The 57,671-nt window shown below is 41.6% G+C and carries 58 protein-coding genes, 1 other RNA gene, 5 pseudogenes and 1 riboswitch (1 of these 65 only partly in view); of the genes and pseudogenes, 14 read left to right on the top strand and 50 right to left on the bottom strand.

Features of this window, described 5'->3' with window-relative positions; all coding sequences use genetic code 11:
* Nucleotides 1–51: the beginning of a spore coat putative kinase YutH gene (gene yutH / locus BO219_RS11175; protein ID WP_077429576.1), read on the bottom strand. The gene continues 888 nt to the left of window position 1, outside the view; only the first 51 of its 939 coding nucleotides appear in the window; its start codon is at nt 49–51; its stop codon lies beyond the left edge, outside the window.
* A 132-nt stretch (nt 52–183) separates the two neighbouring features.
* Between yutH and BO219_RS11170 the strand changes: the two genes are divergently transcribed.
* The gene (locus BO219_RS11170; protein ID WP_077429575.1) at nt 184–681 is read left to right on the top strand and encodes a phosphatidylglycerophosphatase A family protein; all 498 of its coding nucleotides are present in this window, start codon (nt 184–186) and stop codon (nt 679–681) included.
* A gap of 104 nt (nt 682–785) precedes the next feature.
* Here BO219_RS11170 and BO219_RS11165 read toward each other — a convergent pair whose 3' ends face one another.
* The 3 genes from BO219_RS11165 to BO219_RS11155 form a co-directional block, all read right to left on the bottom strand.
* Nucleotides 786–1,556: a TIGR01457 family HAD-type hydrolase gene (locus BO219_RS11165; RefSeq protein ID WP_077429574.1), complete on the bottom strand. Its 771-nt coding sequence runs from the start codon at nt 1,554–1,556 to the stop codon at nt 786–788.
* A gap of 92 nt (nt 1,557–1,648) precedes the next feature.
* Nucleotides 1,649–2,281, bottom strand: coding sequence for a helix-turn-helix transcriptional regulator (locus BO219_RS11160; protein ID WP_077429573.1), 633 nt, complete (start codon nt 2,279–2,281; stop codon nt 1,649–1,651).
* 50 nt (nt 2,282–2,331) lie between these two features.
* The gene (locus BO219_RS11155; protein ID WP_077429609.1) at nt 2,332–2,772 is read right to left on the bottom strand and encodes a DUF86 domain-containing protein; all 441 of its coding nucleotides are present in this window, start codon (nt 2,770–2,772) and stop codon (nt 2,332–2,334) included.
* Nucleotides 2,773–2,885: 113 nt separating this feature from the next.
* Here BO219_RS11155 and BO219_RS11150 point away from each other — a divergent pair, with 113 nt between their 5' ends.
* Both BO219_RS11150 and BO219_RS11145 read left to right on the top strand, forming a co-directional pair.
* Complete coding sequence (locus BO219_RS11150) at nt 2,886–3,152, top strand: DUF3055 domain-containing protein (RefSeq protein WP_035018914.1); 267 nt, start codon at nt 2,886–2,888, stop codon at nt 3,150–3,152.
* A 37-nt stretch (nt 3,153–3,189) separates the two neighbouring features.
* Nucleotides 3,190–3,462: a cytosolic protein gene (locus BO219_RS11145; RefSeq protein WP_077429572.1), complete on the top strand. Its 273-nt coding sequence runs from the start codon at nt 3,190–3,192 to the stop codon at nt 3,460–3,462.
* 22 nt (nt 3,463–3,484) lie between these two features.
* On the opposite strand, the gene BO219_RS11140 is transcribed toward BO219_RS11145, so the two are convergent.
* Nucleotides 3,485–3,760 (bottom strand): YutD family protein, encoded by a 276-nt coding sequence (locus tag BO219_RS11140; RefSeq protein WP_004892381.1) that lies wholly within the window; start codon nt 3,758–3,760, stop codon nt 3,485–3,487.
* A gap of 111 nt (nt 3,761–3,871) precedes the next feature.
* Here BO219_RS11140 and BO219_RS11135 point away from each other — a divergent pair, with 111 nt between their 5' ends.
* Complete coding sequence (locus BO219_RS11135; protein ID WP_077429571.1) at nt 3,872–4,504, top strand: YhcN/YlaJ family sporulation lipoprotein; 633 nt, start codon at nt 3,872–3,874, stop codon at nt 4,502–4,504.
* Nucleotides 4,505–4,550: 46 nt separating this feature from the next.
* Here BO219_RS11135 and lipA read toward each other — a convergent pair whose 3' ends face one another.
* Nucleotides 4,551–5,435, bottom strand: a complete 885-nt coding sequence (gene lipA, locus BO219_RS11130) for a lipoyl synthase (protein ID WP_064213863.1) — start codon at nt 5,433–5,435, stop codon at nt 4,551–4,553.
* 155 nt (nt 5,436–5,590) lie between these two features.
* Here lipA and BO219_RS11125 point away from each other — a divergent pair, with 155 nt between their 5' ends.
* Nucleotides 5,591–6,562, top strand: a complete 972-nt coding sequence (locus tag BO219_RS11125; RefSeq protein ID WP_077429570.1) for a M23 family metallopeptidase — start codon at nt 5,591–5,593, stop codon at nt 6,560–6,562.
* A 19-nt stretch (nt 6,563–6,581) separates the two neighbouring features.
* Here the strand turns inward: BO219_RS11125 and BO219_RS11120 are convergent, their stop codons facing one another.
* The 26 genes and pseudogenes from BO219_RS11120 to BO219_RS10995 all read right to left on the bottom strand — a co-directional run bounded on the left by BO219_RS11120 (nt 6,582) and on the right by BO219_RS10995 (nt 30,482).
* The gene (locus tag BO219_RS11120; protein ID WP_009362251.1) at nt 6,582–6,686 is read right to left on the bottom strand and encodes a methionine/alanine import family NSS transporter small subunit; all 105 of its coding nucleotides are present in this window, start codon (nt 6,684–6,686) and stop codon (nt 6,582–6,584) included.
* Nucleotides 6,686–8,197 (bottom strand): sodium-dependent transporter, encoded by a 1,512-nt coding sequence (locus BO219_RS11115; RefSeq protein WP_077429569.1) that lies wholly within the window; start codon nt 8,195–8,197, stop codon nt 6,686–6,688. The genes BO219_RS11120 and BO219_RS11115 overlap by 1 nt, the downstream gene beginning before the upstream one ends.
* Nucleotides 8,198–8,382: 185 nt before the next feature.
* The gene (gene yunB, locus BO219_RS11110) at nt 8,383–9,129 is read right to left on the bottom strand and encodes a sporulation protein YunB (protein WP_077429568.1); all 747 of its coding nucleotides are present in this window, start codon (nt 9,127–9,129) and stop codon (nt 8,383–8,385) included.
* A 51-nt stretch (nt 9,130–9,180) separates the two neighbouring features.
* Nucleotides 9,181–9,483: a YunC family protein gene (locus BO219_RS11105; protein ID WP_077429567.1), complete on the bottom strand. Its 303-nt coding sequence runs from the start codon at nt 9,481–9,483 to the stop codon at nt 9,181–9,183.
* Between the two features lie 53 nt (nt 9,484–9,536).
* Nucleotides 9,537–10,928 (bottom strand): bifunctional metallophosphatase/5'-nucleotidase, encoded by a 1,392-nt coding sequence (locus BO219_RS11100; protein ID WP_077429608.1) that lies wholly within the window; start codon nt 10,926–10,928, stop codon nt 9,537–9,539.
* Nucleotides 10,929–10,950: 22 nt separating this feature from the next.
* Nucleotides 10,951–11,769 (bottom strand): sulfite exporter TauE/SafE family protein, encoded by an 819-nt coding sequence (locus tag BO219_RS11095; protein ID WP_077429566.1) that lies wholly within the window; start codon nt 11,767–11,769, stop codon nt 10,951–10,953.
* Nucleotides 11,770–11,781: 12 nt separating this feature from the next.
* Nucleotides 11,782–12,630, bottom strand: a complete 849-nt coding sequence (locus tag BO219_RS11090; RefSeq protein WP_077429565.1) for a DUF72 domain-containing protein — start codon at nt 12,628–12,630, stop codon at nt 11,782–11,784.
* 79 nt (nt 12,631–12,709) lie between these two features.
* The gene (sufB, locus tag BO219_RS11085; RefSeq protein ID WP_006322751.1) at nt 12,710–14,107 is read right to left on the bottom strand and encodes a Fe-S cluster assembly protein SufB; all 1,398 of its coding nucleotides are present in this window, start codon (nt 14,105–14,107) and stop codon (nt 12,710–12,712) included.
* 22 nt (nt 14,108–14,129) lie between these two features.
* Nucleotides 14,130–14,570: a Fe-S cluster assembly sulfur transfer protein SufU gene (gene sufU, locus BO219_RS11080; RefSeq protein WP_055441462.1), complete on the bottom strand. Its 441-nt coding sequence runs from the start codon at nt 14,568–14,570 to the stop codon at nt 14,130–14,132.
* Nucleotides 14,560–15,780, bottom strand: coding sequence for a cysteine desulfurase (locus BO219_RS11075; RefSeq protein ID WP_077429607.1), 1,221 nt, complete (start codon nt 15,778–15,780; stop codon nt 14,560–14,562). The genes sufU and BO219_RS11075 overlap by 11 nt, the downstream gene beginning before the upstream one ends.
* Entirely contained in the window at nt 15,780–17,084 is a 1,305-nt protein-coding gene (gene sufD / locus BO219_RS11070; protein WP_143271293.1) for a Fe-S cluster assembly protein SufD, read from the bottom strand. The genes BO219_RS11075 and sufD overlap by 1 nt, the downstream gene beginning before the upstream one ends.
* A gap of 15 nt (nt 17,085–17,099) precedes the next feature.
* Nucleotides 17,100–17,879: a Fe-S cluster assembly ATPase SufC gene (sufC, locus tag BO219_RS11065; protein ID WP_077429563.1), complete on the bottom strand. Its 780-nt coding sequence runs from the start codon at nt 17,877–17,879 to the stop codon at nt 17,100–17,102.
* A gap of 180 nt (nt 17,880–18,059) precedes the next feature.
* Nucleotides 18,060–18,405, bottom strand: a pseudogene (locus BO219_RS11060) (carboxymuconolactone decarboxylase family protein).
* A 71-nt stretch (nt 18,406–18,476) separates the two neighbouring features.
* Complete coding sequence (locus tag BO219_RS11055; protein ID WP_077429562.1) at nt 18,477–19,301, bottom strand: MetQ/NlpA family ABC transporter substrate-binding protein; 825 nt, start codon at nt 19,299–19,301, stop codon at nt 18,477–18,479.
* Between the two features lie 16 nt (nt 19,302–19,317).
* Entirely contained in the window at nt 19,318–19,986 is a 669-nt protein-coding gene (locus tag BO219_RS11050) for a methionine ABC transporter permease (protein WP_077429561.1), read from the bottom strand.
* Nucleotides 19,976–21,004 carry a methionine ABC transporter ATP-binding protein gene (locus BO219_RS11045; protein WP_077429560.1) on the bottom strand — a complete coding sequence of 343 codons (1,029 nt, stop codon included), beginning with the start codon at nt 21,002–21,004 and terminating at the stop codon, nt 19,976–19,978. Before BO219_RS11045 ends, BO219_RS11050 begins: the two co-directional genes overlap by 11 nt.
* A gap of 75 nt (nt 21,005–21,079) precedes the next feature.
* Nucleotides 21,080–21,185: riboswitch (SAM riboswitch) on the bottom strand.
* Between the two features lie 274 nt (nt 21,186–21,459).
* The gene (locus tag BO219_RS11040; protein ID WP_077429559.1) at nt 21,460–22,752 is read right to left on the bottom strand and encodes an O-acetylhomoserine aminocarboxypropyltransferase/cysteine synthase family protein; all 1,293 of its coding nucleotides are present in this window, start codon (nt 22,750–22,752) and stop codon (nt 21,460–21,462) included.
* Nucleotides 22,753–22,815: 63 nt separating this feature from the next.
* Nucleotides 22,816–23,115: a hypothetical protein gene (locus BO219_RS11035; RefSeq protein ID WP_035020823.1), complete on the bottom strand. Its 300-nt coding sequence runs from the start codon at nt 23,113–23,115 to the stop codon at nt 22,816–22,818.
* Between the two features lie 129 nt (nt 23,116–23,244).
* On the bottom strand, nt 23,245–23,514 hold the full coding sequence (locus tag BO219_RS11030; RefSeq protein WP_004892431.1) for a thioredoxin family protein: 270 nt from the start codon (nt 23,512–23,514) through the stop codon (nt 23,245–23,247).
* An 8-nt stretch (nt 23,515–23,522) separates the two neighbouring features.
* Nucleotides 23,523–23,870, bottom strand: a complete 348-nt coding sequence (locus BO219_RS11025) for a ribonuclease M5 (RefSeq protein WP_077429558.1) — start codon at nt 23,868–23,870, stop codon at nt 23,523–23,525.
* A gap of 97 nt (nt 23,871–23,967) precedes the next feature.
* Nucleotides 23,968–24,216, bottom strand: a complete 249-nt coding sequence (locus tag BO219_RS11020; RefSeq protein WP_077429557.1) for a YusG family protein — start codon at nt 24,214–24,216, stop codon at nt 23,968–23,970.
* A gap of 34 nt (nt 24,217–24,250) precedes the next feature.
* Nucleotides 24,251–24,634 (bottom strand): glycine cleavage system protein GcvH, encoded by a 384-nt coding sequence (gene gcvH, locus BO219_RS11015; protein ID WP_006322727.1) that lies wholly within the window; start codon nt 24,632–24,634, stop codon nt 24,251–24,253.
* A gap of 57 nt (nt 24,635–24,691) precedes the next feature.
* Nucleotides 24,692–25,051: an arsenate reductase family protein gene (locus BO219_RS11010; RefSeq protein ID WP_077429556.1), complete on the bottom strand. Its 360-nt coding sequence runs from the start codon at nt 25,049–25,051 to the stop codon at nt 24,692–24,694.
* Between the two features lie 70 nt (nt 25,052–25,121).
* Entirely contained in the window at nt 25,122–26,903 is a 1,782-nt protein-coding gene (locus tag BO219_RS11005) for an acyl-CoA dehydrogenase family protein (protein WP_077429555.1), read from the bottom strand.
* A gap of 15 nt (nt 26,904–26,918) precedes the next feature.
* Complete coding sequence (locus BO219_RS11000) at nt 26,919–28,091, bottom strand: acetyl-CoA C-acetyltransferase (protein ID WP_077429554.1); 1,173 nt, start codon at nt 28,089–28,091, stop codon at nt 26,919–26,921.
* Nucleotides 28,092–28,103: 12 nt separating this feature from the next.
* On the bottom strand, nt 28,104–30,482 hold the full coding sequence (locus BO219_RS10995; RefSeq protein WP_077429553.1) for a 3-hydroxyacyl-CoA dehydrogenase/enoyl-CoA hydratase family protein: 2,379 nt from the start codon (nt 30,480–30,482) through the stop codon (nt 28,104–28,106).
* Nucleotides 30,483–30,631: 149 nt separating this feature from the next.
* On the opposite strand from BO219_RS10995, the gene BO219_RS10990 reads away from it, so the two are divergent.
* Nucleotides 30,632–30,778 carry a YuzL family protein gene (locus BO219_RS10990; protein ID WP_009362277.1) on the top strand — a complete coding sequence of 49 codons (147 nt, stop codon included), beginning with the start codon at nt 30,632–30,634 and terminating at the stop codon, nt 30,776–30,778.
* Nucleotides 30,779–30,796: 18 nt separating this feature from the next.
* Here BO219_RS10990 and BO219_RS10985 read toward each other — a convergent pair whose 3' ends face one another.
* Complete coding sequence (locus BO219_RS10985) at nt 30,797–31,714, bottom strand: proline dehydrogenase family protein (protein WP_077429552.1); 918 nt, start codon at nt 31,712–31,714, stop codon at nt 30,797–30,799.
* A gap of 164 nt (nt 31,715–31,878) precedes the next feature.
* Between BO219_RS10985 and BO219_RS10980 the strand changes: the two genes are divergently transcribed.
* From BO219_RS10980 to BO219_RS10965, 5 genes are all read left to right on the top strand, one after another.
* Nucleotides 31,879–32,130: a hypothetical protein gene (locus BO219_RS10980; protein WP_035048585.1), complete on the top strand. Its 252-nt coding sequence runs from the start codon at nt 31,879–31,881 to the stop codon at nt 32,128–32,130.
* 12 nt (nt 32,131–32,142) lie between these two features.
* On the top strand, nt 32,143–32,466 hold the full coding sequence (locus BO219_RS10975; protein WP_077429551.1) for a spore coat protein: 324 nt from the start codon (nt 32,143–32,145) through the stop codon (nt 32,464–32,466).
* A 251-nt stretch (nt 32,467–32,717) separates the two neighbouring features.
* Nucleotides 32,718–33,491 carry an HD-GYP domain-containing protein gene (locus tag BO219_RS10970; RefSeq protein ID WP_226373816.1) on the top strand — a complete coding sequence of 258 codons (774 nt, stop codon included), beginning with the start codon at nt 32,718–32,720 and terminating at the stop codon, nt 33,489–33,491.
* Nucleotides 33,467–33,673, top strand: coding sequence for a hypothetical protein (locus BO219_RS14855; protein WP_226373815.1), 207 nt, complete (start codon nt 33,467–33,469; stop codon nt 33,671–33,673). Before BO219_RS10970 ends, BO219_RS14855 begins: the two co-directional genes overlap by 25 nt.
* A 75-nt stretch (nt 33,674–33,748) precedes the next feature.
* Nucleotides 33,749–33,922: a hypothetical protein gene (locus BO219_RS10965; RefSeq protein WP_009362281.1), complete on the top strand. Its 174-nt coding sequence runs from the start codon at nt 33,749–33,751 to the stop codon at nt 33,920–33,922.
* Between the two features lie 48 nt (nt 33,923–33,970).
* Here BO219_RS10965 and ssrA read toward each other — a convergent pair.
* The 5 genes from ssrA to secG all read right to left on the bottom strand — a co-directional run bounded on the left by ssrA (nt 33,971) and on the right by secG (nt 38,287).
* Nucleotides 33,971–34,323: a transfer-messenger RNA gene (ssrA, locus tag BO219_RS10960) on the bottom strand.
* A gap of 99 nt (nt 34,324–34,422) precedes the next feature.
* Complete coding sequence (smpB, locus tag BO219_RS10955; RefSeq protein WP_006322717.1) at nt 34,423–34,887, bottom strand: SsrA-binding protein SmpB; 465 nt, start codon at nt 34,885–34,887, stop codon at nt 34,423–34,425.
* 78 nt (nt 34,888–34,965) lie between these two features.
* The gene (gene rnr, locus BO219_RS10950; RefSeq protein WP_077429550.1) at nt 34,966–37,242 is read right to left on the bottom strand and encodes a ribonuclease R; all 2,277 of its coding nucleotides are present in this window, start codon (nt 37,240–37,242) and stop codon (nt 34,966–34,968) included.
* Between the two features lie 20 nt (nt 37,243–37,262).
* On the bottom strand, nt 37,263–38,000 hold the full coding sequence (locus tag BO219_RS10945; protein WP_077429549.1) for an alpha/beta hydrolase: 738 nt from the start codon (nt 37,998–38,000) through the stop codon (nt 37,263–37,265).
* Nucleotides 38,001–38,053: 53 nt separating this feature from the next.
* On the bottom strand, nt 38,054–38,287 hold the full coding sequence (secG, locus tag BO219_RS10940; protein ID WP_004892478.1) for a preprotein translocase subunit SecG: 234 nt from the start codon (nt 38,285–38,287) through the stop codon (nt 38,054–38,056).
* Nucleotides 38,288–38,366: 79 nt separating this feature from the next.
* On the opposite strand from secG, the pseudogene BO219_RS10935 reads away from it, so the two are divergent.
* A pseudogene (locus BO219_RS10935) lies at nt 38,367–39,168 on the top strand (transposase); the annotation flags it as partial.
* Nucleotides 39,169–39,505: 337 nt separating this feature from the next.
* Here BO219_RS10935 and BO219_RS10920 read toward each other — a convergent pair.
* The 6 genes and pseudogenes from BO219_RS10920 to BO219_RS10900 form a co-directional block, all read right to left on the bottom strand.
* Complete coding sequence (locus tag BO219_RS10920; RefSeq protein WP_077429547.1) at nt 39,506–39,940, bottom strand: DUF4304 domain-containing protein; 435 nt, start codon at nt 39,938–39,940, stop codon at nt 39,506–39,508.
* A gap of 18 nt (nt 39,941–39,958) precedes the next feature.
* A complete protein-coding gene (locus BO219_RS10915) occupies nt 39,959–41,494 on the bottom strand; it encodes an RHS repeat domain-containing protein (protein ID WP_226373814.1) in 1,536 nt (511 codons plus the stop codon).
* Between the two features lie 371 nt (nt 41,495–41,865).
* Nucleotides 41,866–42,546, bottom strand: a complete 681-nt coding sequence (locus BO219_RS10910; protein ID WP_012576005.1) for a hypothetical protein — start codon at nt 42,544–42,546, stop codon at nt 41,866–41,868.
* Nucleotides 42,540–42,944 (bottom strand): hypothetical protein, encoded by a 405-nt coding sequence (locus BO219_RS14465; protein WP_143271292.1) that lies wholly within the window; start codon nt 42,942–42,944, stop codon nt 42,540–42,542. The genes BO219_RS10910 and BO219_RS14465 overlap by 7 nt, the downstream gene beginning before the upstream one ends.
* 63 nt (nt 42,945–43,007) lie before the next feature.
* Nucleotides 43,008–44,077, bottom strand: a pseudogene (locus BO219_RS10905) (RHS repeat domain-containing protein); the annotation flags it as partial.
* 343 nt (nt 44,078–44,420) lie between these two features.
* A complete protein-coding gene (locus tag BO219_RS10900) occupies nt 44,421–45,068 on the bottom strand; it encodes an Imm26 family immunity protein (protein ID WP_077429546.1) in 648 nt (215 codons plus the stop codon).
* A gap of 16 nt (nt 45,069–45,084) precedes the next feature.
* On the opposite strand from BO219_RS10900, the gene BO219_RS10895 reads away from it, so the two are divergent.
* A complete protein-coding gene (locus BO219_RS10895) occupies nt 45,085–46,275 on the top strand; it encodes an ISL3 family transposase (protein ID WP_077429545.1) in 1,191 nt (396 codons plus the stop codon).
* A 347-nt stretch (nt 46,276–46,622) separates the two neighbouring features.
* On the opposite strand, the gene BO219_RS10890 is transcribed toward BO219_RS10895, so the two are convergent.
* The 4 genes and pseudogenes from BO219_RS10890 to BO219_RS10875 all read right to left on the bottom strand — a co-directional run bounded on the left by BO219_RS10890 (nt 46,623) and on the right by BO219_RS10875 (nt 55,309).
* Nucleotides 46,623–46,961: an Imm8 family immunity protein gene (locus tag BO219_RS10890; protein WP_042412356.1), complete on the bottom strand. Its 339-nt coding sequence runs from the start codon at nt 46,959–46,961 to the stop codon at nt 46,623–46,625.
* 318 nt (nt 46,962–47,279) lie between these two features.
* A pseudogene (locus BO219_RS15140) lies at nt 47,280–47,553 on the bottom strand (RHS repeat-associated core domain-containing protein); the annotation flags it as partial.
* Nucleotides 47,554–47,696: 143 nt separating this feature from the next.
* Complete coding sequence (locus BO219_RS10880) at nt 47,697–48,350, bottom strand: hypothetical protein (RefSeq protein ID WP_014195316.1); 654 nt, start codon at nt 48,348–48,350, stop codon at nt 47,697–47,699.
* Between the two features lie 23 nt (nt 48,351–48,373).
* Nucleotides 48,374–55,309, bottom strand: a complete 6,936-nt coding sequence (locus BO219_RS10875) for a DNRLRE domain-containing protein (protein WP_420807103.1) — start codon at nt 55,307–55,309, stop codon at nt 48,374–48,376.
* A 744-nt stretch (nt 55,310–56,053) separates the two neighbouring features.
* Here BO219_RS10875 and BO219_RS15040 point away from each other — a divergent pair.
* Complete coding sequence (locus tag BO219_RS15040) at nt 56,054–56,179, top strand: hypothetical protein (RefSeq protein ID WP_268915863.1); 126 nt, start codon at nt 56,054–56,056, stop codon at nt 56,177–56,179.
* Between the two features lie 569 nt (nt 56,180–56,748).
* On the opposite strand, the pseudogene eno reads toward BO219_RS15040, so the two are convergent.
* Nucleotides 56,749–57,558 (bottom strand): annotated as a pseudogene (gene eno / locus BO219_RS10860) (phosphopyruvate hydratase); the annotation flags it as partial.
* Nucleotides 57,543–57,671, bottom strand: a 129-nt coding sequence (locus BO219_RS14850; RefSeq protein ID WP_226373818.1) for an RHS repeat-associated core domain-containing protein, incomplete at its 5' end; no start/stop codon positions are given. The gene BO219_RS14850 and the pseudogene eno, both read right to left, overlap by 16 nt.

The following is a 57,671-nucleotide window of genomic DNA, read 5'->3' as shown; positions in this document are numbered from 1 at the left end:
AAAACGATCATTTTTTGTTTCCATATGATCGACACGAAAATAATAATCCATGCACATCCCTCCCTCTTTCATGTATATGTTTAAAAAATACGTATAAACTTCATATGAGAGAGGAAATAAACGCACGTTTCATAAAAAAGCACATACATTGTAAAAAATAAAAAATGAAATAGGTGAAGTTGGATGGAGGAAAAGAAAATAGGAAAAATGGAGCAAATCGCACGACAATGGCTCGCAGATCGCGGAGTAACAATTGAACATATTGCGGAACTCGTTTATTATTTACAATCTAAATATCATCCTGACTTACAAATGGACGAATGTATTCATAACGTCAATCGAGTCATTGCAAAACGCGAAGTGCAAAATGCGCTATTTACCGGCATTCAGCTCGATATTTTAGCGGAAAAAGGATTGTTGGAAGAGCCTCTTCAATCGTTTATCGAAAAAGACGAAGGACTGTATGGAGTCGATGAAATTTTAGCTTTATCCATCGTTAACGTATATGGTTCCATTGGTTTTACAAATTACGGTTACATCGATAAACAAAAGCCAGGTATTTTACAACAATTGAATGATAAATCGTCTGGCAAATGTCATACGTTTTTAGATGATATTGTCGGAGCAATTGCCGCTGCCGCTTCGAGTCGCTTAGCGCATCGCGCGGCCCATATTGAATAAATGATTGTTTCCCCTTCACCGCTAATCGATATAAAGCTGCATATTTTATAACAAAAAAACAAGGCTAACCCCGAGACGCATTTGCGTTCTAGGGTTAGCCTTTTCTATATACGTTCCATCCATTCTTGTAGCGAATCGATGACATACGTCGGTTGTCGGTCATACGTTTGTAACATTTCTTTCGTCGTCACGCCTGTATGAACGAGAAGTGTATCTATTCCGGCATTCATTCCCGCCATAATATCTGTATCGTAGTTATCCCCGATCATTAACGTTTCTTCTTTCGGCACACCGAGCACTTCAAGCGCTTGTTCCATAATAATTTTTTCTGGCTTACCAATAAAAATGGGTTTCGTCTGTGTAGATACAGCGACAACAGATGTAAGTGAACCGTTTCCTGGTAACAGTCCACGCTCTGTCGGAATCGCGATGTCTCCATTTGTCGAAATAAACATCGCTCCGTTGCGAACAGCTAAGCAAGCGATCGCTAATTTTTCATAATTAATGCTGCGATCAATGCCCATTACAACAACTTCTGCATCTTCATTCGCAAATGTAAACCCTTTTTCTTCAAGCGCTCGACGAATGCCATCTTCTCCAATCACATACACAGAAGCATTCGGCTTCTTTTCATAAATGTAATTGGCCGTTGCTTGACTTGTTGTAAATACTTGCTCTTTCGTTGCAGGGATGCCAAAATTCCGTAGCTTTTCAGCTACTTGTTCTGGCGTGCGTGAAGAATTATTCGTGACAAACAAATACGGAATACCCTTTTCATGAAGACGATGCACAAACGCACACGCCTCTTCAATTCGTTCGGTCCCACGATACATCGTACCATCTAAATCAATTAAATATCCTTTATACGTTTTCACTTTTGCCACTCCTTTTGACAACTTGCACGTTCAAACTTTAACGCAAAACAACTATTTTTGTCAAAAAGAGAGCAGCAACTGTCAACGATTGTTCATTTTTTTCGCTTAATATGGTAACGACACGCATCATCCCCATCAGCTAAACATGTTTTTGGCACAATGTCCGCCTCGTGAATAAGCGTCTCAAACAACTTTCGTTCGCACTCACAAGCAATCGGATACGCTTGGGCAACCTCTGCAATCGGACAGTTATGTTCCACTAACTCGAATGAACCGTCATCGTACTGTAACAACTCTGACATATATCCGTGCTCATTTTGTACCGCCACAAGTTCTTTTATTTTTTCATCAAACGATTTATCACCAAATTGTTGTTCGTATAGTCTTCTCATTCGCTCTTGTCGATTTTGAAACAAATCTGCTACAATTTGTTTCCCGCCCATCTGTTCTAAATCAGCTAAAAAATCAAGCATCGTTTGTTGATAATGACGCGGGAACCGCTGATGTCCTTTTGCGCTCAACTGATATACGTTCGTCGGCCTTCCCATCGGCTGACGAACAAGCGTCGATTCAATCAATTCTTCACGCTCTAATGCACTTAAATGACGGCGGACAGCCATTTCTGTAATTTGCAATTGTTCCGCCATTTCACCGACAGTCAACCGTTTCTGCACTTTTAACATTTTTAAAATTTGCTCTTTTGTAGAAGAGGTTTTTTTTCGCATCAATTTTCACCCTCTTCCATTTTATACGATTTTCCCTATACACACAATTTTTAAACATTTTCGTTTAAAAAGGCAGACACTGGACCTAGTTCATTATGTAAGTATGTGCGAATAGCATGCGGAAAAGAATGAAGAACATGCTTATGACGTTGCAACACTTCCAACAATTCGTCATGCGGCACAGCGATGTATTGTTGAACAAGCTTTTTACGGAAATGAATGATTTGTTTTAGCGCTTCTCCATCTTCAGCTGAAAGGACACGTTCATCGACTAAAATATCAATAATGTCCTCATAACTCCCTGGATCACGCATAATAAAACCATCAATCATTGCGTTTCCTACATCAATAATAGATTCAATAATGACATGTGCAATGCGCTCAAGCGCGAGTTTCTCGATCGGTGTATGAAACGGTTGTTCCACATAATGAACGATTTGCTCCATATATTGCAATGTTTTTTCGATTTTTTGACGATCAACAAAATACATCATCCATCTTCCCCTCAGTGTTTTATTTTATTGTATCATAGCGCTTTCTTTTACACATCTATCAGAAATTTGTTAAGATGAAGAAGCAAACAAAAACATACGGAGGTTTGAATATGGAGCGTTTCTTTTTATATGATGACACAGTCGATACGAAAACACGTTTTGTTAGCTTCGTTGGAAAAAATGAACGGTTTGATTTAGCGATCGTCCAAACAGACCGTTTTTATGGGAAAGTGCTTGTCCTTGATTTACAAAGTAACCGGTTTGCCATTATCGGTTCAGACGACTTACAAGAACCAGGATATATTGAACATGCATACAATATCAATGAAGAGGAAGCAAACGAATTACGGAACTTTTTACATGAAATCGTCGGTTAAAGGATACGCTATGTAAAAAACGAAAGGAAGCGTTCATATGACCGATGAAACATATCATGATTTTTCAACGGTAGAAGCAAGAAAAAATTTTCTCGTTCCAGAGACGTTGCCTGAAGGTCCATATGGTGCGCCGCGTGGTGAACATGAGCCGGTACAAAATAAAAGTACCCCGTGGCAAGAAGGACAGCGACATTATAGTGCTTTTAATTATGAGTACAAATCGCTCCATCAAAATATTCCACGCCAAGATCCAGGGGCACATCCCGTTCATGACGATCCAGACGAGAACGGACAACAACCATATTCATAAAAAATAGGTCAGGTGTTCTGACCTATTTTTTCACTTTCCGCAACACAAAATATGCACATCCAAAATTACAATATTCAAACAAATATTCCGATAACGTACTTATTTTCGTATCATATGTCGCCTTCTGATTATGGTCATCAAAAAAGCCTCGCAAACGAAGTTGGTTATATCCCCAATCACCGACAATGTAGTCATATTTATTTAAAATGTCTGTGTAGCGAGCACGAAACGCTTCTTCATTGAACCCGTTACGCACATTTTCCACGAGTTCGTAACACGTATTATGAACGCAAATCATAGTTCTCACCTCTTCTTCCCATTTCTATCATAAAACATGTCTTTCTCCCAGGCAATCACCATTATGATCCTTTCCATAAAACGAATAATAAAAAAGAAGGGGGGAGTTACTTTGCGTAATACATGGTTATGGACAGGGATTAGCACTATCGTTTTATTATCTGGCTGTGCTCAAATGAATGAATCCACATCTTTGTATGAAAAAAGCGGAACCACCATTAACGTCCGTTCACGAAACGATTTATATAACGAACATGGCGTAAAAAATGGGATGGATTCACGGTTAACTAATTTCGGTTACGTCCGTCATCAAAAAAGTCCTATTCCAGGGGACACGACACAATATGCGACCATTCCAGTATTAAACCGTGAAAACGTTGCGGACTTAATTAGCAAATTATGTACACAGCTTCCGAACGTTTATGACGTTGGAACGCTCGTCACAGACGATACAGTGTTCGTCGTTTACAAAACAGACAGTACAAACCGATTCGAAACGGCCGATCAAGTGAAAAAAACAGCCATTTCTGTCGTGCCGCGCTATTATCACGTGTATGTTTCGGATAATCCGCGCATGTTTCAAGATATTGAACGCTTTGGCCGTTTAGATGCAAACAGTCAAAATGTTGATCAAGTTTTACAACAGACAATTAACGAAATGCTTAAATCGCCTCAAGGTAAAAAAATAAGTAGTGGCGAAAACGAAAACGGCGTGCAACGCGAAGAAATGAATATGATGCAATAAGAAAAAAGGATGTCCCGCTCAAATGAAGTGGGACATCCTTCATCATTCACTCCGCCGCCTTTGCTGATTGTACTTGTTCATCTGCATGATAAGAAGAGCGAACGAGCGGACCAGACTCACAATGGCTAAATCCTTTCGCTAGTGCAATCTCTTTTAATTCCATAAACTCATGCGGATGATAATATTTCTCCACTTTCAAATGTTTTTTCGTTGGTTGTAAATATTGTCCAATCGTTAAAATATTCACACCGACCGCCCGCAAATCATCCATCGCCTCCAAAATTTCTTCCTTCGTTTCTCCAAGACCAACCATTAAGCTAGATTTCGTTGGAATGTCTGGTTGCATTTCTTTTGCACGGCGTAAAAATTCGAGTGAACGTTCATACGTGGCGCGTGCACGAACACGTGGAGTGAGGCGACGAACCGTCTCAATATTATGGTTCAAAATATCTGGACGCGCATCCATTAACGTTTTTAAGTTTTCATACACGCCACCCATATCAGACGGCAATACTTCGATCGTCGTCAATGGATTTTTACGACGAATGGCGCGAACTGTCTCCGCAAATACAGCTGCCCCACCATCTTTTAAATCATCGCGAGCTACTGCGGTAACGACAACATGTTTTAAATTCATTAAACGAACGGATTCAGCCACACGCTCTGGCTCTTGCCAATCTAGTTCCGTTGGCAAACCTGTTTTAACGGCACAAAAGCGACAAGCGCGCGTACATACATCACCCAAAATCATAAACGTTGCCGTTCGACGAACCGCCCAACATTCATGAATATTTGGACAACGGGCTTCTTCACATACAGTATGCAATTGTTTTTCACGCATCATTTTTTTTAAGCCTGTATAATGTTCGTTCGTATTTAACTTTATTTTTAACCATTCTGGTTTGCGAAGGTGCTGTTCTTTTGTTGACATGTTTTTCACGCTCCACTCGTTAATGTACATTACCCATTATACGAGTTATTGCCTTACAATACAAAACAGTTTGTTTTTCCAACATTTTTTATTTATGAAAACAGTCGATTACCCCAAACTAATGATATGAACATCGGAGAAAGGAGCAAGAACGCGTGAAAACATTATGGTGCATCATCTTTCTTCTTTTCATGCCGCTACAATCATTCGCTGCTGCACCAAATGATTTGTCCGAGAAACGAATGGAACTTTATAAAAAGGCCGAAGCGATTTCTTTCATCCCATGGTACTATTTCGCCGCTGTTGATCAATATGAACGAAGTGTTCGCCAAGCACGTAGAGATCTACCGAAACCAACAGGAGTCATTAGCATTTATATTCCCCCGGAACGCTGGGCGGGTCCGCTCAACAAAAATCAAGAAGATCAAAACCCGTTTACCATTAGCCAATTCGGTGGCATAGGGATAGATGGAAATGGAGACGGTATCGCTGATCGGACAAACGATGAAGACGTATTATTTGCATTCGCTCGCTTTTTACGATCGTACGGCACAGATCATACACATATTAAAATGGCGCTATGGGATTATTATGAGCGAAGCAAAACCGTCGATATCATTTTAGGAAAAGTGAAGCTATATAAACATTTTGGGACAATACAACTCGATCAATATGCCTTCCCAATTCCAAGACGATTTGAATATAGCTATCGGAGTACATGGGGGGATGCACGTGGCTGGGGTGGCCGACGTATTCATGAGGGAACAGACATTTTTGCTCACTATGGCACGCCGGTTCGTTCTACATGTTATGGCATCGTTGAATTAAAAGGTTGGAACAAATACGGTGGTTGGCGCATCGGTATTCGCGATATAAACAATACGTATCATTACTTTGCACACTTAAACGGATTCGCTAACGGTTTAGAGGAAGGAACGATTGTAGAGCCTGGTATGTTAATCGGGTCGGTTGGCAGCTCGGGATACGGTCCACCTGGAACGTCAGGTAAGTTTCCACCTCATCTTCATTATGGGATGTATAAAGATAATGGCTATACAGAATGGTCGTTTGATCCTTATCCTTACTTAAAACAATGGGAGCGACAAGAACGCATGAAAAAAAGATGAGGATTTCCCCTCATCTTTTTTATGATTGACGGCTTTTCTTCACTGCATGAGCGACGCTCGCTGCAAAACCTCCCCAAATAATAACCATGCCAACAAGCATCATAATCAATGCACTTGTTTCCATCAGCTCGAAACCTCCTTATCCGTTGGAACGGACAATACACCATCTCTCCAACGTTTTACTGAAAGGACAAAACCGAGAACGATAACGAGTGCCGCAATCGTCCAACCATACTTCACAACAAATAGTGTATCGTACCCACCATAATTTTCTTTCACGTTCGTTTTAATGTTATCAAACATCATATAACCTAACACGATTGGTGTAATAACAGAGAGCGAAACTTTCCACCACGCACCTACCATAATATCTGATACACTGTTTGCATGTGTTTGAAGCGCATTGAGTTGTTTTAACACCCATGCGATAACAATCACTTCAATTAGACCGACAAGCGCAACACCGAAGTTATTAATAAAATAGTCGACCACATCTAAGAAATATAATCCACCGTTTGTTGCAAACACGAGCGCGATTAACGCCGCTAATCCGCCGCCACCAAGAACGGCTTTCGCGCGAGAAATACCAAACTTTTCTTGAAATGCCGCTACATATGTTTCCGAAATGGAAATGAGAGATGACAAACCAGCTAACGTTAGCGAAAGGAAAAATAACACGCCGAAAAATTCATTAAACGCTGGAAATTGGTTAATAATTTGCGGGAAGACAACAAACGCTAACCCGACTCCCCCTTTAACGACTTCGCTTACTGCTACACCCTGTTGGTGAGCTAAAAAACCGAGTACGCCAAATACGCCAATACCGGCTAACAGTTCAAATCCTGAGTTTGCAAATCCTGTAATAAAGGCGTTGTTTGTAATATCTGATTTTTTTGGTAAATAACTTGAATACGTAATCATAATAGCAAATGCAATCGACAAGCTAAAGAAAATTTGACTGTATGCAGCAACCCATACTTTTCCGTTCATAATTTGATCCCAATTTGGCTTAAAAAATGCGTTCAATCCTTCAACTGCACCTTCTAGCGTGACCGCGCGAACGACGATAATAAAGAATAAAACAACGAGCGTTGGCAAGAAAATTTTATTCGCTAACTCAATTCCTTTACGAACCCCTTTATATAAAACAGCTAAGTTAATGACCCACACGAGAACAAGCGGAATAAGAACAGCTGGAACTATGCCGCCGAATGTACCTGGCGTTTCTGCTAATTTTAAATACTCACCGAATAAGAAGCCTCCTGTATCTTCTCCCCACTTCGATGTAAAAGCGAAATACGTGTAAGACATCGCCCAAGCAATAACAACGGAATAATACGTTGAAATAACGAATGAAATAAGTACTTGCCACCAACCGATCCATTCCGTCCCTTTGCTTAAGCGAGCAAACGTTAATGGCGCTGACCCTCGATACTTATGCCCGAGCGTAAATTCCAATATAAGAATTGGAATGCCTGCCGTTAATAAAGCGAATAAGTACGGGAAGAAGAACGCTCCTCCACCATTTTCATACGCGACAGCCGGAAACCTCCAAATGTTCCCTAATCCAATTGCCGAGCCAGCTGCTGCTAAAATAAAACCAGCACGCGTGCCCCATTGTTGACGATTTTCCATAGTAAGATTACCTCCTTAGTCTTTCCGAACTTTTTTATATGGTCACGTAGAAAAAATATGAGTACCTCCTTGTTCGATTATTTTAATTTTTCAGACTTTTTTGTTTCATTTTAATTTTAAGTATATCAACGGACAAGCCTTTTGTCAAAATAATATTTCAAAAAATAAAATTTTAAGAATTTTTATTATTTAACAGGAAGTTCAATGGACGTATTCCCATCTCCACCTTGATTATAAAACTGTGGAACTTCGCCTTGAATAATTTGGATAGCCACAGGGATATCATTTTGAATCGTTGCTGTTTTTGTTGCGAATGGAATAATAATTTGCACATTTACTTCGATATGAATTGCTATTTCTATTAAAGCACTATTTATGCTGAACGGACGGATATTTGTATTTACATCTGAATGAACATCCCCAATAACATAAAAACGAACCGGGATACGTGGTCCTAAATTTCCTAATAATACGTTATTTGTTGCTTGTCCGAGCGGGATATAATAAATGATTCCTTGTTCTTTTTCTGTTTCGATTTGAACGTCTGGAAACTCAAGAGCCGACAGCTTTCCTTCTGATGCTGCTTTTAAATTTAGTTGTACTCGGTTGGTCGTTTTGGCTAACACACGATTGACTACTGTTGCATTAAAGTCAATAGCCGAAATTTTTCCTTGCCCATCTTTTTCAATTTTAATAAAGTTTTCGACGTTGAAATCGTCCTCAGCGATTTGTTGATTAATCGCATTATTAATCACTAAATTTGCTAAACGACGTGTTTCTTTTTCCGCAATTGCCATTAAAGTCGGCTCAATTCCTCTATTAATAAACCAAAGGCTCGCAACAGTCGAAATAATAAAAAAAACGAACGTTATTAAAAATATATAGCGGACGGGTAGCGGTTTTCTTCTTTTGCGTAGTTGCTGATACAACAAAAATCCCCCCTCTCACGCTATATGTATGCGATCAAGCAGGGGATTATTATTTTATTTCATGAGAAGCAAAGCGTCTTTTCCTTTCATTCCACGTGAGATCCCCAATTGTTCAGCCGCAAAAGTGACAGACTCAAGCGGTGCTTCTAACAGTTGGTCAATTGTTCGCACTCCTACTGCTCTTCCTGCGATAATACCGCGATCACGCAATTTTTCGTTTAACAGCGCTACATCTAACGCCCCGCACATAATGTATCCTTTATCATTTGCAACAGCTAATAACGTTGTTTTAGGCAACTGAACAGAAATCGCTGTAAATGGTTCTCCGTTAATCCATAACGGTTTTACCTCAATCATATGTTCACGCTCCTTTCCTTTATTCAATGTATGAATAAAGGAACGAAGGGTGCCTACGATTGATACATGTTTTTTAGCTTCCACGCAAGCACATCACGCAACATTTCTGGCATATAATATTGTTTTTTCGCTCGATATATTTCTGGATATAAATGTCCGAACGTAAACATATCAATTGTCGCCACCGCATACGTTTTTTGTTCTTCAATTGGCTGATGATGAATCAAAATGCGGCGCACGTGTGCTTGACCATCTATCAGTTGTTCTTTTTCAACAGTAATGCGGTCATACACCATTTGTCCCATTACTTCTCCACGAAATCCAAATCCTTTCAGACGTAACTGTTTCATTTGTTCAGTTTCCGCTTGTAAAATGACTTCTTTTAACTCGCTCCCTCGCAAATATACTTTGCATGGATTAATCGGATGTGGACAAATGCGGTGAATGTCTCCTTTCGTCACAACACCTTTTTCGAGAGAAGACAGTAGCACCCCGGCATTCACCATCGCTACATCACCTTCACACCATTCATTTAACGCTTGCGCAAGAATGGTTGCCAATGGAGACGGGGCAAACCAATCAATATGTAGCGTCTCTGGCAATTGTACAATCGGCTGAGCCAACGCACGAGCAGATTGTGCAATCATATCATTTAATTTTTGTTTTGTTTCTTCGCATTCATATTCTAACGCTTCCGTATGTTGTACATGCGCCTTCATATCTACTTTTCGACTTTTTTGATCGATCGTCAACGTGACATGCCCAACATAATGACCGAATTTCCCCGCTCCACAGAGCAACGTTTCATTCACCCATTTTCCTTGCTCAAATACATGATGGGTATGACCACCTAAAATCGCTGTCAATTGTGGGAACATTTCTGCCATTTTTTCGTCATCATTTACGCCTAAGTGAGATAATAAAACGATCGCATCCACTTTTTCCGAAAGCTCTTCCACAAGCTGAGCGACCGTCTCAAATGGATCCGCAACACGCCATCCAAGTAGCTCATAAAACGTCTGAAACGGAACGGTCACCCCAATGAACGCCACACGAACACACCCGAACGTCATGATGACATGCGGTTTCATCCAATGTGGACGTTCTCCGTTTTCATAAAAAACGTTCGCAACAATCACAGGGAATTTAGCATGTGCATATAACGTATCGAGCTGTTTATGACTCAGTGTAATTCCTTCATTGTTTCCAATTGTGACCGCATCGTATGCTGCATCGTTTAAAAGAATGACATTTGCTCTTCCGTCTGATGCTTCTGTCAATGGATGAAACCGATCAATAAAATCACCTATATCAAGCAAAACCATATGCTCGTGATTTTTCTTATGCCTTCTTCTCTCGCTTTGAAAATAACGAACAATTTTCGGCCATCGTTCAAAATGGCTATGCACATCGTTTGTATGATAAATATGTATCGTCTCTTTCAATGTTTGCAACACACCTTTCCCTTTACCAGCCAAGTCCTTGCACGATTAAACGAACCCCAAGTAAAATGAGTACGATCCGCAATAGCGTCACAACTGTTTTTCCTTTTAGTCTCCGATTAAGCCATGCGCCACATTTTGCACCGACCCATACGCCCGGAATGAGCGCAAATGCAAACGTCCATGCGACATTTCCCATCCATACATGTGTCGATGAGCTAACAATGGATGACAAAAAGACGATAAACATCGATGTCGCTACCGCCACATGAGGAGGAAATAAAAACAATAACATCATCGCAGGCACCATGAGCGAACCGCCACCAATGCCAAAAAACCCGCCGACAAAGCCAACAATAAACGCAATGAGCGTAGCGATGAACGGATTATAGCCGTATGTCACTTCCTCTCCTTCGTTCGTGACATATGTGCGCATAATAGGAAACGTTCGTGTTGCACGCGGTGAAAAACGCGATTGAAACATAAGCAAAAATGAAACAGCAATTAAAAACAGTCCAAAGTAAAGCGAAAAATGTTGCATATGCACATGTTGATTTACCCATGCACCAAGCATTGCCCCCGGTCCACTACCGATGAAAAAAAACAAGCCGCTTTTATAGTCCACCATTTTATGCTTCATATATGTTAAAGTTGACGACAATCCATTAAAAATAATGACGACAAGCGATGTACCAACCGCCATTTGTGGTGAAATCGCTGGCAATACATGTGCGGTGCTTAAAAAAAGAAGCGCGGGAACGATAATGACCCCTCCCCCTAAACCGACAAGACTGCCGATCGTTCCTGCTAAAAAACCAATCACTAACAGAAGTATGTATTCCATTTTCATCCCCCATTATGAAAACAAATCTAATTGCCGTGGCGCTAAGTCCGTATACTCAATACTTAACATCTGCAAGAGCTGTTTTGCATTATGAGCGGCATCACCGCCCGAATTGTTGTTAAACAACACGTAAATATGTTCACATTTCGTTTGTAACAGACGAATATGTTTTACCCATTCTTGCAACTCTTGCTCGTTGTATCGATATAAATAACGAACGGCACGCCAATTTTCGTCATCTCGTTTATTCCAACCAGCTACGTTGCGTCCGTGTAGACGAATGAGCGTTTTATTTGGATCTGTTGGATGCAAAACAGTCGGTACCGATCCTTCCCCCGCTTGCGGTTCATCGCAAATGCTATGGATCCAGCGCTCTTCTTCCATAAAACGCAACGTCTTTTCGTAAAACGGAGGGGAAAACCAAGATTGATGACGAAATTCAAGTGCCACAGGAACATTCCCCATTCGCTCCCGGCACCAACGCAAATAGTAAACATGTTCTTTTTTACAATCGAACCAAGGTGGAAATTGAAATAACACCATCGCAAGCTTATTTCCTTGTTGAAATGGCTCAATCGATTGTAAAAATGCAGTAAACATCTCGTCTTTGTTTGCATATGGAATGTCACCACGTTGATGCCCTGTCATTCCTTGATACGCTTTCACGACAAATTGGAATGACGCAGGCGTTTCCGCCATCCATTTTTCAACGTTCTGGCGCGGTTGAATCGCATAAAAATACGCATCAACCTCAACCGTTGGAAAATAAGCGGCATACGCTTGTAGCTTATCTTTTGACGCAAGTCGAGACGGATATAAACTATCATGATCGCCCCAACCTGTTAATCCGACATAAATCATCTTCATCACCTACATTTTATCTTACCATAACATACAAAAAAAGCCGATGACCTGCATAGCACAGATCATCAGCTGTTCATTAACCAATACTACCTTCCATTTCAAACTTAATGAGACGGTTCATTTCAACCGCATATTCCATCGGCAATTCTCTTGTAAACGGCTCGATAAAGCCCATTACGATCATTTCTGTTGCTTCTTGTTCGGAAATACCGCGGCTCATCAGATAGAATAATTGTTCTTCTGATACTTTCGACACTTTCGCTTCATGTTCAAGCGAAATGTTGTCGTTTAAAATTTCGTTATATGGAATTGTATCAGATGTTGATTGATTATCCATGATAAGTGTATCGCACTCAATATTTGAACGCGATCCGTCCGCCTTCCGTCCGAAATGAACGATACCGCGATATGTGACTTTTCCGCCTTGTTTCGAAATCGATTTGGATACGATCGTTGATGACGTATTTGGTGCTAAGTGAATCATTTTTGCACCTGCGTCTTGATGTTGTCCTTTTCCAGCAATCGCAATCGAAAGTGTCAAACCACGCGCACCTTCTCCTTTTAAAATAACTGCTGGATATTTCATCGTTAACTTTGATCCGATATTTCCGTCAATCCATTCCATCGTCGCGTTTTCTTCACAAACTGCACGTTTCGTCACGAGGTTGAAGACGTTGTTTGCCCAGTTTTGAATCGTCGTATAACGGCAATACGCGCCTTTTTTCACGATAATTTCAACGACGGCGCTATGAAGGGAGTTTGTCGTATAGACAGGCGCCGTACAGCCTTCAACATAGTGAACGTGTGCCCCTTCGTCGACGATAATTAACGTCCGTTCAAACTGTCCCATATTTTCAGAGTTAATGCGGAAATACGCTTGCAATGGCGTATCAACTTTTACACCTTTTGGTACGTAAATGAACGAACCACCCGACCAAACGGCTGAGTTGAGTGCCGCAAATTTATTATCCGTCGGCGGAACGACTTTCGCCCAATGCTCGCGGAACAAATCTTCGTTTTCTTTTAGCGCCGAGTCTGTGTCTTTAAAAATGACACCTAATTTCTCAAGGTCTTCTTTCATGTTGTGGTATACAACTTCTGATTCGTATTGAGCCGATACCCCTGCTAAATATTTTTGTTCTGCTTCTGGAATACCGAGCTTATCGAACGTCGCTTTAATTTCTTCTGGTACTTCATCCCATGAGCGCCCAGATTTTTCTGAAGGTTTGACGTAATACGTAATTTCATCGAAATCTAAGCTTGATAAATCGCCACCCCATTGTGGCATCGGCATGCTGTAAAAAATATCTAACGCCTTCAAGCGAAAGTCAAGCATCCACTTTGGTTCATTTTTCATTCGCGAAATTTCTTCTACAATTTCGCGCGTTAATCCACGCTCAGCGCGGAAGACAGATACATCTTTATCGGCGAAACCGTACTTATATTCACCGATTTCTGGCATTTTTTTCGCCATCTCGTTCGCCTCCTTTTTATGACTAGCCTTGTTGCTCATGCAATCCTTTTTCCATCGCTTTCCACGCTAACGTTGCACATTTAATGCGAGCTGGAAATTTCGATACACCTTGAAGTGCTTCAATATCACCTAAATCAATCGAATCATCATAATCTTTTCCTTGCATCATGTCGGAAAAAATCGTTGATAGCTTGAGCGCCTCTTCAATCGTTTTTCCTTTAATCGCCTCCGTCATCATCGATGCGGAGGACATCGAAATAGAACAGCCCTCTCCTTCAAACTTCGCATCGACAATTTTTCCGCCTTCTACTTTTAACGTTAAATGAATACGGTCGCCACACGTCGGGTTGTTCATGTTGATATCGACGTGTTCCCCTTCTAACACACCACGATTTCTCGGGTTTTTATAATGATCCATAATGACTTGTCGATACAACGTATCTAAATGGCTATTAAAAGACATAGCTGAAATACTCCTTCGTTTTCTTTAATGCTGAAACGAGTGCATCAATTTCCTCTTCTGTGTTGTACAAATAAAAGCTTGCGCGTGCAGTTGCCGTCACGTTTAGCCACTTCATAAGTGGTTGCGCACAATGGTGACCAGCACGAACAGCAATACCTTCCGCATCTAAGACGGTCGCAACATCGTGCGGATGCACACCGTCAATATTAAATGTCACAAGCCCTGCACGCGCTTTCGGACCGTAAATCGTCAATCCATCAATCGTCGCAAGCTGTTCAAGCGCATATTGCGCTAAACGATGTTCATGCTCAGCGATATGGTCTAACCCGACTTGCTCAAGAAAATCAATCGCCGCTCCTAAGCCAATCGCTCCTGCGATAATTGGTGTACCACCCTCAAATTTCCACGGAAGCTCTTTCCATGTTGACTCGTACAACCCAACAAAATCAATCATTTCCCCGCCGAATTCCACAGGCTCCATTTGCTCAAGCAAGCGCTTTTTACCGTATAACACCCCAATGCCTGTCGGTCCGCACATTTTATGCCCAGAAAACGCATAAAAGTCGCAATCGAGCTCCTGTACGTTCACTTTCATATGCGGCGTGCTTTGTGCTCCGTCAACGACCATGACAGCGCCGTGCTTATGGGCAATTTGTGCAATTTCTTTTACTGGGTTGATTGTACCGAGCACGTTGGATACGTGCATGACAGCTACAATTTTCGTGTTTGGCGTGACTGTTTGTTCTACATCTTCTAAACGAATCGTTCCGTCAGGCTGAAGCGGAATATATTTTAATGTCGCCCCTGTTTGTTTAGCAACTTGTTGCCAGGGGATAATGTTACTATGGTGCTCCATATACGTAATGACGATTTCATCGCCTTCGCGCACGTTTGCGCGACCGTAACTTGCCGCCACTAAGTTAATGGCCGTTGTCGTCCCACGCGTAAAAATAATTTCTTCCGTCGAAGCGGCACCAATGAAGCGGCGCACTTTTTCACGAGCCCCTTCGTATGCGTCGGTTGCCTTCGTACCGAGCGTATGCACGCCGCGATGAACGTTCGAATTGTATTGCCGATAATAGTTGTCAATCGCTTCAATGACAGGCAACGGCTTTTGAGAAGTCGCTGCGCTATCTAAATAAACGAGCGGCTTGCCGTTTACTTGTTGATCTAAAATCGGGAATAGTTGACGAAGTTCTTTTACGTTCATCATTTAACTTTCCTTTCGATCACTTCAATTAATTGTTTTTTCACACGCTCAATCGGAATTTCATTAACGACAGGTGCTAAAAAGCCGTGAATAATTAATCGCTCAGCTTCTACTTTCGGAATGCCGCGGCTCATTAAATAATATAGTTGCGTCGGATCAACACGACCGACAGATGCAGCGTGGCCTGCTGTAACATCATCTTCATCAATTAATAAAATTGGGTTCGCGTCGCCACGCGCTTTCGGACTTAACATAAGCACGCGTGATTCTTGCTCTGCATTTGATTTCGATGCCCCATGCTCAATTTTGCCAATACCGTTAAAAATAGATGTTGCTTCATCTTTGACTACGCCATGTTTTAAAATGTATCCTTCCGTATGCTTGCCGTAATGAATCACGCTCGTTGTAAAGTTTTGCACTTGCTCACCGCGACCCACAACGACCGTCTTCGTATCGCCAAGCGACCCATCACCAATGAGGCGCGTCACGTTTTCTGAAATCGTATTCCCGTCATTCATTAAACCGAGCGCCCATTCAATGCGTGCATGACGACCTGTGATACCGCGGCGGTTTACGTATGTCGTCGTCCCTTTCGCTAAACTGTCCACAGCGCCAAAAAATACTTGCGCATCGTCTAATGCAAACACTTCAGCAATGATGTTCACGATCGCTTCGGAACGTTCACATGTTGAAATATAGTTTTCAACATACGTCACTTTGCTACCGACATCCGCAACGATAATGACATGGTTAAATAACGCTTCCGCCTTTTCATGGACATATACCGCCTGCAAAGGAACGTCGATTTGCACATGCTTTGGCACATATACGAACACTCCACCGTTAACAAGCGCCGCATGAAGGGCAGTAAGACGGTGCTCATTTACTTTGACGCCGTCCATAAAATATTTTTCCACAAGGTCGCTATGTTCGCGAACAGCTGTTGCTAAGTCTGTGAAAATAACACCTTTTTCTTTTAATTCATCAGCAAGCGATACGTATGCACATGTATGATCTCGCTGAACATATACGTTTTTTTGCTCCTCAGCTATATCGATGAGCACTTTTACTTGTTCAGGTAGCTCTTCTAGCGAAGAAAGCGGTGCGCTTTCAACGAGATGAGTAGAAAATTGTGTAAAGTTCCAACGATCAATTTTCGTTTTATCTGGCTTCGGTAAAGGAAGTTGTTCAGCTTGCGCAAGAGCTTGTAAGCGAACGTTTAAAAGCCAGTCCGGTTCTCCACGCCCTTCAGAAAAAGAGCGGACATACTGTTGGTCGAATGGTAGTTTCGTCTCAATCATCACAAATCCTCCTAACGCTTACGCTTCTTGCTCGACGACTTCATCTTCAATGCCTAGCTCTTTTTTAATCCAATCGTATCCTTCAGCCTCAAGACGTTGTGCTAACTCTGGACCACCAGATTTCACGATGCGTCCTTGCATCATAACATGCACGTAATCTGGCGTAATGTAGTTTAATAAACGCTGATAGTGCGTAATGATTAAACAGCCAAAGTCGCTATTGCGCATGTCATTTACACCTTTTGCGACAACTTTTAATGCATCGATATCAAGACCGGAATCAATTTCATCTAAAATAGCAATTTTCGGTTGTAACATCATTAATTGTAAAATTTCGTTTCTCTTTTTCTCTCCACCTGAAAATCCTTCGTTTAAATAACGATGCGCCATATCTGGATTCATTTCTAAAAACGCCATTTTTTCATCTAATTGACGGATAAATTTCATTAATGAAATTTCATTTCCTTCTCCGCGACGTGCGTTAATTGCTGAGCGAAGGAAATCCGCATTTGTTACACCGCTAATTTCGCTCGGATATTGCATCGCTAAAAATAGCCCAGCACGAGCGCGCTCATCTACTTCCATTTCTAATACATCTTGACCATCTAATGTAATGCTTCCTTTTGTTACTTCATATTTTGGATGCCCCATAATGGCAGCGGATAACGTCGATTTCCCTGTTCCGTTCGGCCCCATGATCGCATGGAACTCGCCACCTTTAATTTCAAGGTTAACCCCTTTTAAAATTTCTTTTCCGTCAATTGCAACGTGAAGATCTTTAATTGTTAATGTTGCCATAAAAAAATACCTCCAGTTTCGCTTATGTTCATGAAACGTAATTCTCATTTTATTCTCATTACAATTTTATAACAGATGAAAAGTATTAGCAACCTTATTGCAAGCATTTTGATACTTTTTTGTTTCTAAAGTTTGCTTGTTTTATCATATATGTAAAACAGGTGGGGAACCCCCTACCCTTTAATGCATGCGAGTAAATTCATTGACACATTGTCGAACGAGCGTAACGGACTGGCTCATCGTCGCCCCTCCAGCTAAAGCAGATGCGACAGCACACGCTTCAAATATTTCTTTCTCTGTCGCCCCTTCATCGATGCACCCTTTCAATATGATAAATGGTACAATATTCATCTTGTTTAGCGACACTAATCGCTAGTGCGATGAGTTGTTTTTCTTTTTTGATAGCTCCCCTTCGACGAAGCAAGCTTCCGTAAATGCGTTAAACGCTCGTCCAACATGAGGCATTTGTTGTGTGAACGGTGCCTAACCCTTGCTTATATTCGTGTAAACATTGTTCTATCGACATATGCACTCCTCCTTCCTTTTTATCATGCGTCGTTTTCGAGAAAATATAAAAGGACGCCCGAATGGACATCCTTATTTCGTTGCTGGAATAACAGCACCATTATATTTTTGTAAAATGAAGTCTTGAATTTCCTTTGATTGCAACACTTCAACAAGCGTCTGAATTTCTTTACGGTTTTCATCACCTTTACGAACCGCGATAATGTTCACGTATGGGTTGTTTTCTGGCGACTCAACCGCAATCGGATCTTTTGCTGGATCTAATCCGGCATCTAACGCATAGTTTGCGTTAATTAATACCGCATCTCCTTCATCATTTTTATACACTTGCGGAAGCAATCCTGCCTCAACATCCGCTTCAAATACTAAATTTTTCGGATTTTCAACAATGTCATCAATTGTTGCTTTCGTCTTATCGACACCATCTTTTAATTTAATTAGTCCTTTTTCTTCAAGCATCGATAAAATACGACCGTGATCAGCAACAGAGTTACTCATAATGATTTTTGCACCGTTTGGTAGCTCTTCAAGACTTTTGTATTTTTTTGAATATACGCCAATCGGCTCAATATGAATACCGCCTGCATTCACAAAGTCATAGCCATGTTCTTTCATTTGAGATTCTAAATAAGGAATGTGTTGGAAATAGTTTGCATCTAACTCTTTATCCGCTAATGCTTTGTTTGGTAACACGTAATCTTGGAACGTCACAATTTCTAATTCGATTCCTTTTTCTTTTAAAATCGGTTTTGCTTTTTCTAAAATTTCGGCATGTGGCACGTTTGATGCCCCAACGACAAGCTTATTCGTCTTTTCTTCGGCACTTTCGCTTTTTCCGCAAGCAGCGAGCGCTAATACAACAACTGCAGCAACAAGTAAAGAGAACCATTTTTTCATTTGTTTTTTCCTCCTTTTATCGTTTATCTATTTTAGAAGTGACAAGGTCACCAATAAACTGAATGATAAAGACGATGACTAAAATGAGCACTGTTGCAACGAACGTGACGTCGTTATTGTCACGTTGAAACCCTTCTAAATACGCTAAGTTTCCAAGCCCCCCAGCACCGACAACTCCTGCCATCGCTGTATAACCAACGAGCGCGATCGCTGTAACTGTAATACCAGATACAAGTGCTGGCAACGCTTCAGGGAGAAGCACTTTCCAAATAATTGTTGCTGTCGTTGCCCCCATCGCTTTTGCCGCTTCAATGACACCTTTATCAATTTCACGAAGCGCAATTTCAACCATGCGTGCATAAAACGGAGCGGCCCCGATAATGAGTGCCGGTAGCGCAGCATTCGCTCCAAGAATTGTACCAACAACAAGTTTCGTAAATGGAATGAGCAAAATAATTAAAATAATGAACGGAATGGAACGAAAAATGTTGACGAACGATGCGATCACACCGTTAATAAAACGATTTTCCCATATGTTTCCCTTAGACGTTAAAAACAACAACAATCCGAGTAAAATACCAAGCACAAACGTTGCGACAACGGAGACGGCGGTCATATACAACGTTTCCGTCGTGGCCGCCCATATTTTATCCCAAACAACGTTCGGAAATAGTTCATTGAACATTCGCCAACACCTCCACTTCAACTTCTTGCTGGCGAATAAAAGCGAGCGCTCGCTCAATCTCCTCATTCGCACCGTCTAAATGAATGAACAGCACCCCGTATGCTCCGTGATGTGTCTGTGAAATTTTCCCTTGTAAAATATTTATATTTAAATCGAATTGACGAATGAGTTGTGTGATGAGCGGTTGCTCAGCTGCTTCACCAACGAATGTCAGTTGAACAACTTTACCATTCGGATATCGTTCAAGAAGATGCAACATCGCTTCTTTCGTTTCTTCCGGCTCTGTCACTTGCTGAACAAATCGTTTTGTAATCGGCTGTTCTGGCTTGCGGAATACGTGAAGCACTTCGCCCATTTCGACAATTTTTCCGTTTTCCATGACCGCAACGCGATCACAAATTTTGCGAATCACGTGCATCTCGTGTGTAATTAATACGATCGTTAAACCGAGACGTTTATTAATATCAACAAGCAAGTCTAAAATTGAGTCGGTCGTTTGCGGATCAAGCGCCGATGTTGCTTCATCGCATAACAGCACTTTCGGATTGTTCGCTAATGCGCGTGCAATACCAACGCGTTGCTTTTGTCCGCCGCTCAGTTGCGATGGATACGCATTTTCTCTCCCTTGTAAACCGACGAGTTGAATAAGTTCATCGACACGCTTCATCCGTTCTTCTTTCGGCACGCCAGCAATTTCTAACGGAAAAGCAATATTTTCGCGCACGGTTCGTGACCAAAGCAAATTAAAATGTTGAAAAATCATGCCGATTTGTTGGCGCGCTTGGCGTAACTGCTTCCCGCTAATTTTCCCCATATCTTTCCCATCAACAATCACTTCACCGCTCGTCGGCTTTTCTAATCCGTTCAATAACCGAATGAGCGAGCTTTTCCCTGCTCCACTATAACCGATGATACCGAAAATTTCTCCTTGTTCGATATGCAAATTCACATGATCGACTGCCGTTACATTCCCACTTGCTGCTTTGTACACTTTTGTTACATTCGATAATGTGATCACGTTGCTGTCACCTTCCTTCCATGAAAAAAGCCTTTCTGCTCAAGAGAACAGAAAGGCGCGAATCGTCCATTCTGTCTCTTATCTCTCAAAGCAAACGCTTTGTGTGAATTGGCACCATTTCAGCAGCGCTGACGGTTGCCGGGTTTCATCGGGCACATCCCTCCACCTCTCTTGATAAGAGCGCTTTTAAACGCTTTATTCAGTTAACGTTTTAATATGTTTAAGGATCATTTTAAACTACAAAAGTGAGTATATCATCGAATGAAGGACGGTGTCAATAAAAATTTTTCAACTATTTCCCCTTCATAATCAAGTGAACTGAATATATAGCATGAGAAACCGCTACTCTTCGGATGTCGGGCTACGAACAAACCCGCCGCTTTGTTAAAGCGCTGCGGTTACAACTCATAAAATGAAAGGTGCTAGTCGAAAAATCTAACTAGCACCTTTCATATTTACACCCGCGAATACATCGACCGTACCCCTGTCGCCGCTTCAATCGCTTGTTCTAAGTCTTCGATTAAATCATCGACATTTTCAATACCGACCGATAAACGAATCATATCTTCTGTCACGCCGGATGCTTTCAAATCTTCTGAACTTAACTGTTGATGCGTTGTACTTGCAGGATGAATAATTAAACTTTTTGCATCACCGACGTTGGCAACATGCGACCAAAGCTTAACGTTGTTAATTAACGTAGCCCCTGCTTCACGGCCACCTTGAATGCCGAAGACAACGACTGCTCCTGCCCCTTTTGGCATATATTTTTTCGCTAGCTCTTTTGCTGGATGATTGTCATGTTCAGGGTACAACACCCAATGGACTGCTGGATGGTTGTCCAAATACTCGACGATTTTTCTCGTATTGGCAATATGCTCTTTCATGCGGACATGCAACGTCTCCAGCCCTAAATTAAACTGGAAGGCGTTGAACGGGCTAATCGCCGGTCCTAAGTCACGTAACAACTGCACGCGTGCTTTGACGATATACGCCGCCGCACCGATGTCTGCGTATACGAGATTATGGTAACTTGGATCTGGCGCCGTAAACGCTGGAAACTTCGGCGAATTCCAATCAAATTTTCCACCATCGACAATGATACCACCTAACGTCGTTCCGTTACCAAGCAACCATTTCGTTGCCGAATGAATAACAATATCCGCTCCGTGTTCGATTGGCCGGCAAAGGTATGGCGTCGCAAACGTGTTGTCAATAATCAACGGAATGCCTGCTTCATGCGCAATTTCCGCAACTGCCTCAATGTCTAACACATGCAGGCTTGGGTTGCCAATTGTTTCAGCAAAAATCGCTTTCGTTTTTGGTGTAATTGCCGCACGGAAATTTTCTGGATCAGACGGATCGACAAAATGTGTTGTAATGCCGTATTTCGGCAACGTATTCGCAAACAAATTGTACGTTCCTCCATATAACGTCGAAGCAGAAACAATATCATCTCCCGCTTGAGCGACGTTTAATATTGCCATCGTAATAGCAGCCATGCCGCTCGCTACCGCTAAAGCACCAATGCCCCCTTCAAGTTGAGCGACACGCTCTTCAAACACCGTTACCGTCGGATTATGAATGCGCGTATAAATGTACCCAGCTTCCTTTAACGCAAACAAATTGGCCGCATGCTCTGTGTTATCAAACAAATACGCATTCGATTGATAAATTGGCACTGCACGCGCTTTCGTTACTGGATCCGTTTGCAATCCGCCATGAACAGCAATCGTTTCAAATTTCATCGTTTCTCCCCAAATACAATAATTTATGAATATTTTGAATTTTAACACGACAAAATGCGTTCGTCAACGAACAACATCATACGGCTTGGCAAGGAAAAAGATCGACTCTAACAATAAAATGTGACGAAACGATGCTGTGACGGACAATTCGTTTAATCGCAGTTGTTGCTGTAGTTTTAAAGACCCTTGCAATAGCGACATAATCGCCTGTGCCGAACCACGAATCGTAATGACTCGCTCTCCATCTACCTCTTCTACGCGACGAATACCTTCTTTCGATATGCATAATAATACTTCTCGACTCTCCCATTGTAGTTGAATATATAAACAGTCATTCGGCAAAATCGGCGCTAACATGTTCATTCAATCGCCCCCGTCCTATATTTCTCATATCCATTGTTTCCATATAAATGCGAGTAGTTCCTGCTATAAACGCTCGACAAATGTCTCGTTTCCTCGTCAATTTCCCAAGAAATATGTCGAAAGCTGGCTTTATTCAGCCAGCTTTCGCAACGTTTCGTATAAATATGGAACAGAATGAAAAGCATATATTTTTTGTACAAGTTTATCATGTTGAAAAATAAGTAAACACGGAACGCTTTCGATGCACCACTCAACCGCTTTGTCCGGCACGTAGTTTAAATCTTGACGTTCAAATGTAACAGATGGCAATAACTGCTCAAGTACATCAACCATTCGACTTGCCACTTGACATGTTCCACATAATGGCGTGTACATATAGACAACTTTCACAACGATCACACAACTTTCTATAAATATTGTGCGTGTACATCGATATTTGCACTTAATAACACGACCGCAATATGATGCTTCGGAGCTGCTGCCACTTCGCGATACATTTTATCGACGTATAAATGCTCAGCTTGTGGAAATTCACGGCGAAGTTGACGGCGCAATTTTTCCCCCGCTTCATCGGAATCGACTAAAATGTACACTTCTTTATCGTACAAAGCATCGATTAATTCATCAAGTTTGGCGGTACCAAGCGTTCCATTTGTACATATAATTTCAACTGGCTCACTAATGATGCTTTCGATTTTTCGTTTATCTGAGCGCCCTTCGACAATAATCACTTTTTCTACCTCTACAATCGCCATCGTCATCACCTTGTACATTCATTTATGTATATTATATTCGTGATCGCACACTTTTTCTCCTTTTATCCAATACAAAAGGACAGCGATGTCGCTGTCCTTAACACCAACCACCTTCTGTATCACAATCGACATATTTCATATTTGGATGTTCAGTAACTGTTACGCTTTTCAAAATACGCCCGTTTTGTTGTTGGTATCCATGCTTTAACTTTAACTTATTCGTTTCTTGAACAAATTCTCCAACACATTCGTTGTCATAAAACAGCTCAAAGTTGCCGTTTTCATTAAATTTCCCAACAACATCTTTTGTAATATCGATTGTTCTTTGTTTTAACAAAAAAGACACCCCTGTGTTGTAGGGTGCCCTGTGAGTTGTTTTTTTAATCTTGGTTAATCATTTGTTCGTATTGTTCTGCCGTTAATAGGTTGTCCACTTCACTTAAATCGCTTGGCTCAATGACGATCATCCACGCTTTATCATATGGTGATTCGTTTACATACTCTGGGTTGTCGTTTAACTCTTCGTTCACAGCTACGACTTTTCCGCTAATTGGAGCATATAATTCAGATACGGTTTTTACTGACTCCACGCTACCAAATGGCTCATTTGCTGTGAGTTGTGCCCCCACTTCTGGCAATTCAACGAATACGATATCGCCGAGTTCTGACTGGGCAAAGTCCGTAATCCCAATGCGAACCGTATTTCCTTCGACACGCACCCATTCATGTTCTTGTGAATAACGTAGCTCTTTTGGAATGCTCATCGTTTTCCCTCCAACATATCATCTTCTTTTTCATCATACACGATTTTTGTCATGATTTCACGATAATTTAAACATTTCGTGATATTTTTGTTCGTCAAATCCGACAATAACTTGCTCGCCATTTGTGATGATTGGACGCTTGATTAACATCCCGTCTGATGACAACAATTGCAACATGTCTTCTTCTGTCATCGTTTTTAATTTGTCTTTTAATCCAAGTTCACGATACTTCATGCCGCTCGTATTAAAAAATTTCTTTAAATCAAGCCCACTTTTTTCATATAACATCCGCAACTGCTCTTTTGACGGAGGCTGTTCAACAATATGTATCGCTTGCACAGAAATGTTGTTGTCATCTAGCCATTTTTTTGCTTTGCGACATGTGCCGCACTTTGGATACCAATAAAATGTCGCCATCTCCTCACCTCATCTATATATTACGATAACAAAGCGAAAGTACCAGACGATGCGCCTGGTACTTCCATTATTACACAACATATCGTTCAGCTTCAATTAGTGCTTGCGCTGCCTCACGCTTTTTCGCAATGATGTTGATTGGCGTATGACGTGTTAATTTACGCAATGCTGATAACATCATACGCAACATGTCACCGTGCTCAACAGCGACGATTGTTTCTTTTGCATGCGCTTCAATTTCATTAAATGCTTCCTGGCAGAAAATTTGTGTATACAATACTTTTTGTTTGTTTTTCTCAACGCCAGATTGCGCAATTGCTTTTTCCGTACGCAATAGCGCAGATTCCATCGCGTATACGTTGCTGACGATGTCTGCAATATTTACGAGCACTTCTTGTTCTTTTTCAAGTTTTGGACCGAATTTTTGCGCCGCCAGTCCCGCGACCATTAAAGCGATTTTTTTCGCATTGCGGACAAGGTACTTCTCTTGTTCAAGCACGCCATCGCCAACTTCTTCTGGCATAAGCATCATTAATTCTTCTTGTAATTGTTGCGCTTTTTGTAAAAGCGGCAATTCGCCTTTCATCGCCTTGCGCAAATACATACCTGGCACGAGGAGACGGTTAATTTCGTTCGTTCCTTCAAAAATACGGTTAATACGTGAATCGCGATACATGCGTTCAATTTCGTATTCTTGCATGAAACCATAACCACCGTGAATTTGTACCCCTTCATCGACGATATAGTCTAGCATTTCTGTCGCAAACACTTTGTTTAAAGAGCATTCGATCGCGTATTCTGCAATCGCTTTTGCCGTTTCCTTTCCGTCTTTTGCTTGTTCATCTGTCAACTGTCCCATGCGCGCTTCAAATAAACCGACTGTACGGTAGACGGAGCTTTCTGCCGCATACAATTTCGACGCCATCGTCGCTAATTTTTCTTGTGTTAATGTAAATTTCGAAATTGGTGTTTTAAATTGTTGACGTTGATTGGCGTATTGAATCGTCACTTCTAGGGCACGTTTTGCTCCGCCAACAGCACCAACGCCAAGTTTGTAACGACCGATATTTAAAATGTTAAATGCAATGATGTGCCCTTTGCCGATCTCGCCAAGTAAATTTTCTTTCGGAACGAGCGCATCTTGTAAAATTAGTGTCCGCGTCGATGAGCTTTTAATCCCCATTTTCTTTTCTTCTGCTCCTGTCGATACGCCAGGGAAATCGCGCTCGACGATAAATGCTGTGAAATGTTCACCGTCTACTTTCGCATATACAACAAACACATCGGCAAACCCAGCGTTTGTAATCCATTGTTTTTCCCCGTTTAAAATGTAATGTGTTCCTTCTGCATTGAGTTTTGCCGTCGTTTTCGCACCGAGCGCATCTGAACCCGAACCTGGCTCTGTTAACGCATATGCAGCAATTTTCTCACCCGTCGCAAGCGCTGGTAAATATTTTTGTTTTTGCTCCTCTGTTCCGAACAAGACGATTGGAAGCGAACCGATCCCGACGTGTGCACCGTGTGAAATCGAGAAACCTCCGGCACGCGACATTTTTTCCGCAATTAATGCCGAGCTAATTTTATCTAAACTTAATCCACCATATTCTTCAGGCACATCTGCACCAAGCAATCCGAGTTCACCTGCTTGTTTTAAAAGCGCAACAGAACGATCAAACTCATGATTTTCTAAATGTTCAAGTTGTGGCAACACTTCATTCACGACAAATTCTTCTGTCGTTTTGGCAATCATTTTTTGTTCGTCTGTAAAATCCTCTGGTGTAAACACTTGCGTTGGTGACACATCTTCAATTAAAAAGCTACCACCTTGTGCAACTTTCAATGTTTTTTCCATCATTATTTCCCCCTCTTATAATAATTCAAATACGCCAGCAGCACCCATGCCGCCGCCAATGCACATCGTGACAATACCAAATTGTTCGTTGCGACGACGCATTTCATGTAAAAGCGTCAATGTTAGCTTTGCACCTGTACAACCGAGCGGATGCCCAAGAGCAATGGCTCCTCCGTTCACGTTTACTTTTTCTTCATCTAGTCCGAGTTCGCGAATGACTTGAATTGCTTGTGATGCGAACGCCTCGTTTAGTTCAATTAAACCGATATCAGAAAGCTCAAGGCCCGCAAGCTCAAGCGCCTTTGGAATGGCTGCAATCGGACCGATACCCATCACTTCAGGTGGAACACCTGCAACAGCAAACGAGCGGAATTTACCAAGCGGTTGTAACCCGAGCGCTTTCGCTTTTTCGTGATCCATCACCATCACCGCAGCTGCTCCGTCGCTCGTTTGTGAAGCGTTTCCTGCTGTTACCGTTCCGTTTACCGAAAACGCAGGGCGTAACTTCGCGAGCGTTTCCATATTTGTATCTGGGCGTACTCCTTCGTCTTGACTAAACGTCATCTTTTTCTCTACTAATTTATTGTTTTCAATATGACGGACTGTCACTTCGACCGGCACAATTTCGTCGACAAATTTTCCTTCGGCAATCGCTTTTGCTGCTCTTTGATGGCTGCGAACGGCAAACGCATCTTGCTCTTCGCGCGTCACCCCATATTTCATCGCGACTTGCTCAGCTGTATGCCCCATCGACATGTAATACTCTGGCGCACTTTCTGCGAGCTTCACGTTCGGACGTACGACATGACCCATCATCGGAACCATGCTCATCGACTCCACGCCACCAGCAATAACCGTATCTGCATGACCAAGCATAATTCTTTCTGCCGCATAAGCGATCGCTTGTAATCCCGATGAACAATAACGGTTGATTGTAATCGCTGGCACTGTATACGGTAACCCAGCAAGCGCACCAATGTTGCGCGCAATATTTAATCCTTGTTCTGCCTCTGGCATAGCACAACCGATAATGAGATCGTCAATATTTCCTTCATAGTTTCCTGCTCGTTTCAATGTTTCTTTAACAACAATCGCCCCTAAATCATCCGGGCGGACGTTTGCTAACGTCCCTTTTTTCGCTTTGCCGACAGGCGTGCGCGCCCCGGCAACGATGACCGCTTCTTTCACGTCAATCCCCCCTTAGTTTCTTAACGGCTTTCCTTTGAGAAGCATATGTTGCATGCGCGCTTGCGTTTTCGGCTCACCGACAAGACTTAAAAATGCTTCGCGCTCTAAATCAAGCAAATATTGTTCGTCCACTTCTGTTCCGTACGGTACGCTTCCACCAGCGATGACGTATGCAAGCTTTTTCGCAATTTTTAAATCGTGCTCTGAAATGTAACCGGAATGATACATACCTTGAGCGCCAAGTAGTAACGTCGCATACCCTGTTTCCCCGACAACCGGAATCTTTTTACGCACCGGCGGTTTGTATCCGCTCTCATATAGCGCTAATACAGCTTGTTTTGCGTCATGAATGAGATGATCACCATTGATCGAAATACCATCTTGTGCATTTAAGAAATTTAACTCACGCGCTTCTGCTGCCGATGTCGATACTTTCGCCATCGCAATCGTTTCAAACACTTTATTTGCAACCTTTTGCAAATCAAATTCCACACCGTTTGGCATGCCGCTTAAATGTTTAATGTATAGCTCTTTATTTCCACCACCGCCTGGAATGAGACCGACACCTACCTCAACAAGCCCCATGTATGTTTCTGCAGCTGCCTGAATGCGTGAAGCTGGTAAGCAAATTTCCGTTCCACCGCCGAGCGTCATCGCAAATGGCGCAACGACAACCGGTTTTGAGCTATATTTAATATTCATCATCGCTTGTTGGAATTGACGAACGACCATTTCAATTTCGAAATAGTTATCATCTTGTGCTTCCATTAAGATCATGGCAAGGTTCGCACCGACACAGAAGTTTTTCCCTTGATTTCCGATGACAAGTCCTTTATAGTTGCGATCGACTTCTTCTAGTGCGTAGTTAATCATTTGGACGATGTCAAAACCAATGGCGTTGTTCGGTGAGTGAAATTCAAGTAACGCCACATCGTCACCAAGGTCAATTAAACTTGCCCCACTATTTTTCTTAATGACCCCTTTTTGTTCTTTTAAGCGATGAATGTGAATGACTTTTTCGTTTTCTTCAACCGGCTTATATTGTCCACGATCGTAGTACGACACGCGACCGTGCTCGTGTTTATAAAACGTTTCGTGTCCGCTCGCAAGCATATCTTCAACCCACGATGGTACTTGACGACCTTCCGCTTTCATTTTTTCAACAGACTGTCTCACACCGATCGCATCCCACGTTTCGAAAGGACCGAGCTCCCAACCAAAGCCCCATTTCATCGCACGGTCAATCGCTACGATATCATCTGCAATTTCTCCCAGTAACTTGGCAGAATATAATAACGTTGGGCTTAAAATGTTCCAAAGTAGTTGCCCCGCACGGTCATTCGCATATACAAGCGCTTTCAATTTATTCGCTGTTCCTTTTGCTTGTTTGCTCATTTCAACGGACGGTGCCTTTAGTTTTTTCGTCGGTTCATACTCAAGCGTTTCATAATTTAATTCAAAAATGTCCTTTCCTTTTTTATAGAAAAATCCTTGCCCTGATTTGCTGCCGAGCCATCCTTTTTCAACCATTGTCTTCATAAAAGATGGAACGGTAAATGCTTCTTTTTCCTCACCTTCTACTTTTTCGAATACGTTGTTGGCCACATGAATAAACGTGTCTAAACCGACGACATCAAGCGTGCGGAACGTTGCACTTTTCGGACGACCGATTAATGGACCTGTCACAGAATCGACTTCGCCAACACTATAACCGCCTTTCATCATTTCACGTACCGTCACAAGCAAACCGTACGTACCGATGCGATTGGCGATAAAGTTTGGCGTATCTTTCGCAAGCACAACCCCTTTACCGAGCACGTTTTCACCAAATTGTTTCATAAACGTAACAACAGCTGGATCAGTGTGCTTTGTCGGAATGACTTCTAATAATTTTAAATAGCGCGGTGGATTGAAAAAGTGCGTGCCTAAAAAGTGCTTTTTAAAATCGTCCGAGCGTCCTTCGGCCATCGCTTCGATGGAAATGCCGGACGTGTTTGAGCTGACGATACTTCCTTGCTTTCTGACTTCATCCACTTTTTCAAACACACTTTTTTTCACATCAAGCCGCTCAACAACGACTTCAATAATCCAATCGCATTCGGCTAAGCGATGAAAGTCATCTTCAAAGTTACCGACTTCGATTAATGCTAAGTTGGCTTTCGACATAAGTGGCGCTGGTTTTTGTTTCAATAAACGTTGAACCGCTTGATTGACGATGCGATTGCGTACTTGTTTATGTTCAAGCGTCCATCCTTTTGCTTTTTCTTCTTCCGTCAACTCTTTCGGCACGATGTCTAACAACAATGTCGGAATACCGACGTTCGCTAAATGTGCCGCAATCCCCGATCCCATAACTCCGGAACCGAGAACCGCTGCTTTTTTGATTCGCATGCTCGTTCCCCCTTATCCGAATTGAATGAATGGTCATTCATTTTTCCTTTATCTTAAATATAAATTATATTTTAAATTTTCGCAACAAATAAATGTAGCGAATTTTGTCAATGATTTAGGACATGATACGAAAGGAGGTGATGTTTGCGATGAAAATGAAAAAACACCCGTCAAAAGCAGGTGTAAGTGCTGCAAGTGTGAAAGGAAATGCGGGTCCGACGGTGGAGCGTGATGGAGGCGGAAAGAAAACGAGCCAAAATCAACAGTACGGAAAAGAAAATATGGGAAATGAATAAAGGTGGGACACCCCACCTTTATTTTTTGAATATACCTTTTAATACAAACGCCACGTTGGCTGGGCGTTCTGCTAAGCGACGCATAAAATAGCCGTACCAGTCGGTTCCATATGGAACGTAGACGCGCATTGTGTATCCTTCACGTACTAATTGTTCTTGTCTCTCTGGACGAATGCCGTATAACATTTGAAATTCAAATTGGCTATTTGGAATGTTATGTTCTTTGACCAATTGTTTCGTATATTCAATAATCGCATCGTCATGCGTCGCAACCGCTGTATAGTTACCATTTAACAAATGCATTTTAATGATTTTTTTAAAGTTTTCATCTACATCTTTTTTATCTGGAAAAGCGACTTCCGGCGACTCTTTATATGCGCCTTTCACGAGACGTAAATTGGGATGATACGCATTTAAATCTTCAATATCTTTTTCTGTGCGATACAAATATGCTTGCAATACCGTCCCAACATTGTCATATTCTTTTTTCAACTGTTTAAAAATATCGATTGTTTTTTGACAACGAGAATAATCTTCCATATCAATTGTCACAAATACGTCATAGGCTTTTGCTTCATCTAAAATGCGGCGCATATTTTTCATCACAAGCTCATCGGAAATGTCTAATCCCATCGATGTCATTTTCAGCGACAGTTGGGAATTTAATTGGTTTTCACCAATTGCACGAATCGCCTCAATCGAATGGTTCGCCATTTCATTTGCTTCTCGTTCGTTATCAACAAATTCCCCTAAATAATCGATCGTGACCGCTAGTCCTTTACGATTGAGTTCTTTAATCACGTCTACTGCCCGTTCAATCGTTTCCCCCGCTACAAAACGCGACGCACCGAAACGAAGACCGTAACGCTTCGCCAATTTTGTTAACGTTTTATTTTTTGACAAAAATAAGAAAAAGTCGCGCATCAACTGCTCCATTGTTGTTTACCCCCTTTTGCAAGCGCATCCACCCGTATTGTAACACGTTTTCAATCGCTTGAATATGTTTTTGTCGAATAATCGTATTTTTTGTCTACATACGTATAACTATACAGCACGTGGGCAATATACAGTCGAACATGATTTTATATGGAGGGATGATTGTGCAACAACAAATGAACACACAACCGCATGAGATGATGGCTCAACCACCTGAAATGATTTCAACAAAAGATGCGCTTTATTTAACAGATGCCTTATCATGGAATTTACTTGCGATGAAAAAAGCTCATTTTTTCGCTTCACAATGTCAAGATCAAGAAATTAAACAGGCGATAGAGCGTGTTGGACAAATGCATCAACGCCATTATCAACAACTGTTACATCAATTACAGCCATCAGCACACATGCAATAAGGAGGCCATGACATGAAAGTGCAAAATCGTGAAACACCAATTCCAAAAACACCACAAATGAACGACCGTGATTTTATTAATGATATGTTATCGACTGAAAAATATATGACGGATAGTTATTGTACATTTTTAAACGAAGCAAGCCACCAACATTTGTATAATGAAGTTTTGCATATATTTACAGAAGCACAAAACTGTCAACGGGAATTGTACAACTTAATGTTCAAAAAAGGTTGGTATGCACTCGAACAAGCAGACCAGCAAAAATTACAACAATCGTATCAGCAATTTCAAGGATATGCAAGCCAATTTCCATACAACAACATGGTACAATAAGAAAAACCGGCTGCTGATGCAGTCGGTTTTTTGTATAATGAAGGTAAATGTTTTAGAGAGAGGGACCGATATGTTCGAACGAAAACAAACTTACGAACTCGTTCCAGGCGACATTCTATCGACCAGATGGATTACTATTCATCCAAAAACATAAAAAGCTAAGCGAATCTGTTATTCAGCATATAAAAAAGCATTATCCTCACTATTTTCCATTTCTCGTCGTTTCGTCTGAGCAGCAGCTAGCCAAGTTTATGCTTGCTCGCGAACATACGAGTCGCGCGTTTATCGAAGCAATGAAACAACTGATTGATGTACATAAACAATTTATTCAAGTTCCCATTACAGCCGCGATGTATGATGTAGAAATAGCAGACGAAACTGATGTACAACCAATCTTTTTATCCGAATTAAACATCTTCGCTCCTACATGGGGATTGATTGAAAAAACATTAGATTCCACTCGTTTACTACGGCGAGCAAAAGAGATTGATGGACGGCTAAATCTTATCATTTCAAAAGACAAGGAAATTTTAAATTTATATGAAAAAATAAAACGATACCACGACGTGCTAGCTATCCATAGCATTAACACGACATCCATCGCTTTAATGATCGGCTTAACTTTAGAACTGCGTGACGAAGATTTACTCAATCTTTGTTTAGCGACATTATTTGCAGATATCGGTTTTACAGAAGTCCCAAAAGAACAATTTGTTACTTACTTAAATAATGAAAAAGCAGATAAAGAGTTAGTTCACTCACACCTTAAACGTTCCATTGAACTTATTTCGACATCGACATATTGTCGACAGAAAGAAATCATTTACGGCATTCTTGACCATCATGAGCATTTTGATGGCGTTTATTCACCGAACAAAAAATCGGGGGAAGCCATTCACTTATACGGTCGCATTATCGCCATCGCACAATACTATGATGAACTTGTCGGTGGTTATATTGGTAAAAAAAGTTATACATCATTTAAAGCTTTAGAAGCGGTATGGAACGAACGAGGAAAAAATTAGACCCTCACATATTGCGCATTTTTTTAGATAAAACAACATTATATAAGGTTGGTCAAGCGATCCAAATCCGTCCGTACGAGTGGGCGACGATCATTGGATTTACAGACTATATCCATGCTCCATTACACCCCATCGTTCAAAAACATGATGGAACGGTGATTGATTTATCAAGAAAACGATAAGTCGCCCAACCATTGGACAAACGCCTTGCATATCGTGTTAATGTAATGATGAATTTGCGAGGAGGGAATGCTCAAATGTATGGTCGCAGACCGTTTTTCGGTTTTTTCGGTGCACCGTTTTTCGGGGGCTTTTTAGGTGGATTGCTCGGTAGCGCATTAACGCCTTATCCGTTTTATCCGCCACGCCCATATTATTACCCACCACGTCCATATCCGTTTTATCCATATGGTGGCGGATGGTATTATTAAACATAAAACGCTAGAGAGGCATTTACTCTCTAGCGTTTTCTCATTAGCGTATGGAGACGGTGGGAGTCGAACCCACGTCCAGAGATATCGCCACTTAAGCGTCTACGAGCGTAGTCGGTATATTTTACTTTCGCCACTTCTTCCGCCTACCGACAGGCATCCGAGCAGCTAGTCTGATTATTCTCTTCCCTCGTCCTCAGACGGCGGACTTGGGCGTAGCCCACTTGTTATGAACCCCTAGGCCGCCACATGGGCGATGGCGGTAGGAGTTAGCCGCGTTAATTAAGCAGCTAAAGCGTAGTTTTCTTTGCCAGTTATCTTTAAGTGACGTTTTTACGAGGACGATCCCCTCGGCTCGCAGCTTAAGCTCGATCTACCCCTGTCGAATCCGTAACGTCCCCGTATAAGAGAAACGTACGAAGGAAGCTTAAGCTTTTATAACTGGCTGACATCATTTATTATAGCACATTCCCGCTCGTTTGCAATTGTAACTTTTTGGATTATTTCTGCCGTTCGCGGAAAGCGCGTTCGACTTCGCGTTGGGCTTCTTTCTTTTTCATATCTTCTCGTTTGTCGTATTTTTTCTTTCCTTTTCCGACGCCTAGCAACAGTTTCGCAAAACCATTTTTAATGTATAGCTTGAGCGGCACGAGCGTATAGCCTTGTTCTTTTGTATAGCCGATGAGCTTATTAATTTCGCGACGATGAAGCAATAATTTGCGCGTCCGCAACGGATCATGGTTGTAACGGTTGCCTTGTTCGTACGGACTAATATGCATATTATGCAAAAACACTTCACCTTTTTCCACTTTCGCAAATGAATCTTTTAAGTTCACTTTGCCTGCGCGAATCGACTTAATTTCCGTTCCTTGCAGCACTAGTCCTGCTTCGTACGTTTCTTCAATGAAATAATCGTGATGCGCTTTTTTATTTTGGGCAATGAGCTTCCCTTCCCCTTTTGGCATCGATTTCCCTCCCTTCAGACAACGAATATTTTAACAAAAATGAGAAGAAAGGAAAAGCCTCATCGGTGGAGGCTTTCCTTATCGTTTTTTCTTTTTCTTCTTTTTCATGTTTGGGATGTCTTCGAAAAACTTCTTGCTTTTCTTCGTTTTTTTTGTTGGCCATTGTTCTTCTTTTTTCTTTTTCCGCTTTCCTTCAATAACGACAGGCGTCGCTTTTGGCTGTTTGTTTTTCCGCCCTTTCATGCCGACAATTTCAAAGTCAACGATGCGTTCCTCTTTATTGACGTTAATGACTCGCACCGTAATTTGGTCGCCAATGCGATATACTTTCCCTGTTCGCTCACCAATCATCGCATAATGTTGCTCGTCATAATGATAGTAATCGTCCGTTAAATAGCTAACGTGCACGAGCCCTTCGACCGTATTTGGCAGTTCAACAAACAGCCCGAAATTTGTCACCGAACTAATAATGCCGTCAAACTCCATGCCAATTTTATCTTCCATAAATTCGGTTTTCTTCAAGTCATCTGTCTCGCGCTCTGCCTCGACCGCACGGCGTTCCATATTCGACGTATGCTCCGCAATTTCTGGCAACTTCTCCGCCCATTTTTGTTGCGTTTGTTCATCGATTTGCCCGTTAATTAAGTATGTGCGAATAAGGCGATGCACAATTAAGTCTGGGTAGCGACGAATCGGCGATGTGAAATGTGTATAAAATTCCGTTGATAATCCGTAGTGACCGAGGCTTTCAGCGTCATAGCGCGCTTGCTTCATCGACCGCAGCATGACGGTTGAAACGACCATTTCTTCTGGCTCACCACGTACCGCCTCTAGCACTTCTTGCAAGGCACGCGGATGAATTTGATTGCCCGTTCCTTTGACAATATAGCCGAAATTCGTAATAAACTCTAAAAAGCGTTGCAACTTCTCTGGCTTCGGATCTTCATGCACACGATAAATAAACGGCACGTTCATCCAATGGAAATGTTCCGCAATCGTTTCGTTCGCTGCTAGCATAAACTCTTCAATTAATCGCTCGGCAACAGAACGTTCACGCAACACGACGTCATACGGTTTTCCATTTTCATCAACGAGCACTTTCGCTTCTTTAAAGTCAAAATCAATGGCACCGCGCTTCATGCGTTTGTTGCGTAAAATATCGGCTAACTCTGCCATTAACTCAAACATCGGCACAAGCGGGGCATATTTTTCTCGTAGTGCCTCATCGTGATCAACGAGAATGCGGTTGACATCGGAATATGTCATTCGTTCGGTCGTGCGAATGACGCTTTGGAAAATTTCATGACTGACCACTTCGCCACGATCGTTAATTTCCATTTCGCACGATAACGTTAACCGATCGACTTTCGGATTTAATGAACAAATACCGTTTGATAACCGGTGCGGAATCATCGGGATGACGCGGTCAACTAAATAAACGCTCGTTCCGCGTTCATATGCTTCGCGATCAATCGGCGACCCTTCCGTCACATAATGGCTGACATCGGCAATATGAACGCCAAGCTTATAGTTTCCGTTTGCTAATTTCGTCACTGTTACGGCATCGTCTAAATCTTTTGCGTCTTCACCATCGATCGTGACAATCATTTCATTGCGCAAATCACGCCGTCCCTTTATTTCTTCTTCAGAAATCGTGTCCGGAATGCTGTTCGCATGGGCAATGACGTCTTCCGGAAATTGCAACGGCAATCCGTGTTTATGGATAATCGATAAAATATCGACCCCCGGATCGTTTTTATGACCTAAAATTTTAATAACTTCTCCCTCGGCACTAATCCGCCCTTCTGGATACGTCGTTAAACGAACGACAACTTTATGCCCTTCGACCGCACCGTTTGCGGCATGTTTTGGAATAAAAATGTCGTTGACGATTTTTTTATCGTCTGGAATAACAAAACCGAAGTTTTTGCTTTCCGTATATGTTCCTACGACTTCTGTAATACCACGCTCAATAATGCGGACGATCGTCCCTTCTTGACGCGCCCCCGTTGCTTGTCCGTTGACACGCACAAGAACGGTGTCGCCATGCATCGCATTCTTCAATTCCGACGGCGGAATGAAAATGTCATCAAGCGTCGGATCTTCTGGAATGACAAACGCAAACCCTTTCGCATGCCCTGTTACTTTGCCGCGAATTAAATTCATCTTTTCCGGCAGTCCATACCGATTGCTTCTCGTCCGAACAATCAGTCCTTCTTCTTCTAACGCGACAAGTGTTTTGACAAGTTCTTTAAATTCGGCTGCGTCTGTAATATGAAACGCTTCTTCTAATTCTTGGACCGTAAGCGGTTTATACGCTTCGTCGCGCATAAACGCCAATAATTTTTCCTTCATTTACTTCCTCCTTTCGAGGATTACCAATCTAATGATTCTAAAAATGCATAAATGTCTTCATGTAATTGCTCTTTTTCCTTATCAAGCGTAATGACGTGTCCGGATTCTTCATACCATTTTATTTGTTTTACGGGAGACTCGACGCCGTTATAAATAATATTTGCACTATCTGGGTTAATCATGTCATCATGACGCGCTTGTACAACAAAAACAGGCGCATAAATGAAATCTAAATGATCTCGTACATCAGCGATGAGCTGTTGCAACGCTTTTAGCGTTTTCATCGGCGTTTTTGCAAACTCCGCCATTTCGCGTTCGATTTGGTCTTCACTTTTTCCTTCTCGCTTTTTATATTCGCGAGCGTACGCTAAAACTCCTTCATACATCGTCTGTTCGCTTTTAATATACATCGGCGCACACATCGGCACGATGCCGACAACAGGAACAGTATAGCCAAGTTTTAACGAAAACACACCGCCAAGCGATAATCCAACAACAGCGATTTTTTCATGGTTTTGTTTTAAATATTCGTAAGCGTTCATCACATCTTGCCACCAATCTTCCGGGCCGGTATGCACAAGTTCTTCTGGCGGCACGCCATGTCCCTTATAAATTGGGGCGTGGCACGTATATCCTTTTGACTGTAAAAAACGTCCAAGCATCCGTACATCGGCAGAATTTCCGGTAAATCCGTGCAATAACAATACTGCCCGTTCGCCTCCTGCAAACGTAAACGGTTGTGGTGCAACAAGCTTCACAGATGATTCCTCCTTCCTCCATGAAAAAAGCGATCCGCATCGCTGGACCGCTGTTACAGTTCAAAATAAGTGACAGCTACTGTTAATACGAAAAACAGCACCGCAAGGACAACAGTCAGACGGTGTAACACCGCATCAATGCCGCGTGCTTTCTGTTTGCCAAACAATTGTTCAGCACCGCCGGTAATCGCACCAGAAAGCCCTGCACTTCGGCCTGATTGCAATAAAACAACCGCAATGATTCCAATACAAACAATTACAAGTAGCGTAACAAGAAACGCATGCATACTTTACACCTCCAACGACGCACATCACAATAGTTTTATTTTAACATAACACTATTCATTTGTACAACGGACGAAAAGATCTGATGAAGATCTCCAATCGATGATCGAAGCCGTTGGCTACCATGACACTTCGCGGACGTTTACGGTGCGTACGTTGGTTGCCTTTTTTCTGTTGGCGTCACTTCACGAAAGGAAAAGTTTCCGTCATGGCACCGATGTGGCGAAGATGTACGGGTTGCCAACGTTTCATTACTCGACGGTTTCTAAGAAAGCGAAAGAAGTTCCGTACGACGTGATGAAGCGCTTATTTGCTTTGGTGGTTTCGAAATGCAATCGCCACACCCGCCGTTCGCTTCGCTTCCGAAAGCGTTGCGTGTAGTAGATTCCACGACTGTCACTAACACCTTTCTTCCTCCCCCTCTTCGATCGTGGCGTATTTTACTTGCCAGTTAGGAACAAAACAATGTCGTTCCAAGAAACGCCATCGCGTCGTGATCTTTCAGAATGCGAACAGGCATGACATCCGTGTCGTCACGAACGTCTTGGAAGCATCGGCAGAAAAGATTGCCGAAATGTATCAAGTGCGTTGGACGGTGGAAGTGTTTTTCCGTTGGCTGAAGCAATATCTAAACGTTCCGACCTTATTTGGCACGAACGAGCACGCGGTATACAACCAACTGTTTGCAGCATTTATCGCTTATGTGTTACTAAGATGGCTATATCCCCGAACGGAAAAACGGACAACCTCGTCTCTTTCCTTTCTTTCGTTTGTCCGTCGTTTTTTCTCTGGGCAACTTCCTCTCGAATGGAAATCCGAGATGGCAGCTGTCTTATTTGAGTATACTCACATTTCCGGGAGAAGTATGCCTAATTTTGGATAATCATCAGCCGTGCCTTAGTATGATTTAACGACTTCTAAAAGTAATTCCCGAACCCTTTCATGAACTTTTAATTCTTCAGAAAAATGGGAGGATTTTTCTAAATGTTTCCTTAAAGGTTCGTAATAAGGATACAAAGCAAAAAATCTTTATACAACAATTTTCTTTGATACCTAGGTATCTTCTTATGAGCCAGGACATAACTTAAACTTCCACTTATTAATGAACAAAGTAACTATTCAGCCACATCATAAAGTGAGCTGAATAGTTACATTATCAATGGTCTAACTAAAAAGACGACAACGCTATAATATAAAATAAGCGTGTCGTCAAATTTGTTCTATCGTACAGTTTGCTTTTGTTTTATCTTTTCAAACCAATCGTCTGCAACATCTAAATAGGGTAAGACATTCTTAGCTATTTCCATAAACTCTGCTTCTTCTAAGTTTTGTGTTTCGTTATCAAATCTAAACCAATCCTTATTGCCATTTTTATGTTCCAAGATTCTGAAGCGATTGTTTAAGTGAAAAGCATTTAACTTTTGAAATGGACGGATGAGATTATCAATCTTTACTTTTCCTTCTTCATTAACTTTCGCTACCCCAATCTCTATTAAAAATCCTCCCCCCCATTTATCAAATTGAAACGATAATAGATACCCCAGCTGCCCCCCTTGTTTCCTAAAATGAGGAAAGCTACCCTTGAATCCCCTGCTTTTTAACTCTGGGACTACTATTTTCTTTAAAGCACTAATCATCTTATCTTTATTAGACATAAAATCGCTCCTTACTGGTTAAAAACTTTCACGGTGTATGCTATATGATATACCATGCTTCTTTAAAAGCTTTCTAAGACTTCTACTTGGATCTACTTTACCAGTTCTTGAACTTATATAGAAATTCCAGTGCACCCTTTTCACTTTCCTATTTTTTAATAACCATGCATCTTTTGCAACCTGTGCCCTTGTGAAAATAGAAGCTGAGACTCTTCCTACTTTAACTTCATGTAGTGTACCATTTTTTACAATATCCGCTCGTCTTTTTGTTTTGCCAATATTAAATATTCTTTGAATATGCACTGGTTTAGCTCCTAACCTTCTAGCAAGATATTTCTCAGCAGCTAATCCAGCTGACCTAGCTGCCTTTAATCTTCCTCCACCAACCAAACCGAACGCAGCGGAAAACGCAACGCCTTTCCATCCTTTTCCTGCCTTGTACGCCTTATACCCATCATACGCCGCCAATCCCGCATTAATCGCCATCCAAACAAAATGCCCATCCGGATCGACCATCATCACCGGATTGTTGTTCGCATATGTGTAGCCGTTTTGGGTTAGAATATCATCCGAATCTCCCGGATCAGGGTCCATGGACAAGAACACACCATGGGTCGGGTGGTAGTATCGGGCGATCAAATAGTATAGTCCCGTCTCTTCGTCATATTGATATCCCGCATAGCGATAAGGGTTTTCGTCTGCCATCTCACCGGATTTTGAAAGAAGCTGGCCCCATGTGTCGTACTCGTAACGAGCGACCACGTTTCCTTGCGCATCGGTTAACGCGATGACATCGCCATGCGCGTTGTAGTGGTAGAAGTACGTCGCCCCGCCTTTTTTCATTGCCAACAGCTGGCCGTTTTCTCCGTATACATACGATTGTACCACATTTCCGCTCGCGTCGGTTTCATATAAGACGTTGAGGCTGTCGCCTTGGTAGTGGTAGTTCGTTACCACGCCATTCACGGTCTTTTGAATGCGGCGACCGTCGTCGTCATATTTGTATGTGACAAACGGCGCGCTTTCTCCTTTTCGAGTGATAGCGACAAGCTGATCGGCTTCGTTCCATTCATATTGGTACTCACTGTCTTCGGTCCGGTTGCCGTTCGCATCGTACGTGATCGTTTCATCGCCGAAACGAACCAACTGATTCGCCGCATTATAATCGGCCGTCGTCGTCGTGGATGATCCCTCTTTCGTTTTCACGATTTTCGTCCGGTTCCCGAATCCATCGTACGTGTACTCGATCGTCGTTCCATCCGGCCATTGCTCTTCCACTAGTTGATCTAAGGCGTCATAACGATAGAGCGTCTTCGCGCCGGTCGGGATGGCGATTTCTGTCCGATTGCCGTTTTCGTCATAACGGTACGTTTCCGCCAATAACTCGGTTCCATCTGCCGTCCCCACTGACAGACTTTTCACCAAGCCGCGGTCATCATACGTGAAGGTGGCTCCCGCTCCGTTTCCAGTCGTAAATGTGCGAACGTGTCCTCTTTCGTCATAATCAAAGCGATACGTATACGTTCCGTCTTGGACGATGGTATTTTGGTCCAAGGCGTTGTATTGATAGGTGACGGTTTGGCTAAACGATCCATGCGAGAACAGGAACTGTTGCAATTTATCCGAGGTGGTCGGATACGTCCATTTTTGTAATCCCCCGCGGTCGGACTGTTCGATGACCCGATTCGCCGAGTCAAATTTTCTTGTCTTCGTCGTGCCATCCTGTAAATATTGGACAGAACATGTTTTTTGACAAAAAACGGCCCTTACGTAACCTTAGTGAAAGGAAGAAGAGAATGGAGAAAATGAGCGTGTAAATCATTATTTTTAACTCTGAATTCTCCATTACCTCGTGATTTTCCACTAAAAGAACGTAAGAGCCCGTCTTATTTTGCATGAAACCGTTACTATCTAATTATAGTTTTCTAATCTTCGACATGGATCTCCACCAACCAATTGCTTGAACTCGATTTTACAACGATGTGATGATCGTTTTCCCATTTCAGTGTCCCAAGGTATCTTGAATACACAATTTCGTTTCCAACATCACGAACTAGTATCTGATCCATAATTTTAAGACCTTTCTCGTTATAGACCTCACATCTTAACTGAAATCCCTCTAATCGGTGAATTCCTTTTAAAATCGCTAATTTCTTACGGTCTGGACTTTTTTTAGGAGTTTTTCCAACTAGAAAAACCGCTTCGTAATTTTGTTTTATAATTTGTTCAAGCGCCTTCTCCACACATTCTGAAACTGTTAATTGTGGCAATGTCGAGTATCTTTCTAAAATCGGTTTAATATAAGTATGAACCAAATAGGCAAAAGCTTGAAACTTGGCATTAGCAGAGTCTAAATTTAAAAAATCCATAAAATCATAAGGGATCGATACACTAATCGCTTGTAAAGCATGATTTTCCTCATAAGACATTCTCTTATTTGGATCAGCCAAACAATAAACGATAATGTTTTCAAATTTTCCCAATTTTATTCCTAATTCACTTAGTTTATTTGAAAAGATCAACTCAAAAATTCTCATTTCGTGAATACGATTATAGTGTTTTTTAGGACGGTTTTTCCCCCAATCCTGAAAATGAATATTTACCATTTAATCACCCTTTCTTCTTGTCTACCAAGGACGTGGTCGCTTATGGTATCTAGATTGAAACACCCCCCAGCTCTTGCAACTCTATTTACATGCCCTTGTTCCCATCTCAATGCTTGTTGCCTTGTCATATTTTTCTTTACAACTCGAGTATAATATTTACCGCCATATTTTTTAGCCCATTTATTAGCCTGTCTGGTGGCTCTATACGATTTACCGGATTTTGAAATCCGTCCCCCACTTATTCCAACTTTCAATACTTGTTTTTTTCCATTAACATATTGATATATCTCGTAACCATGATTTGCTCTTCTACTCCAGAGACTATTTCCATTGATTTTTTTAACAAATGAAACAGCTTTAGATGCAGCTTTTAGCTTTCCGATACCAATAACACCCATCGCTACCGTAGCTGTGACACCTATCCATCATTTTCCTGCCTTGTACGCCTTATACCCTTCATACGCCGCCAATCCCGCATTAACGACCATCCACACAAAATGCCCATCCGGATCGACCATCATCACCGGGTTGTTGTTCGCATACGTATAGCCGTTTTGCGTCAGAATATCATCGGCATCGCCTGGGTCTGGGTCTAAAGATAGGAACACGCCATGCTCTGGGTGGTAGTACCGAGCAATCAGATAGTAGAGCCCCGTTTCGTTGTCATATTGATATCCCGCATAGCGGTATGGATTTTCATCCGCCACAGCGCCCGATTTTGACAGAAGGTTGCCCCACGCATCGTATTGGTAACGGGCCACGATGTTTCCTTGCGCATCCGTTAGGGCAATGACATCGCCATGGGCGTTATAGTGGTAGAAGTACGTGGCACCACCTTTTTTCATCGCCAACAGCTGACCGTTTTCTCCGTATACATACGATCTTACCACATTTCCATCCGCATCGGTTTCATACAGAACGTTTAGGCTGTCGTCTTGGTAATGGTAGTTCGTAATGACACCATTCACATTCTTTTGGATGCGCCGGCCGTCTTCGTCATATTTGTATGTGACAAACGGCGTGCTTTCTCCTTTTCTTGTGATGGAGACGAGCTGGTCGCTGCGTTCCATTCATATCGATACTGGCCGTCTTCCAATCGGTTGCCGTTCGCATCATACGTGATCGTTTCGCCGCCGAAACGAACCAACTGATTGGCGGCATTATAATCGGCATTTGTCGTGGTTGACTGCCCATCCTTTGTTTTCACCACTTTCGTCCGGTTGCCGTTTTCATCGTAACGGTACGTTTCCGATAAAATTTCTTTTCCGTCCGCCGTACCGACCGAAACGCTTTCCACTAAGCCACGTTCATCATACGTAAAGGTCGAACCGGCTCCGTTTCCCGTCGTGAAGGTGCGAACGTTTCCTCTCTCGTCATAGTCAAAGCGGTACGTATACATTCCATCTTTGATGACCGTATTTTGGTCCAATGCATTATATTGGTGATTGATCGTTTGGCTAAACGACCCATGTGAGAGTATCAATTGCTGTAATTTATCCGATGTCGTCAGATAAATTCTTTTCCACTTTTTCTAAATTATAAATTTCATTTTCAACAACAATGTGATTGTTTGTCACCCGCAGATTTCCTTCCATGAGCCAGATTTCGTCAAACCACACCATTGTTGAAAATATTGGATATGCCGATTTTATCGACCGGCTTAGAATGTTGTATCAAAACGGTGCATTGTTCCAATCTTGAATACCTATTGAATTCTGCAATATACGTTTGGGCCACCCCGTTCTCCTAAAATACAAAGGAGAAACCCATAATATGGCTTCTCCTTTGTATTTGAATATGATTTTTTCTTTTCCTAGAAATAATGTTCACACACTCTATCCCATTGCTTATTAAAAGTGATTAGTCAAAAATGCTCAAATAGTATTTTGGAATTTTTCAATTAATAAATTCTCAATTTCTTCCTCACCGACGATTCCAAGAGGATTAGGAATCTTATCTGCTTCTTCTTTAGAAATAACTTCACATTCTGCAATTTCTTTTACACTGTCTCCGACACTTTTATAATACTTACCCATAAAATAGACTTTATATGGTATCTGGCTTAGGTTTTCATCACTAAATACTTTATCAGAATAATTAGTAATGAATCTCCACTTAAGTTTTTTTATACCGGTTATTCCTGTGTTTGCGATGAATAGAAATTGTTTTTGTTTTACTAACTGAAAAATTTCATCTATTGGAAGTGCCGTGGAAGAGAATTTGTTCAGATAACCAATTAAAATTTCTTCATCTTTATTTCCTTTTATTTCTCCAGATACAACAATACCATATGCATATTTACCAATATCTCGCAAATAAATTTCAAAAATATCCCCTTGACTGATTTCTTTAAAATATTTTAACCTGTTTTTTTTAAACTTTATTTTTACTTCTAATATTGTTATATCACGTATTTTTCTTTGGCCAAAATTTAGGTTAATCACCAAATTTTGTGATTTAGTGACAAAAAAGAGAAAGCACTGACGAGATCCTGGCAATAATGTTAGCGGTGAAATAAACATTAAGGAGGTCTCGTAAGTGCTTTCTATACCACTAGGATTGCCAGAATTTAAAGTGATTAAACAAGAACTTCTTTCCTATGGTTATGCGATTCATGTAGAGAAAACAGAGACACAGGAACGCTGCCCTCATTGTGGGTTTGCCACTTCCTCTGTCCACGACAGACGGACAAGAAAAGTACGGGATTTGGCGATTTTCCATCAACCGGTGTACTTGTTCGTAAAGGTAAAGCGCTATCGGTGCTGGAATTGTTCCCAAGTGTTTTCCGCCTCTTTGGAATCGATTCAACCCAATCAACACTACACCAATCGATTTTGTGAGTACTTGTATGAACTTTGTGAAGGCTCCACCATTCAAGAGGTTAGCCGAAAGCACCGCATCCCATATACGACATTGGAACGCATCTATTACTCCATCGCATCGAAAAAAGCAAAAGAGCGCCAAGCAGCAAAGGGGGCATCTTTTCAGGAAGGGATGGTGCTTAGCTTAGATGAAATCGCGGTAAAAAAGGGACATCAGTATGAAACCGTATTGATGGATGCCAAAGCCGGATCGGTCATGGGAATGCATGCCGATCGCCAATGTGACTCCGCCATCAACTTGTTGAGCCAAAATGTCCTGTCGAAAGAAATGGTCCAAACGGTGATTCTTGACATGTGGGAACCTTATCATAAGGCGGTTCGTGCCCTGTTTCCATCTGCTTCGATTGTCATCGATAAGTACCATGTGGTTCAAAAAGTGACACAAGCCTTGGATCAAGCAAGAAAGGAATTTTCTCCATTGAAAAAGGCTCGATATCTTCTCTTAAAAGGATGTGAAAAGCTTCGTAAGGACCAACGGCTTCGATTAGACGATATCTTGGAGGAGTATCCGGCACTTTCCATTGCTTATTATCTGAAAGAGTTGTTTCGGGATTTTTACCGAACCGATGGATATAACGAAGCAAAGGAACGCTTGGAAGAATGGATTAAGTTAGCCAAACAGAGCCCTTTTGCTTCTTTTCAGGAAGCAGCCAACACGCTTGAAAGGTGGAAGGAGCCTATTCTTTCCTACTTTTTGTGCCCATATACAAATGCCCGGATCGAGGGGACGAATCACAAGATCAAAAACATCAAACGCCGGGCATATGGCTATCGAAATCCAGAACGGTTTCGTTTGCGTGTATTTCTGGAGTGTACAGGGAACACTACAGGCAGTCAGGCTGCTTAAGCGCTCCCTTCTTCCGCTATCGGTATGATAGTTGGTAGAATGGAACCCGTCAAGGAAAGCACTTGACTGTTTCCATTCTACCAACTTCGTGGTCTGTATGCGGAAGAAGGATCCTGACTGATGAACCTATTTCATCCAGCTAACATGTTTCTAGGATTGAGTAGAAATCACAGAAAATGGTGAAGACCCAAAATAATTTTTCATAAAAAGGCTTCATCAATATTCTGTGTTTCTGTCAAGATAGGTTTGAAAATTCTATCTTTAAAGTACCCCCACGTTAACCAGACGACATGTTAGGAAAATAGGTTGGATTTATATATTTAAAAAATTTCCAATTATACTTTGATTTAGTTTTCATACTCCCAAATAGCGTACCGACTAATAGCTAAAGCTGTTTCGTTCCAGGTTTTTCTTGAACAATGGGCAAGTATTTTTTTGAGACGATCCTCTACACTTTTTATATTAAAGTCTTTCATTATAAACAATCCCCTAGCTATCTCCAATCCTGACTTTTCCACCATATTCCCTAACCTTTTTGGACTTGTAACATAGATAGTAAATACTTCAGCAGAATCTGAGTCTCCCTTGATACCAATATCCGCTTCAATTTCTATCCAAAAATCATCAGTCTCCTCTCCCCAGTCTTCATCCATTATCGTTAAACAAAATAATTCAGGAATTATCATTTATATGGCTCCCTCCATGCTAAAAATTCAAGCGTGCATTTCGTAACTTATATGTCTTTTTGTTGATAGGACTCTTATAAAATTCCTCAAAATTCGCTTGATATACCCTTCTTGTTTTCTTATACTGCATTCTAAATACTTTAGATTTATCTTTACTTCTATATCCTATCCATTTACCATTTTTGTAGAGTGGCTTAGCCCCTGATCCAACCCATGCTTTCCCAGCCTTTTTTGCTAGTCTCTTACTTACTCTCCCTACTTCTATAGTAGTGTTACCTTTTCCATACTTAGCCGCCAATAAAATCTTCATAATCTTGGCTGTTTCTCCCGCTTTATAAATTCTATACGCTTTAAAAGCCGCACCGCCAACAAGCCCTACACCTACAGCAATCGCTGCGGCCTTCCAACCGCCTTTTTTAAATGCCTTATATCCATCATAAACCGCAAACCCTGCATTGATGGCCAGCCATACCCAATGCCCATCCGGATCCACCAACATCACTGGGTTGTTGTTCGCATACGCATACCCATTCTGCGTGGGAATATCACCCGCATCCCCTGAGTCTGGATCCAAGGAAGGGAACACACCGTGCCCTAGACAATAAGAAAGCTGCTTAACGGAACCCCATAGGATAAAAAAACAGAAGGACGAATTTGCGTCCTTCTGAAGAAAAATTTTAAACTGTCAATCTGGTGAAAAATGATTCAACTTTGATAATATTTTAGAGCTATTCATTATGCCTCTCTTAATTTTACAGAGGTATAACGCTTTGAATTTTTCTCGTAAAGCGCTATTTCATCATCACTTATCCACATTAAATGACCTAAAAACCTATCGTAAATAAGTTCATCGGGTTCAGTTGACACTATTTTTTTTTCAAGTAATACTTTATCTTTTCTATCTTTAATCACCATCTTTATTGTAAAATCATACAGATCGTGATTACAATGTACCTCAGCTTTGTATTTTTTATTTGGACTTAATTTAGGCTTGTTCCAAATAAACTCATTAATATAGTTTAACTCCTTTACTCTCTCATAAGCTTCTTGAAAAGGATTAGGATCCCAATTTTTTTCTCTAATAACAAAATCGAGGCTATTTTTCAACAGTTCTAGGATCTCTATTTTTTTTTTGTTATCTGGATACTCTAGAAATTCTTGAATATTATATGGCACTAAGACTTGACAAAAACCATCAAAACATCCTAATAGTTTCATCTCGGAGTAATTACCACAATGGAAATTTAACTGCCTACAATCAGCGGTTTTATATTTTTTATCAAAGACCCGTTCATACAATTTGGTAATACATCTAGTTTGAAAAGAAAAACTTTTTTTAACGTCGGATATCCCTTCTTCTCCTAATAATAGAAATGTTTTCAGTAACATAGCTTACCCCTTTCTTTATGTTATCACGGTCTGACATGAAGATACATATTACCCCCAGCTTTTCTCACTGCATAAGCTCTTCCTCTCTCCCACTTTAGAGCTTTCTCTCTTCCATAAATATTTCTCTTAACAATCCGAGCATAGTATCTTTGATACCCCGCTTTTTTATTCCACTTATTGACCTGACGGTTAGCCCTAGGTGATGTACCGTTTTTGTTTAGCTTAGCACCACTAATACCTACTTTAACTATACGTTTTTTACCGTTAACTATTTCATAAATTTCATACCCATGATGAATCCTCTTTGAGAATCGACTATTACCATGCACAGCTTTAATAATTTTACTAGCAGCTTTGAACTTGCCACCAAAACCAACAAAATTGATAGCCGCCGCAGCTGCGACACCTTTCCATCCTTTTCCTGACTTGTATGCCTTATACGCACTATAAGCCGCAACCCCTGCATTGATGGCCAGCCAGACCCAATGCCCATCTGGATCCACCAACATCACTGGATTGTTGTTCGCATACGCATACCCATTCTGCGTGAGGATATCGTCTGCATCCCCTGGGTCTGGGTCTAAAGATAGGAACACGCCATGCGTTGGATGATAGTATCGGGCAATTAAGTAATAGAGACCCGTTTCTTTGTCATATTGATATCCCGCATATCGGTATGGGTTTTCGTCCGCCAATGCGCCGGATTGGGAAAGAATGTTCCCCCACGCATCGTATTGGTAACGGGCCACGATGTTTCCTTGCGCATCCGTTAGGGCGATGACATCGCCATGGGCGTTATAGTGGTAAAAATACGTCGCATTGCCTTTTTTCATGGCAAGGAGTTGCCCGTTTTCTCCGTATATATACGATCTTACCACATTTCCGCTCGCATCGGTTTCGTACAGAACATTTAGGCCGTCGCCTTGGTAATGGTAGTTCGTAATAACCCCATTCACATTCTTTTGGATGCGTCGGCCGTCTTCATCATATTTGTATGTGACAAACGGCGTGCTTTCTCCTTTTCTCGTAATAGAAACCAATTGGTCCGCTTCATTCCATTCGTATTGATACTTTCCATCTTCGAGACGGTTGCCGTTGGCATCATATGTGATCGATTCGTTTCCAAAACGAATGAGCTGATTGGCAGCGTTATAATCGGCATTGGTCATCGTCGACTGCCCATCTTTCGTTTTCACGATTTGCTTCCGATTGCCGAATCCGTCATAGGCATATTCGATTTTCGTGCCATCTGGAAGCTGCTCTTCCACTAATTGGTCTAGAGTATCGTAACGGTAGACGGTCGTTTCCCCCGTTGGGGATTCCACTTTCGTCCGGTTGCCGTTTTCATCGTAACGGTACGTTTCCGATAAAATTTCTTTTCCGTCCGCCGTACCGACCGAAACGCTTTCCACGAGGCCGCGGTCATCATACGTAAAGGTCGAACCGGCTCCGTTTCCCGTCGTGAAGGTGCGAACGTTTCCTCTCTCGTCATAGTCAAAGCGATACGTATACGTTCCGTCTTGGACGACTGTATTTTGATCCAAGGCATTGTATTGGTATGTGACTGTTTGGCTAAACGATCCATGAGAGAACATGAACTGCTGCAATTTATCCGATGTGGTTGGGTACAGCCATTTTTGCAGCCCGCCACGGTCCGACAGTTCCACCAGCCGATTCGCTTTATCAAATGTTCTCGTTTTGGTGGTGCCGTCTTTTAAATATTTGACGGAAAGTTCGTTCCCATTTTTATCATAACTAAATTCGTAATACGGGACGTTGTTGTAGGAAACAGTTTTGACTCTTTCGGCCCCGTCATACGTCCATTGAATCGTGTTTCCTTTCGGCAAAACCGTTTTGATTTTATTTCCGTTGGCATCATATTCATTCGTTGTCACATCATTCAACGGACCGACGGTTTTAATGAGTTTACCGGTCGCATCATAAGAATAGGCAAATGTTTGAGACTGGCCGTCGCTGGTTCGAATGACTTTTGAAGTCATATTGCCATTTAAGTCATAATCGTAGTTGACGGAAGTACCGTTCGCTAACAACAGCTGTTTTAAGCGATCCGATAAATCATACGTGTACTCTTTCTTGTTTCCTTTCTTATCGTACTCGCTTAACAGGTTTCCTACGGCATCATAATTCTTTTTCGCCACATAGCCTTCTTCATCCACTTCTTCCGTGACATAATTTCCGCTTGCATCATACTTGTTTTTCGTCACCACGTTTCCTTCCATTAAACGGATCGCGTCAAACCATACCGTTCCCGTGTAATTGCCACGGAAGACAGCGGATATGTCGATTTTATCAATTGGCTTGGAAGGTTGAATCGAAACGGCGGCACGGTTCCAATCTTGATTGCCAGTAGGGAAATCGACGGTATACGTTTGGGTCGTTCCATCCACAAAGTATACTTTAGCCGTAATGGAATAATCGCTTGCGCTCACTGTGCCATTGGCTTTTACATTTTCAGCTTTCGAAACCCCAGTAAGCGTAAGGTTAATTGGTGCATCACCAGATGTTTGGCCAACGATGATGGTCTGCTTATACTCACTTGCCGATTGCGTGGTGCTTGTTCTAGATATTTTTAGTGAGTACCCTCCATCAAATGATTGTGTAGAATCTACGCTTCCTCCTGTTCCACTCCAATTCGTGGTGGTTCCTTCAAAACTACTATTTACAACTGGGTTGTAGCTGGAAGAAACCTGCGCTTCTTCCAATTGAACATTATCAAACCAGGCTTCTCCGGAAGCATCTGGAGACTTATGATCGACCTCTAAATAGACGCGAATTTTGGCTGCATTCGAAGGAGTAGTAAACGTAACTTGCCGCTCTGTCCAAGGTCTTGTGCCTGTAAGTTGGCTATAACGATTATCCGCCCAAGAAATCGTTTGATTTTGACTATTCATGAATTGAACATTGAAAAAGGCATTGGCTTTAGTTAAATTCGTTTTGATCTTCCCGCTTAACGTATACGTGGTATTTGGTTTCACTGTGATTTCTTGGGTAGCCGCTACATAGCCAAGTTCTGTATTAGGAGAAGTAGAGTCAGCGACGATTTTTAACGTTTTTCTCCCTGTCAATCCATTATATACATTCGTGTCTTCCAGTAATTGCCCAGAATCATAATGACTGAGAAGATTCCAAGCGGTGATTCCTTGTTCAAAGCCGCTATTAGAGAGCAAATTCGTGGCACTGCCTAATGTATCGCTTTCTTCAATGATATTCCCATAGGCATCGTACTTCGATACAGAAGACGTTTTTCCCGATTGATCCGTTTCGGATACAGGATTTAAGCCATCATAGGCAATCGTGGTTGTATCGCCTTCCGTATCTGTCATGGAGATGACATCATTATTTTTGTTATACTCGTATGTTTCCGTACCATAACTATCTTTCGCCGTTAACACATTCCCCTTGGCGTCATACGTATATGATTCAGTAGGATTCGCTGCATTTTGATCATTCGGATCCCGTGATTCTACTAGATTATTTCCCTCATAAACATAGCTTGTCGTAATGTTTAAACCATCTACGTCTTCGATAATTTGAATTGGGTTCGCTGCTTCATTAAATTTATACTGAATTTTACGGCCATTCGGTTGCGTTACGACGAGTTGTCGTTTTGTTTGGTCATAGTTCATCGTATAGATGCGGTTTTCAGGATCAATCGCTTGGCTTAGCCTGTCGCCATTATAAATGAACTGATTAACGACCGGTTTTGCTTCCGTATGCGTCGGTTCCAATACTTTCTCTAACCGACCAAGTTCATTATATTGGTATCTCGTTACTTCCCCGCCCGTCTGGGTTACTTTTGTTAACAAGTCGTTGTTATACTCATACGTGATTGTCAGATTCATTGGGTCGGTAATTTTCTGGATTCTGCCTCTTGCGTTGTACTCCATACTCAGTTTTCTGCCCGACGCATCGGTAATCGACACTAGCTTTCCGTTAGAATAACTGTAGGTAGTGGCATTCCCATGTCCATCTACGATTTTAGTTAACTTGCCGTCACTTTTTTGAAAGTGGATTTTCGTTTGATCTTTTGTCGTCAGTATATATTCATCGGTTGTTTCGCTTAACTCCAAGTAAACACCTGTCGGGGCTTTATACGTGCCGTCGGATAATTTCGTGAATATATGGAGCGTGCCATCTTCATCCGTAAATCTTGCTTCATTTCCTTGGGCAACGATGTTCATTTCCGCATCGCTATGCCATCCTTTTCCAAACAATCCAACCGATGTGGATAAACTATTGTAAGTTCTTGTGATTTCAAGCCCCGGTCCTCTTCCGGAAATCGAAACATCGTCTTCGTCTATAATCAGATTACCGGTAGCGGCATTCACGCTGCCATACGGAACATCAATGATGGACCAGTACTCTTCTTTTCCTAAATACTCATTCGCCTCCGGAATTTTCACCGTCAATGCATTACTGGAAAATACTGTTTCCCCATCCGCATTGTATGCACTGAGTCGGAAGTAGTAATTGGTGCTTGTGGCGTATTTTGTCCCCATTTTCTCATACATTGGGGAAGGATCTTTCGGAAGTTCCAATCCCTTTCCATCATGATGCAACGTTAAGGTGCTGGAATCCCCCTGTTGGATTTCCTCCGGAGTTGGCCAAATTCCTTTGTTTTGTGTCGTCCAATGGTCCACGTCTCCTACATCAAATGCTTCATAGTAAAGTCCATTGAAAATCCACACTTTATACCCTGTCGCTCCAGGAATCTTATCCCAGTTTAACATGACATAGCCAGAGTTGCTCCCCGATTGATTGCTGTAAGCAAATCCAGAAGGTGCTGGCGGCACTGGCAAATCTGGAATACTAGGCATATACGCATCAGAAAAGACGGTTTCCCCTTGAGAGTTATAGGCACTTACTCGAATCCAGTAGTTGGTAGCCGTTGCGTATTTTGTTCCTGCATTAGCGTAGACCGGAGACGGATCAACAGCTAATTCTGTGCCAAGACCATCGTTTAAATGCAACTTATATCTACCTGCATTAATTTCCGTGGATGTTGGCCAATACTTTTTGTTTTTCGTTGTCCAAGAAGTGACGTTCCCGACATCTAACGATTCATAGTAGGAACCGTTAAAAATCCAAATTTTATACCCCGTCGCTCCACTCACAGGATTCCATTTGAAATCGATATATCCTGTTCCATTTCCGTTTGTATAACTTCCCCCCGTCGGAGCAGATGGTTTTGCCAAATTCGGAATGGTCGGCATATACGCGCCTGACATGGCGCTTTCGCCTTGAGGGAAAATGGCGCTGACTCGGAACCAGTAGTTCTTGCTATTCGGATAACTTCCACCTGAATTTCGATAGACCGGGGAAGGATCGACAGGAAGCTCCGTCCCTAACTGATCTTGGTGCAGGTCGTATCTTCCAGCGCTAATTTCAGAAGGGGTCGGCCAAATTTTCTTTCCTTTTGTGCTCCAAGACGTCACATTGCCGACAGGAAACGCTTCATATGCTTTTCCATTATAAATCCAAACTTTATAACCCGTCGCGCCAGGAACTGGATCCCAAGATAGGTTGACATATCCTGTCCCATCTCCGTTGCTAAAAGCCGTTCCCGTCGGTACATCAGGAATAGGGATCGTATACGTCACAGACAAGTAAGGCTTGTAGCTGCTGTTGGTCGCAGAAACAACTTTTTTCCAATACGTTTGCCCGTTTCCATTCGTATGAAGTTTCAATCCATAGTTGGGTTTCGTTCCGGATGCCCACGCTTTGACAGTACTCGTCACATCAAATTGTGCCCATTGGTCTCTTGCCACATCGACTTTGCCAATGTTCGTGGAGGAAGGTTTATTATTCCATGTTAAAGTGCTCGCAGACCATGAGCCGTTGACCGCATCCAGCCATAAGCCGGTTGCGGTTGTTGCATAATAGGAGTGTGTCACGTACACATTAAAAGTAGCGCTCGTTACGCTCATGTTTTCAACGCCGGATATGTCAGGGTTCAAAAACCCATAACAAGTCCCTGTCGTTCCATCATAATAACCGACTTTTAACACATATTGTCCTTGCGACGAATCCCATTTACTGGATGAGGAACCATAGTTGGTGGTCGGGTAGGCGCTCATGACAAAGGCATCGGTAGACACATTGATAGAAGTGCTAGGGTCAATATAAACCGGATAGACGCGCTTCGGATCTTTCAACCACTGCGGATCGGCTTTAACCGTTAAAATATACCCTTGTTCATCCTGTTGAAGTTCGTATGTTACATTTTCCGAGCGCTGTGCTTCTCCCGAGTGTTCGTCGATATTCGAATCGACCATAAATGGTTTAGGGAGTTCAAATACTTTTTCATTTTCTTTAGTTGTAAATAAAATGGAGCCATCCTCTTGAAGATCGGCATGCAAATCGGTTTTCAAACGAAATTTAAAAATGTGATAGCCTGTAAAAGCGTGAAGAACTAAATCTTCCTTCGTTGATTCATTAAATACGATATTTTGCAAGTCTATATTTGGAAAAATATTTTGATGCAAAATCTTATTTTCTTTTTTCTTATACGTAGCGGGAACATCTTTCGCTTGGATCGGCTTCAGCCCGTCCCCTGATGTCTCTAAAATAGAATACGAAATGGAATATTCGTTATAGAGAAATTCTGCATATTCCCCATCCACCATCTTCTTGTAAAAACGGGGTTCCAAAATGGTATTCTCTGCTTGGACCTCATTCGCGTGATGGGGATGATCGATGAGTCCAGTGGAGATTTCTTCAAATTGTTGTTCGTTCTTTTTCTTAATATGAATCGGCTCAAAGTAGATTTTCTTGGTGAACGTACCGTCACCATTGTAATACACTTTCGTATTCTCTGTTCGTTCTTCTATAATCTCTCCCGGTTTCAGGTTGATATTGGGTGCTTCTGGTACTTTAAGAGGTGATTGTTTCATCGCATTGTCAGATTTAGAATAGACGAACTCCGCCAATCCCTCCATAGGAATACTCGTAAAAACTAATAAAAATACTAACCACCAAACAAACCATGTTCTTAGATGTCTCATGTTTTCTCTCCTTATCAATCCTAAGTTGTCTAATTCGAGCTGCACGAGGAGATTTTATGCTATAAAAAACATACTCGCAATATTTTTCGACAAACAAATTTCGTCATTATTCGACAGAAATCGATTTTATCACTTAACCTTTCAGACAGTAGCGATAACGGTCTTTTTTTCAATTGTTTTGTACGAACATCCCGCTATGAGAAATGTGAGGAGTAGATGAACAATTAATGATTTTTTTAGAGGATTTGATTACACTTATTCAAGAAAAGTACAATGAGACATTAACCGTGCCTACTGATGACTCCGCTGAGGACAAATCTTTTAGATTGGGCTCCAATTTCGCATATTTTGATGTACTTGATTTGATAGAATCCCCATTGACAATACACGGAATAGATTCTAATGTTATAGGAAAAATATCACCAACATTAGGTGAAAGGATTTAAGGTGCCTAGGGTACTATGTACATCTAAATTCACATCTTAACCTCTCGTTCATGTAGTACACTCGGAGGCTTGTCACTTCTTTGTTTTGTTTGAATGATATGTAATTACCTTAATCGCATCAAAAACAGCGGGGGAGGCAAGCTTTTTTGTTTAGAACAGCAGAAAATCAACAGAAATTTAGAGACTGTCTTTAAAGCTTTTGACAGTTATCCTATTAAAGGCGGGGGTATCTATGGCTGAAACGACAACTTATTCATCTTTTATAACTGACTGGTTACCTATAACAATTGTTTCGGTAACTGTGCCATTATCGGTTTTAGTTGGTATTCTTGTATTTAGAGCATTAAAACAGAAATAACTATACTTTAGACATCATAAATGGGTAAATTCATTAACACAGGAGACATGTACCCGATTCCATTGAAGCTCGTTACGAAGCAAATCAAGCTTCCACTGGTGTTATCAAAAACAGCTTTATGTCTTTCAGTGAAGCCTTGGAACTACCCGACTCAAGGCTTCACTACTTTCAGAAGCTAGGACTGTGTACCTGCTTTCTTAACTTGTTGACCATGAGAAACACTCATTTGTCTAGTCTGAAATTTCAACAAAATACAAAAACAAAATGAATCCTGATTCTAAGACATCCCTATTTGATAAAACCATATAAATTCAACAGAGGGATACCAAAATGAATAAAGCAAAAATTATATTTACTACCATGACAGGTGTTATGATAGGGTTAATCGTTAGTATTTTATTATTAGTCATAAAAAGTACCGCAAAGGATTTTTTAAAAACATACTCTCTCGATTGGATTATTGATGTGCTACTTTTTCTCATATTTATCGTAATTGTAATACAATATATCCAAAAGAAGAGAAAAAACTAGAAATAAAGGATGCCCTCATGCGAAGGCATCCTTATTTTTTACTTCTTCAAGTTGTAGAATGTTTTTATTCCATCGTACACTGCTGTTTCGCCTAATTGGTCTTCAATGCGAAGCAATTGGTTGTATTTTGCGACGCGGTCTGTGCGTGATGGCGCACCTGTTTTAATTTGGCCTGCGTTTGTTGCGACGGCGATGTCGGCGATTGTGCTATCTTCTGTTTCACCAGAACGGTGAGAAATTACTGCTGTATAGCCTGCGCGTTTCGCCATTTCGATTGCTTCGAATGTTTCAGTTAACGTACCGATTTGGTTGACTTTAATTAAGATCGAGTTGCCGACACCTTGTTCGATACCTTGTGCTAATTTTTTCGTATTTGTTACGAACAAGTCGTCACCAACAAGTTGAACTTTTTTGCCAAGGCGCTCTGTTAATAACTTATGACCAGCCCAGTCGTTTTCGTCTAAGCCGTCTTCAATCGAGATGATCGGATATTTGTTGACAAGCTCTTCATACCAAGCAACCATTTCTTCAGACGTTTTCACAACGCCTTCGCCTTCTAAATGGTATTTGCCTGTTTCTTTGTTGTACAGCTCAGAAGATGCCACGTCCATCGCAAGCATCACTTCTGTGCCTGGTTTGTAGCCAGCTTTTTCAATCGCTTCGATAATTGTTTCGAGCGCTTCTTCGTTTGATTTTAAGTTTGGCGCAAATCCGCCTTCATCACCAACTGCTGTGTTGTAACCTTTTGCTTTTAATACTGATTTTAAGCTATGGAAAATTTCTGCTCCCATGCGAAGCGCTTCACGGAAGTTCGGTGCGCCAACTGGCATAATCATAAATTCTTCGACAAGTGACAGGCACCCATTCCCCGGAACGTATCCCTTGTAATAAACCGACCAATATTAGCATCATAATAACGTGCCATGAGGTAGTATAACCCAGTTTCTTCATCATAACGATA

This window comes from Anoxybacillus kestanbolensis (assembly GCF_001996285.1).
GTDB lineage: Bacteria > Bacillota > Bacilli > Bacillales > Anoxybacillaceae > Anoxybacillus > Anoxybacillus kestanbolensis_A.
The sequence above is the reverse complement of the archived record's forward strand: the minus strand, read 5'-3'. Positions and strand labels throughout refer to the sequence as shown.

Coding starts and splice junctions, on each gene's coding strand:
- BO219_RS11010 (WP_077429556.1), bottom strand. CDS start 25,051: ATGGCGACATTTTATTGGTATCCAAAGTGCGGCACATGTCGCAAAGCA.
- BO219_RS11090 (WP_077429565.1), bottom strand. CDS start 12,630: ATGATTTATGTCGGATTAACAGGTTGGGGCGATCATGATAGTTTATAT.
- BO219_RS11140 (WP_004892381.1), bottom strand. CDS start 3,760: ATGATTTGCGTTCATAATACGTGTTACGAACTCGTGGAAAATGTGCGT.
- sufC (WP_077429563.1), bottom strand. CDS start 17,879: ATGGCAACATTAACAATTAAAGATCTTCACGTTGCAATTGACGGAAAA.
- BO219_RS11170 (WP_077429575.1), top strand. CDS start 184: ATGGAGGAAAAGAAAATAGGAAAAATGGAGCAAATCGCACGACAATGG.
- smpB (WP_006322717.1), bottom strand. CDS start 34,887: ATGCCAAAAGGGGAAGGGAAGCTCATTGCCCAAAATAAAAAAGCGCAT.
- BO219_RS11035 (WP_035020823.1), bottom strand. CDS start 23,115: ATGAACATGTTAGCGCCGATTTTGCCGAATGACTGTTTATATATTCAA.
- BO219_RS11005 (WP_077429555.1), bottom strand. CDS start 26,903: ATGGAAAAAACATTGAAAGTTGCACAAGGTGGTAGCTTTTTAATTGAA.
- BO219_RS11095 (WP_077429566.1), bottom strand. CDS start 11,769: ATGGAATACATACTTCTGTTAGTGATTGGTTTTTTAGCAGGAACGATC.
- BO219_RS10970 (WP_226373816.1), top strand. CDS start 32,718: ATGCTTGCTCGCGAACATACGAGTCGCGCGTTTATCGAAGCAATGAAA.
- lipA (WP_064213863.1), bottom strand. CDS start 5,435: ATGTCAACAAAAGAACAGCACCTTCGCAAACCAGAATGGTTAAAAATA.
- BO219_RS11160 (WP_077429573.1), bottom strand. CDS start 2,281: ATGCGAAAAAAAACCTCTTCTACAAAAGAGCAAATTTTAAAAATGTTA.
- BO219_RS11055 (WP_077429562.1), bottom strand. CDS start 19,301: ATGAAAAAATGGTTCTCTTTACTTGTTGCTGCAGTTGTTGTATTAGCG.
- BO219_RS10975 (WP_077429551.1), top strand. CDS start 32,143: ATGAAAGTGCAAAATCGTGAAACACCAATTCCAAAAACACCACAAATG.
- BO219_RS11145 (WP_077429572.1), top strand. CDS start 3,190: ATGACCGATGAAACATATCATGATTTTTCAACGGTAGAAGCAAGAAAA.
- BO219_RS10875 (WP_420807103.1), bottom strand. CDS start 55,309: ATGGAGGGATTGGCGGAGTTCGTCTATTCTAAATCTGACAATGCGATG.
- BO219_RS15040 (WP_268915863.1), top strand. CDS start 56,054: ATGGCTGAAACGACAACTTATTCATCTTTTATAACTGACTGGTTACCT.
- BO219_RS10990 (WP_009362277.1), top strand. CDS start 30,632: ATGAAAATGAAAAAACACCCGTCAAAAGCAGGTGTAAGTGCTGCAAGT.
- BO219_RS10920 (WP_077429547.1), bottom strand. CDS start 39,940: ATGTCTAATAAAGATAAGATGATTAGTGCTTTAAAGAAAATAGTAGTC.
- BO219_RS14465 (WP_143271292.1), bottom strand. CDS start 42,944: ATGGGTGTTATTGGTATCGGAAAGCTAAAAGCTGCATCTAAAGCTGTT.
- secG (WP_004892478.1), bottom strand. CDS start 38,287: ATGCATGCGTTTCTTGTTACGCTACTTGTAATTGTTTGTATTGGAATC.
- BO219_RS14855 (WP_226373815.1), top strand. CDS start 33,467: ATGGAACGAACGAGGAAAAAATTAGACCCTCACATATTGCGCATTTTT.
- BO219_RS10995 (WP_077429553.1), bottom strand. CDS start 30,482: ATGCGAATCAAAAAAGCAGCGGTTCTCGGTTCCGGAGTTATGGGATCG.
- gcvH (WP_006322727.1), bottom strand. CDS start 24,634: ATGAGCATTCCAAAAGAGCTACGTTATTCACAAGAACATGAATGGGTG.
- BO219_RS10900 (WP_077429546.1), bottom strand. CDS start 45,068: ATGTTTATTTCACCGCTAACATTATTGCCAGGATCTCGTCAGTGCTTT.
- BO219_RS11050 (WP_077429561.1), bottom strand. CDS start 19,986: ATGTTCAATGAACTATTTCCGAACGTTGTTTGGGATAAAATATGGGCG.
- sufU (WP_055441462.1), bottom strand. CDS start 14,570: ATGTCTTTTAATAGCCATTTAGATACGTTGTATCGACAAGTCATTATG.
- BO219_RS10910 (WP_012576005.1), bottom strand. CDS start 42,546: ATGGTAAATATTCATTTTCAGGATTGGGGGAAAAACCGTCCTAAAAAA.
- BO219_RS11115 (WP_077429569.1), bottom strand. CDS start 8,197: ATGGAAAATCGTCAACAATGGGGCACGCGTGCTGGTTTTATTTTAGCA.
- BO219_RS10890 (WP_042412356.1), bottom strand. CDS start 46,961: ATGATAATTCCTGAATTATTTTGTTTAACGATAATGGATGAAGACTGG.
- BO219_RS11075 (WP_077429607.1), bottom strand. CDS start 15,780: ATGAACGTAAAAGAACTTCGTCAACTATTCCCGATTTTAGATCAACAA.
- BO219_RS11120 (WP_009362251.1), bottom strand. CDS start 6,686: ATGGAAACAAGTGCATTGATTATGATGCTTGTTGGCATGGTTATTATT.
- BO219_RS11025 (WP_077429558.1), bottom strand. CDS start 23,870: ATGGCGATTGTAGAGGTAGAAAAAGTGATTATTGTCGAAGGGCGCTCA.
- BO219_RS10880 (WP_014195316.1), bottom strand. CDS start 48,350: ATGTTACTGAAAACATTTCTATTATTAGGAGAAGAAGGGATATCCGAC.
- sufB (WP_006322751.1), bottom strand. CDS start 14,107: ATGGCGAAAAAAATGCCAGAAATCGGTGAATATAAGTACGGTTTCGCC.
- BO219_RS10985 (WP_077429552.1), bottom strand. CDS start 31,714: ATGGAGCAGTTGATGCGCGACTTTTTCTTATTTTTGTCAAAAAATAAA.
- BO219_RS11040 (WP_077429559.1), bottom strand. CDS start 22,752: ATGAAATTTGAAACGATTGCTGTTCATGGCGGATTGCAAACGGATCCA.
- rnr (WP_077429550.1), bottom strand. CDS start 37,242: ATGAAGGAAAAATTATTGGCGTTTATGCGCGACGAAGCGTATAAACCG.
- BO219_RS11150 (WP_035018914.1), top strand. CDS start 2,886: ATGGAGCGTTTCTTTTTATATGATGACACAGTCGATACGAAAACACGT.
- BO219_RS10965 (WP_009362281.1), top strand. CDS start 33,749: ATGTATGGTCGCAGACCGTTTTTCGGTTTTTTCGGTGCACCGTTTTTC.
- BO219_RS11155 (WP_077429609.1), bottom strand. CDS start 2,772: ATGTATTTTGTTGATCGTCAAAAAATCGAAAAAACATTGCAATATATG.
- BO219_RS11105 (WP_077429567.1), bottom strand. CDS start 9,483: ATGATTGAGGTAAAACCGTTATGGATTAACGGAGAACCATTTACAGCG.